Annotated in this window: 51 protein-coding genes (2 of these 51 cut by a window edge); 26 read left to right on the forward strand and 25 right to left on the reverse strand. The window is 54.1% G+C overall.

What is annotated here, in order from left to right; all coding sequences use genetic code 11:
* Positions 1-884 carry the final stretch of a M61 family metallopeptidase gene (locus BXP70_RS13185; RefSeq protein ID WP_086594566.1) on the forward strand. 913 nt of this gene lie to the left of the window's left edge, so the window shows 884 of its 1797 coding nt (coding positions 914-1797); its start codon lies beyond the left edge, outside the window; its stop codon occupies positions 882-884.
* Positions 885-953: 69 nt separating this feature from the next.
* Here the strand turns inward: BXP70_RS13185 and BXP70_RS13190 are convergent, their stop codons facing one another.
* Positions 954-2198, reverse strand: a complete 1245-nt coding sequence (locus BXP70_RS13190) for a BamA/TamA family outer membrane protein (RefSeq protein ID WP_086594567.1) — start codon at positions 2196-2198, stop codon at positions 954-956.
* Positions 2199-2496: 298 nt separating this feature from the next.
* On the opposite strand from BXP70_RS13190, the gene BXP70_RS13195 reads away from it, so the two are divergent.
* Positions 2497-3222 carry a TIGR04283 family arsenosugar biosynthesis glycosyltransferase gene (locus BXP70_RS13195; RefSeq protein WP_086594568.1) on the forward strand — a complete coding sequence of 242 codons (726 nt, stop codon included), beginning with the start codon at positions 2497-2499 and terminating at the stop codon, positions 3220-3222.
* A gap of 168 nt (positions 3223-3390) precedes the next feature.
* Positions 3391-4722, forward strand: a complete 1332-nt coding sequence (locus BXP70_RS13200) for an NAD(P)/FAD-dependent oxidoreductase (protein ID WP_086594569.1) — start codon at positions 3391-3393, stop codon at positions 4720-4722.
* 33 nt (positions 4723-4755) lie between these two features.
* On the opposite strand, the gene BXP70_RS13205 is transcribed toward BXP70_RS13200, so the two are convergent.
* Both BXP70_RS13205 and BXP70_RS13210 read right to left on the reverse strand, forming a co-directional pair.
* The gene (locus BXP70_RS13205; protein WP_086594570.1) at positions 4756-5757 is read right to left on the reverse strand and encodes a glycoside hydrolase family 43 protein; all 1002 of its coding nucleotides are present in this window, start codon (positions 5755-5757) and stop codon (positions 4756-4758) included.
* 106 nt (positions 5758-5863) lie between these two features.
* The gene (locus tag BXP70_RS13210) at positions 5864-7207 is read right to left on the reverse strand and encodes a Gfo/Idh/MocA family protein (RefSeq protein WP_086594571.1); all 1344 of its coding nucleotides are present in this window, start codon (positions 7205-7207) and stop codon (positions 5864-5866) included.
* Between the two features lie 296 nt (positions 7208-7503).
* Between BXP70_RS13210 and pta the strand changes: the two genes are divergently transcribed.
* Both pta and BXP70_RS13225 read left to right on the forward strand, forming a co-directional pair.
* Positions 7504-9597 (forward strand): phosphate acetyltransferase, encoded by a 2094-nt coding sequence (gene pta, locus BXP70_RS13215; protein ID WP_086594572.1) that lies wholly within the window; start codon positions 7504-7506, stop codon positions 9595-9597.
* A 265-nt stretch (positions 9598-9862) separates the two neighbouring features.
* Positions 9863-10801 carry a DUF808 domain-containing protein gene (locus BXP70_RS13225; RefSeq protein ID WP_086594574.1) on the forward strand — a complete coding sequence of 313 codons (939 nt, stop codon included), beginning with the start codon at positions 9863-9865 and terminating at the stop codon, positions 10799-10801.
* 260 nt (positions 10802-11061) lie between these two features.
* On the opposite strand, the gene BXP70_RS13230 is transcribed toward BXP70_RS13225, so the two are convergent.
* Positions 11062-12132 carry an acyltransferase family protein gene (locus tag BXP70_RS13230; RefSeq protein ID WP_086594575.1) on the reverse strand — a complete coding sequence of 357 codons (1071 nt, stop codon included), beginning with the start codon at positions 12130-12132 and terminating at the stop codon, positions 11062-11064.
* A 555-nt stretch (positions 12133-12687) separates the two neighbouring features.
* Here BXP70_RS13230 and BXP70_RS13235 point away from each other — a divergent pair.
* On the forward strand, positions 12688-13908 hold the full coding sequence (locus BXP70_RS13235) for an acetate/propionate family kinase (protein ID WP_086594576.1): 1221 nt from the start codon (positions 12688-12690) through the stop codon (positions 13906-13908).
* 2 nt (positions 13909-13910) lie between these two features.
* Here BXP70_RS13235 and BXP70_RS13240 read toward each other — a convergent pair whose 3' ends face one another.
* A complete protein-coding gene (locus tag BXP70_RS13240) occupies positions 13911-14318 on the reverse strand; it encodes a hypothetical protein (RefSeq protein WP_086594577.1) in 408 nt (135 codons plus the stop codon).
* A gap of 150 nt (positions 14319-14468) precedes the next feature.
* Entirely contained in the window at positions 14469-14972 is a 504-nt protein-coding gene (locus tag BXP70_RS13245) for a cupin domain-containing protein (protein ID WP_086594578.1), read from the reverse strand.
* A gap of 457 nt (positions 14973-15429) precedes the next feature.
* On the opposite strand from BXP70_RS13245, the gene BXP70_RS13250 reads away from it, so the two are divergent.
* Positions 15430-16068: a response regulator transcription factor gene (locus BXP70_RS13250; protein ID WP_086594579.1), complete on the forward strand. Its 639-nt coding sequence runs from the start codon at positions 15430-15432 to the stop codon at positions 16066-16068.
* Between the two features lie 114 nt (positions 16069-16182).
* Here BXP70_RS13250 and BXP70_RS13255 read toward each other — a convergent pair whose 3' ends face one another.
* Complete coding sequence (locus tag BXP70_RS13255) at positions 16183-17094, reverse strand: bestrophin family protein (protein WP_086594580.1); 912 nt, start codon at positions 17092-17094, stop codon at positions 16183-16185.
* Between the two features lie 523 nt (positions 17095-17617).
* Between BXP70_RS13255 and BXP70_RS13260 the strand changes: the two genes are divergently transcribed.
* Positions 17618-19225, forward strand: a complete 1608-nt coding sequence (locus BXP70_RS13260; protein ID WP_086594581.1) for a Na+/H+ antiporter — start codon at positions 17618-17620, stop codon at positions 19223-19225.
* Positions 19226-19317: 92 nt separating this feature from the next.
* Here BXP70_RS13260 and ettA read toward each other — a convergent pair whose 3' ends face one another.
* Positions 19318-20979, reverse strand: coding sequence for an energy-dependent translational throttle protein EttA (gene ettA / locus BXP70_RS13265; RefSeq protein WP_086594582.1), 1662 nt, complete (start codon positions 20977-20979; stop codon positions 19318-19320).
* Between the two features lie 138 nt (positions 20980-21117).
* Between ettA and BXP70_RS13270 the strand changes: the two genes are divergently transcribed.
* The 3 genes from BXP70_RS13270 (at position 21118) to BXP70_RS13280 (ending at position 24506) form a co-directional block, all read left to right on the forward strand.
* Positions 21118-22434: an amidohydrolase family protein gene (locus BXP70_RS13270; protein WP_086594583.1), complete on the forward strand. Its 1317-nt coding sequence runs from the start codon at positions 21118-21120 to the stop codon at positions 22432-22434.
* A gap of 413 nt (positions 22435-22847) precedes the next feature.
* The gene (locus BXP70_RS13275) at positions 22848-24146 is read left to right on the forward strand and encodes a DUF349 domain-containing protein (protein ID WP_086594584.1); all 1299 of its coding nucleotides are present in this window, start codon (positions 22848-22850) and stop codon (positions 24144-24146) included.
* Between the two features lie 138 nt (positions 24147-24284).
* Positions 24285-24506 carry a DUF2795 domain-containing protein gene (locus BXP70_RS13280; RefSeq protein ID WP_019948259.1) on the forward strand — a complete coding sequence of 74 codons (222 nt, stop codon included), beginning with the start codon at positions 24285-24287 and terminating at the stop codon, positions 24504-24506.
* 151 nt (positions 24507-24657) lie between these two features.
* Here the strand turns inward: BXP70_RS13280 and BXP70_RS13285 are convergent, their stop codons facing one another.
* The 3 genes from BXP70_RS13285 to BXP70_RS13295 all read right to left on the reverse strand — a co-directional run bounded on the left by BXP70_RS13285 (position 24658) and on the right by BXP70_RS13295 (position 28486).
* Entirely contained in the window at positions 24658-25836 is a 1179-nt protein-coding gene (locus BXP70_RS13285; RefSeq protein WP_179197686.1) for a lycopene cyclase family protein, read from the reverse strand.
* Positions 25837-26159: 323 nt separating this feature from the next.
* Complete coding sequence (locus BXP70_RS13290; protein ID WP_086594586.1) at positions 26160-27023, reverse strand: LOG family protein; 864 nt, start codon at positions 27021-27023, stop codon at positions 26160-26162.
* 200 nt (positions 27024-27223) lie between these two features.
* Positions 27224-28486 carry an ABC transporter permease gene (locus BXP70_RS13295; RefSeq protein ID WP_086594587.1) on the reverse strand — a complete coding sequence of 421 codons (1263 nt, stop codon included), beginning with the start codon at positions 28484-28486 and terminating at the stop codon, positions 27224-27226.
* 215 nt (positions 28487-28701) lie between these two features.
* Here BXP70_RS13295 and queA point away from each other — a divergent pair, with 215 nt between their 5' ends.
* The 7 genes from queA (at position 28702) to BXP70_RS13330 (ending at position 33871) form a co-directional block, all read left to right on the forward strand.
* Entirely contained in the window at positions 28702-29751 is a 1050-nt protein-coding gene (queA, locus tag BXP70_RS13300) for a tRNA preQ1(34) S-adenosylmethionine ribosyltransferase-isomerase QueA (protein WP_086594588.1), read from the forward strand.
* 140 nt (positions 29752-29891) lie between these two features.
* Entirely contained in the window at positions 29892-30614 is a 723-nt protein-coding gene (locus BXP70_RS13305; protein WP_086594589.1) for a 2-C-methyl-D-erythritol 4-phosphate cytidylyltransferase, read from the forward strand.
* 212 nt (positions 30615-30826) lie between these two features.
* Positions 30827-31411, forward strand: a complete 585-nt coding sequence (locus BXP70_RS13310; protein ID WP_086594590.1) for a DUF4142 domain-containing protein — start codon at positions 30827-30829, stop codon at positions 31409-31411.
* A 39-nt stretch (positions 31412-31450) separates the two neighbouring features.
* Complete coding sequence (locus BXP70_RS13315) at positions 31451-31684, forward strand: hypothetical protein (RefSeq protein WP_086594591.1); 234 nt, start codon at positions 31451-31453, stop codon at positions 31682-31684.
* 35 nt (positions 31685-31719) lie between these two features.
* Positions 31720-32307, forward strand: a complete 588-nt coding sequence (locus tag BXP70_RS13320) for a DUF4142 domain-containing protein (protein WP_086594592.1) — start codon at positions 31720-31722, stop codon at positions 32305-32307.
* 70 nt (positions 32308-32377) lie between these two features.
* Positions 32378-33049 carry a DUF4142 domain-containing protein gene (locus tag BXP70_RS13325; protein WP_086594593.1) on the forward strand — a complete coding sequence of 224 codons (672 nt, stop codon included), beginning with the start codon at positions 32378-32380 and terminating at the stop codon, positions 33047-33049.
* 138 nt (positions 33050-33187) lie between these two features.
* Positions 33188-33871, forward strand: coding sequence for a TMEM175 family protein (locus BXP70_RS13330; protein WP_086594594.1), 684 nt, complete (start codon positions 33188-33190; stop codon positions 33869-33871).
* A 231-nt stretch (positions 33872-34102) separates the two neighbouring features.
* Here the strand turns inward: BXP70_RS13330 and BXP70_RS13335 are convergent, their stop codons facing one another.
* Genes BXP70_RS13335 through BXP70_RS13350 form a run of 4 tightly spaced genes read right to left on the reverse strand, consistent with a single transcriptional unit; the run spans position 34103 to position 37806 of the window.
* Positions 34103-35605: a hypothetical protein gene (locus BXP70_RS13335; RefSeq protein ID WP_143436489.1), complete on the reverse strand. Its 1503-nt coding sequence runs from the start codon at positions 35603-35605 to the stop codon at positions 34103-34105.
* A 19-nt stretch (positions 35606-35624) separates the two neighbouring features.
* Positions 35625-36566, reverse strand: a complete 942-nt coding sequence (locus BXP70_RS13340) for a hypothetical protein (protein WP_086594596.1) — start codon at positions 36564-36566, stop codon at positions 35625-35627.
* Positions 36563-37264 carry a hypothetical protein gene (locus tag BXP70_RS13345; protein ID WP_086594597.1) on the reverse strand — a complete coding sequence of 234 codons (702 nt, stop codon included), beginning with the start codon at positions 37262-37264 and terminating at the stop codon, positions 36563-36565. Before BXP70_RS13345 ends, BXP70_RS13340 begins: the two co-directional genes overlap by 4 nt.
* Positions 37261-37806, reverse strand: a complete 546-nt coding sequence (locus tag BXP70_RS13350) for an RNA polymerase sigma factor (RefSeq protein ID WP_086594598.1) — start codon at positions 37804-37806, stop codon at positions 37261-37263. Before BXP70_RS13350 ends, BXP70_RS13345 begins: the two co-directional genes overlap by 4 nt.
* A 141-nt stretch (positions 37807-37947) precedes the next feature.
* On the opposite strand from BXP70_RS13350, the gene BXP70_RS13355 reads away from it, so the two are divergent.
* Positions 37948-38376, forward strand: coding sequence for a hypothetical protein (locus BXP70_RS13355; protein WP_086594599.1), 429 nt, complete (start codon positions 37948-37950; stop codon positions 38374-38376).
* A gap of 152 nt (positions 38377-38528) precedes the next feature.
* Here the strand turns inward: BXP70_RS13355 and uvrA are convergent, their stop codons facing one another.
* Positions 38529-41489, reverse strand: a complete 2961-nt coding sequence (gene uvrA / locus BXP70_RS13360; protein WP_086594600.1) for an excinuclease ABC subunit UvrA — start codon at positions 41487-41489, stop codon at positions 38529-38531.
* Between the two features lie 272 nt (positions 41490-41761).
* On the opposite strand from uvrA, the gene BXP70_RS13365 reads away from it, so the two are divergent.
* Positions 41762-42214, forward strand: a complete 453-nt coding sequence (locus BXP70_RS13365) for a hypothetical protein (protein ID WP_086594601.1) — start codon at positions 41762-41764, stop codon at positions 42212-42214.
* A gap of 27 nt (positions 42215-42241) precedes the next feature.
* Here BXP70_RS13365 and BXP70_RS13370 read toward each other — a convergent pair whose 3' ends face one another.
* The gene (locus tag BXP70_RS13370) at positions 42242-43903 is read right to left on the reverse strand and encodes an FAD-dependent oxidoreductase (protein WP_179197687.1); all 1662 of its coding nucleotides are present in this window, start codon (positions 43901-43903) and stop codon (positions 42242-42244) included.
* 118 nt (positions 43904-44021) lie between these two features.
* Between BXP70_RS13370 and BXP70_RS13375 the strand changes: the two genes are divergently transcribed.
* Positions 44022-44267, forward strand: coding sequence for a hypothetical protein (locus BXP70_RS13375; RefSeq protein WP_086594603.1), 246 nt, complete (start codon positions 44022-44024; stop codon positions 44265-44267).
* A 66-nt stretch (positions 44268-44333) separates the two neighbouring features.
* Here the strand turns inward: BXP70_RS13375 and asnS are convergent, their stop codons facing one another.
* Positions 44334-45728: an asparagine--tRNA ligase gene (asnS, locus tag BXP70_RS13380; RefSeq protein WP_086594604.1), complete on the reverse strand. Its 1395-nt coding sequence runs from the start codon at positions 45726-45728 to the stop codon at positions 44334-44336.
* Positions 45729-45905: 177 nt separating this feature from the next.
* On the opposite strand from asnS, the gene rpoN reads away from it, so the two are divergent.
* Both rpoN and BXP70_RS13390 read left to right on the forward strand, forming a co-directional pair.
* Entirely contained in the window at positions 45906-47471 is a 1566-nt protein-coding gene (rpoN, locus tag BXP70_RS13385; protein ID WP_086594605.1) for an RNA polymerase factor sigma-54, read from the forward strand.
* A 300-nt stretch (positions 47472-47771) separates the two neighbouring features.
* A complete protein-coding gene (locus BXP70_RS13390; protein WP_143436490.1) occupies positions 47772-48404 on the forward strand; it encodes a phosphatase PAP2 family protein in 633 nt (210 codons plus the stop codon).
* On the opposite strand, the gene BXP70_RS13395 is transcribed toward BXP70_RS13390, so the two are convergent.
* On the reverse strand, positions 48401-49798 hold the full coding sequence (locus BXP70_RS13395) for an FAD-dependent oxidoreductase (RefSeq protein WP_086594607.1): 1398 nt from the start codon (positions 49796-49798) through the stop codon (positions 48401-48403). The genes BXP70_RS13390 and BXP70_RS13395 overlap by 4 nt on opposite strands.
* Before the next feature lie 246 nt (positions 49799-50044).
* Between BXP70_RS13395 and BXP70_RS29480 the strand changes: the two genes are divergently transcribed.
* On the forward strand, positions 50045-50254 hold the full coding sequence (locus BXP70_RS29480) for a hypothetical protein (protein ID WP_143436491.1): 210 nt from the start codon (positions 50045-50047) through the stop codon (positions 50252-50254).
* Between the two features lie 61 nt (positions 50255-50315).
* Here the strand turns inward: BXP70_RS29480 and BXP70_RS13400 are convergent, their stop codons facing one another.
* The 4 genes from BXP70_RS13400 to BXP70_RS13415 all read right to left on the reverse strand — a co-directional run bounded on the left by BXP70_RS13400 (position 50316) and on the right by BXP70_RS13415 (position 53667).
* Positions 50316-50918 carry an alpha-ketoglutarate-dependent dioxygenase AlkB family protein gene (locus tag BXP70_RS13400; protein WP_086594608.1) on the reverse strand — a complete coding sequence of 201 codons (603 nt, stop codon included), beginning with the start codon at positions 50916-50918 and terminating at the stop codon, positions 50316-50318.
* A 129-nt stretch (positions 50919-51047) separates the two neighbouring features.
* The gene (locus BXP70_RS13405) at positions 51048-51689 is read right to left on the reverse strand and encodes a hypothetical protein (RefSeq protein WP_086594609.1); all 642 of its coding nucleotides are present in this window, start codon (positions 51687-51689) and stop codon (positions 51048-51050) included.
* Between the two features lie 85 nt (positions 51690-51774).
* Positions 51775-53055, reverse strand: coding sequence for a kynureninase (gene kynU / locus BXP70_RS13410; protein WP_086594610.1), 1281 nt, complete (start codon positions 53053-53055; stop codon positions 51775-51777).
* Positions 53056-53136: 81 nt separating this feature from the next.
* Positions 53137-53667 (reverse strand): 3-hydroxyanthranilate 3,4-dioxygenase, encoded by a 531-nt coding sequence (locus tag BXP70_RS13415; protein WP_086594611.1) that lies wholly within the window; start codon positions 53665-53667, stop codon positions 53137-53139.
* 248 nt (positions 53668-53915) lie between these two features.
* Here BXP70_RS13415 and BXP70_RS13420 point away from each other — a divergent pair, with 248 nt between their 5' ends.
* Together BXP70_RS13420 and BXP70_RS13425 are read left to right on the forward strand one after the other, a co-directional pair.
* Complete coding sequence (locus tag BXP70_RS13420) at positions 53916-54725, forward strand: SDR family oxidoreductase (protein ID WP_086594612.1); 810 nt, start codon at positions 53916-53918, stop codon at positions 54723-54725.
* A gap of 29 nt (positions 54726-54754) precedes the next feature.
* The gene (locus BXP70_RS13425; RefSeq protein ID WP_086594613.1) at positions 54755-55480 is read left to right on the forward strand and encodes a glycosyltransferase family 2 protein; all 726 of its coding nucleotides are present in this window, start codon (positions 54755-54757) and stop codon (positions 55478-55480) included.
* Between the two features lie 20 nt (positions 55481-55500).
* Here BXP70_RS13425 and BXP70_RS13430 read toward each other — a convergent pair whose 3' ends face one another.
* Positions 55501-57417 (reverse strand): hypothetical protein, encoded by a 1917-nt coding sequence (locus BXP70_RS13430; protein WP_143436492.1) that lies wholly within the window; start codon positions 57415-57417, stop codon positions 55501-55503.
* A gap of 79 nt (positions 57418-57496) precedes the next feature.
* On the reverse strand, positions 57497-57671 hold the 3' portion of the coding sequence (locus tag BXP70_RS13435) for a carbohydrate binding domain-containing protein (RefSeq protein WP_143436493.1). It continues 362 nt past the right edge of the window; only the last 175 of its 537 coding nucleotides appear in the window; the start codon falls outside the window, past its right edge; the stop codon is at positions 57497-57499.

The following is a 57671-nucleotide window of genomic DNA, read 5'->3' on the forward strand; positions in this document are numbered from 1 at the left end:
TTCACTCAGAGATTATCGAGCACTTCAACTTCGTACAACCTACCGGTTCGGAGCACCTCTGGCTCTACGAAGGCACAACGGAATGGGCCTCGGACTTGATGCAGCTGCGCGGGGGCTTAATGACGCTGGATGACTACCTGAAGGAGTTGAGCGCCAAGGTGAACTACGATCATCACGCTGCCGACACCACGTACTCCTTGAGCAAGCTAGGTCTGAACTCATTCAGCGATGAAGGCCAGCGCCAGTACGGCAACATCTACCAGCGTGGCGCCGTGACGGCCGCCCTGCTCGACCTGCGCCTGCTGGAGCTCAGCGGTGGTAAACGGGGCTTGCGCGAGGTAATTCTGGATCTGACGAAAAAGTACGGCCCTGACAAGCCGTTCAACGAAAAGACCTTTTTCCAGGAGTTTACGCAGATGACTTACCCCGAAATCGGAGACTTCTTCAAGCGCTACGTCCAGAATGCCGAACCGCTACCCTTGGCCGAGTACTTCGCGAAGGTGGGCATTCAGTACACGCCGGTGCTGCACACGGGCCAGAAGGTGGGCTACCTAGGTAGCAGCTTCATGACGCTCAGTGGGGTCACCACTTTCAAAGACATCAGCCCCGACTTGCAGGCTTGCGGCGTGACCAACGGCGACCAGCTAGTGGCCTACCAGGGTACGCCCATTCGGGCTGATAATTTTCGGACAACACTCGACCAGATCAAAACCAGCAAGCCCGGCCAGGCATATGATATGACCATTCGGCACGAAGGCGCGGAGAAGAAAGTACGTTGCCGTCTCCTAGAGCGCGAAGATGTAAAGTTTTATGACTTCTCCGTGATGCCCAACGCCACCCCCGAGCAGCTAGCCCTGCGCAAAGCCTGGATGACGAATTTATAAAGAACAATGACGCCTTGGAGTACCTGAGTAGTGACGTTCATCATTACTTAGTTACTCCTTTACTTTTCGTCAAAACACCTCCCCTAGGTTGAAGGTAAGGCCGCGGGAGCCATCGGCGCCAAAGCCATAATCCACCGCCAGGTTCGTGCGCGAGACTTTGTTCATGCTCAGGCGTAGGCCGAAGCCGGCGGCGGGCACCACCTTCTCAAAATTGTGCGTCACGCGCTCCGACACGGCTTGGGCATTCGTGAACAGCACCCCGCCGAGTAAACGGTTGCGGGTGAGCCCAAAACGATATTCAGCCTCTCCATACAGCAGATCTTTGCCTCGAAATCGCCCTTGAATAAAGCCACGCCCTATGCTGCTGTAGGTATCCCACCCAGTGCTAGGCAAATCCAGAAAGGGTGGGTTGCCGTGCAGCGTTAGCGCGTTGTACGACCAAAAGGCCAGCACATTGCCAGTATCAGTTACCCGCAGGTACTTGCGCACATCTAGCAACAGGGATTGAAAGTTAGTGTCGCTGCCGAGCAGTTTCAGGTTGGGCCGCAGCACCAAGTTGGTGTAGAAGCCGCGCTCGGGGTTAATGGCGTTGCCGCGGCTGTCGTAGAGCAACGTCATGGCGACGCCGGATGAAATGGAGTGGCCTTTCACCCCAAGCGAGTAGTCGGAGATGCTGGTTACTTCCTGCGTTTTGTTCTGGCTCTCGATGTTCCAATGGTAATCGAGCTGATAGCCTAGGCCGGCGTAAAAGCTAGGCCGGACCTTGAACAGCGCGCTTTGGTAGAAGCGCAGGTACTCGTAGTCCATCGCAATCGGCTGGCGGGTGGAAGTGTGAATGCCGAGACCGTAGGTATTCTGCGGATAGTGCATCAGGCGCCAGTCGCCCACCCAATTGATGCGATTTTGCGCCTTCCAAATCGAAGACGCGGCCGTGAAAATGATCTGGCGGTTTTGGGTGTACGACAGCGCCGCAATGAGCGTCGACATGTTCGCGTCTTGCTCGTGGTACGATACGTTGCCGGTGAGCTGAATCAGGCCACGGGTTTGCTGCGTATAGCCCGGCGCCGGGATAATCCAAACAAACTTGCGGTCGGCCGATAAGCTCAACGTGTCTTTATCTACCTCCACCGGCCGGGGAAAAAACGCGTGAAATACGTCGCGAATATCCCGCTCGCCCGTCAGGGCAATGGCTTGGTTGCGGGATACGTGCGGCCGCTTATACAATGGAGTGCTTAGCGTGTCGGATTGCGCAAGGGCTGCATGCCACCCAAACAGCAAAAACGCGCTCAGCAACAGCCAACAACGATGAAACATGGTATGCAAACAAAATCAATCGGTCACGCGTTGCTCCCCTGCTTCCGCATCAGCAACCACCCCAGCGGTGGATGACCTAGCTTAGCCAAAGTGGGCAACCATACAGCTCCGGCGGCTATTCCAAAGTCGGGCCAGCCTGCATTATGAAACAAGTAGACGCTGGCTGGTGGAAGGAATGTGCGGCAGAAACAGTTTATTCAGCCTTTGTTAACCGCCACTGGCCGGAGTTGTTCAACGGCTTCATCCTCGTTGTTCGTATTTGCCCTACCCGCCCGCTTCGTGCTTGCCCTAGCTTTTTATGTCAGAAGGAATTACGCCTGACCTCACCATCAGCCTTATTATTCCTACCTTCAACGAGGCCGATCAGATTGGCAGCTTAGTCCGGCGGCTCCGGGCACTCTGCGCACCCGAGCATCTGCTCGAGATACTTGTAGCCGACGGGCACAGCACCGACGACACAGCAGTGCTGGCGCAGGCGGCCGGCGCCAAGGTGGTGCAGTGCCCACGCAAAGGGCGGGCTGCGCAGCTGAACTTCGGCGCGGCTGCTTCTACGGGTGCTATCTTATACTTTTTACACGCCGATTCGTACCCGCCGCCCGGTTTTGCGGCGGCTATTCGCCAGGCCGTAGCGGCGGGCTACGGTAGCGGCTGCTACCGCCTAGCATTCGACCACGACCACTGGTTTCTGCGGGCCAGCGCCTGGTTTACCCGCTTCGATGTAAACCTGTTCCGCTTCGGCGACCAAAGTCTGTTTGTGCGTCGCGACGTATTCGAGCGGGCAGGTGGGTACTCGGAAAAGCTACTGGTAATGGAAGACCAAGAAATCATTGGGCGCCTGCGCCGCTACGGTCGCTTTTGGGTGCTGCCGGGCGTCGTTACCACGTCGGCGCGCAAGTACCTCGACAACGGCATTATTCGTCTGCAAAGCATCTTCGGACTGATCTGCGTGCTCTATCGTTTTGGCGTATCGCAGGCCAATCTTGTGCGCGTCTACCGGGCCTTAATCCGTCAGGACAAGATCTAAAAATGATCAATAACCTTTCCTACTGCTCAGCCGGGCGACCTAGGTTCTCGGTTCATGTAACTATACCGTTCAGAATGGAGTAACGGAATAGAGACTGAGGGGCTGAGCAACTGCGTGTTGTTCAAGCGCCCGCACAGTCGCTCCGTCACTTAGTTACTCAGTCGCTTTATGGATGAGCATGCCAAAATTGAAGAGCTAGGCAAGCCGCGCGTTGTTATTGTCGGCGGTGGTTTTGGCGGTTTGGAGCTAGCCAAAGCGCTGCGCCACGTCAACGTGCAGGTGGTGCTCATCGACAAGCAGAACTACCACACCTTCCAGCCCCTCCTCTACCAAGTTGCCACGGCGGGCCTCGATGCCGATGACATCGTATCGCCTTTCCGCAAGATCTTAGAGGACCAAGGAAACGTGTTTTTCCGCATGGCCGAAGTGCAGTCCGTTGATACGGAGGCGCAGGTGGTCAAGACCTCCATCGGACTCGTCAAGTACGACTACCTAGTTATTGCCACGGGCGCCACCACCAACTACTTTGGCGACCAAGAAATGGCAAAGAACTCGGTGGCTATCAAGTCGGTGGAGGATGCCATTATGCTCCGCAACACCGTGCTGAACAACTTCGAAAAGGCCCTGCAAGTGGAGGACCCGGTAGAAAGAAACAGCCTGCTCGATTTTGTGATTGTGGGCGGCGGCCCTACCGGCGTAGAGGTGGCAGGTGCACTCAGCGAACTACGCAAGCACGTTTTCCCCAAAGACTACCGGGAGCTCGACTTCAAAGAAATGGACATCCACCTAATTCAGAGCGGCCCAACGCTACTGAAAGGTATGTCGCCGGAAGCTTCGCAGAAGGCGCTGGAGTTTTTGCAGAACTTTGGGGTAGATGTGATGCTGGACTGCCGCGTGAAGTCGTACGATGGCTACACCGTGACGCTAAACACCGGCCAAACGCTGATTACGCGTACCCTGATCTGGGCCGCTGGCGTTTCGGGGGCCCCTATCGAAGGCATTCGCAAGGAAAGCATCTTGAAAGGCAACCGCTACCAAGTCGACGAGCACAATCGCATTACCGGCTACAACAACGTATTCGCCATCGGTGACATCGCCGCGATGGTCACATCTGAGTATCCCGAAGGGCACCCAATGGTAGCGCAGCCGGCCATTCAGCAGGGCAAGCTGCTCGCCAAAAACATCGGTAATCTACTCTGCCAGCGCGCGCTAGACACGTTTCATTACGACGACAAAGGAGCCATGGCAACCATTGGCCGCAACCATGCTGTGGCTGATGTGAAACTCTTCCATAAGGAGTTTCGCACCCAAGGCTTTTTGGCTTGGCTGATGTGGACGTTTGTACACGTTATTTCGCTGGTCAGCTTCCGCAACCGGTTGGCCGTATTTATCAGTTGGACCTGGAGTTATTTCAGTCTCGATAAAGGCTTACGCTTCATTATCGGCAACAAGCGCGAGCCGATACCGGTCGAAGAGACAGCCCCGAAAGAACTTGTGTGACCCTAGCTCTTTCGGGGCGGTGGCGCAGCTAACTTATAGCACAGGGCCTGGCACCTTGTCCACCGAAGGAGTACCGTCGTTGGGTACCACTTTGGGCCAGCCATTCTCGTACACAATGCGGTCGAGCAGCATAACGCGGCGGGAATACCCTTGCTCGTCGTTGATGGCATCGAAGGTGGGCTGGGCCGTGTCGATGGCGTGGTAGGCTATCCAGTCCTGTCCGGCGGCGTCGGTCACAATGGAGTTGTGGCCAGGTGCCCGCCATTTTTCGTTGCCTTCCAAGATAGCGCTGTGCCCTTGCCCAGTGGCCTGCGCCAGGGTTTCAAACGGGCCCATCGCATCGCGCGACCTAGCGACCATCACGCCGTAATGAGCATCGTCGCCGCAGCAGTTATTACCGGAGTAGAACAAATAGTACCACCCATCGCGCAGTACCACCCAACTGCCCTCGATCAGGCGGTCGTAGTTGTTCGGGTCATCTTCCTGGATGGTTTGCACTAGCTCAATTTCCTCGGTGCCCGGCACAAACGACATCCGGTCGGGGGCTAGCTCGCGCACCCGCAGTGGACCGAAGCCGGAACCCCAATAAAGCAGCCGCTTCCCCGTGGCCGGATCGTCGAACAACATTGGGTCGATGTTCAGGAATCCTTCCCCGCATTGCAGCGGCTCGCCCATGTCCACGAACGGCCCAGCCGGCGAGTCGGCAATAGCTACGGCAAGGCATAGGCCCTCGTTGGAGTCGGGTTGGGCCGAGTAGTAGAGGTAGTAGCGGCCGTCGTGCTCACGCACGTCGGGCGCCCAAATGCGCTGGGTCGCGCTAGCCCACCTCGGTTTTTCGGGCAACCCCTCCCCTAGCAATTCCCAGTGTACAAGATCCGTGGAGCGCGCTATTTGCAGGTTGATAATGGTGCCGCGGTACTTGGTTTGGGTACCGTAGGCGTAATAAAAGCCATCGGCCGCGCGAAGCAGAGTAGGGTCCGGAAAATCTTCGTTGAGAACGGGATTTTGGTAGCTAGCAGAAGCGTTGTCGGGCATTTGATACGAGGTAATGGGAAGAAGAGAAACCGGCGCTAGAAGACTAGAAAGCTAAGTCTAGGATCTGGCACCCCTTCTTTTTTCAAGAAGAGCCAGATCCTAGCTTTTACTTCGAGGCTACTGGTGGCGAGCCGCGAAAGGCGTCTTGTTTGGCTACGGAAGGCAGCTTTACGGGTTTGCCGCCCTCGCGCGCCGATTGGTAGATGGCCTCCATGATGCGCTGGTCCTGCAAACCTTCTTCACCAGGCGTGTACGGCTGTTTGTTTGCTTTGACGCACTCCGAGAAGTGGTCCATTTCCAGGGCGAACTGATTCTTTTCACCGATGCTCACGGCGGCCTTGCTCTCATTGCCTTCCGGGTCGGCGTTGGCGCGCTCCAGCTTCAAGCCATGATAGCTGAAAGCCGGATCCATCTGAATCCAACCAGTTTCGCCGTACACGCGGTAGCGCTTGGCGTTGTAGCTGCCGTAGCCGGTGGCACAGTTGGCGAGCACACCGCTCGGGAAGCGCAGCGTAAACGTCACGTTCTCTTCTACTTCTCTGAAGCGCGGGTCGCCAGGCGTGCTGTAGAGCTGGGCAGTTACCTCACTCGGCTCCTCACCAAGCAGGAAGCGCACGGTGTTCAGGCAGTACAACCCCACGTCGGGGAGGGCGCCGCCACCAGCTAGGGCTTTCTTCTGCCGCCACTGGTTCGGGTCGCCCTGGTTTTGGCAGTTCATGGCCTCAATCATCTTGGTTTTGCCATAGGCTTTGCTGCGCACCAGTTCCTGCACCTTGCGGTTCATAGGCTCGTACTGAATGCGGTAAGCAATCATGAGCTTCTTGCCGGCTTTCTCACAGGCTTCGATCATTTTCTCGCACTCCTTAGCGGAGTTGGCCATGGGTTTTTCGCAGAGAATATGTTTCCCCGCCTTGGCGCCGCGCACGGTGTACTCCATATGCATGGAGTTAGGCAGCACGATATAAATCACCTCGACCTCTTTGTTGTCTTTGAGCTTGTCGTAGGTTTCGTAGCTGTAGCAGTTGTCGGGCTTAATACCATATTGGCGGGCTATCTTCTGCATCTTGTCGGGCGAGCCGCTCACCAGCGCCACCAGCTTCGACTTCTTACTCTCCGATAAGGCCGGCAAGATTTCCTCCAGCGTGAGGTGACCTAGCCCCACCACAGCATAGCCCACCCGCTGATCGACCGGCTGCGGGTTCGGTACGCCGCCGCCTTTGGGTTCGGTCTTGGCGTGGATTTCGGGGAGCTGCACATCGGTTGGGCCGGTGCCTTGGGGCCACAGGCTGCTAGCGGCCTCCCCCGGCCTAGCTTCGGCATTGTCCACGACCCCAAGAAGGCCGCCCGCTACGCCCATTGCCATGAGGCCGCGGCTAGCTTGATTGATAAATTGCCGCCGCGATGGATCGCACGACGTTTCGTTCGGGTTTTGTTGCTGTTCCAGCATCATTTCTCAGGTGTAAAGGATAGAGTTGACCACAGGTGTAGGCCACAGCAGCTTGTGCAACTTCCTCTTGCTCACGGTGGCTCCTAGGTGCGTAGTGCTGCTTCTCCTTTACGTAGGCGCTTCGCCCAGGTGTTGCCGATTCGCCTATAAAACCTTGGCCGAAAAACAAGGCGCCGCCAACCGATTGAAGTTGTCCGTTCCTTGTCGTTCATTACGCATTGTTCGGCACCTTAGCCACCCTAGCTGCACAATATGCGTAAGCGTAGCAGCCACATGCTAGCTTCAAACACCATTTGGGTATGACGAAAAGTATCTTTATTGCCACCGCCGAGGCGTATAGCGGCAAATCGGTTATTGCGCTCGGGCTTGTGAACATGCTCTTAGGCAAAGCGCAGAAGATCGGGTACTTCAAGCCTATCATCAACGCGGGCCCACAAGAGCAACTAGATGCGCACATCGAAACCATCCGCAGCCACTTTCAGCTGCCGGTGGCCTACGAGGCTACTTACGCCTACACGCGCCCCCAAGCGTTGCGCTTGCTGGAGTCCGACAAGCAAGGTGAACTGATTGAAACCATCATTCGGAAGTACAAGCAGCTCGAAGATCAGTACGACTTTATGGTGGTGGAGGGCAGCGACTTTTTGGGCCAGGGCACCGCCTACGAGTTCGACTCCAATATTTCCATTGCCAAGAACCTAGGTACGCCGGTGCTGCTCATCATCTCGGGCACGGGCAAAACTACAGCACAGGTCGTGAGTGCAATGCTTACGGCCCTGCGCAGCTTCGAGGCCCGGGAGGTGCAAGTGCTGGCGGCTGTGGCCAATAAGATCAACCCCGAACAAGTAGACGATGTGCGAGAGCTGCTGCGCGTTCAACTGCCCGCGGACGTTATCCTAGCCGTCATTCCGGAGGATAAGAACCTGCTTAACCCCACCATGAAGGAAATTCATGAGCAGCTCGGAGGCACGCTACTTTTTGGGGAAGAGCTCCTCACCAACCAAGTCGATAACTTCGTGACGGGCGCCATGCAGGTACCCAAATTCCTGAATTACCTGAAGGAAAACGTGCTGATCGTGACGCCCGGCGACCGGGGCGACATCATTATTTGCGCGTTGCAGGCCAATGTATCGGCGAGCTACCCCAAAGTAGCCGGCATTGTGCTCTCTGCCGATTCGTTGCCCGAGGAGCCGATTATGCGCCTTATTAAAGGTTCGCAAACGGTGCTGCCCATCATTGCCGTCAAGACGGGTACGTTCCAAACGTCGGCGCAGCTCTGGGCCATTCAGTCGCGCATCACGCCCGACAACCGCGAGAAGATTGACCTAGCTATCCAGACCTTCGAGCGGTACGTGGATGTGCACGCCTTGGATCAGCGCATTGCCGCGTTCCAATCGGCTGGCATCACGCCGCACATGTTCCAGTACCGACTGCTGCAGTGGGCCAAGCGCCAACGTCGCCACATTGTGCTGCCCGAGGGCAACGACGACCGAATTCTGCGCGCCGCCGCCCGCCTGCTCCACCAAGACATCGTCGATCTGACCATCCTAGGGAGTCCAGAGGAAATCACGGCGTCTTTCAAACGGCTAGGCTTGGAAGTGAACAACGATCATTTGCACCTAGTTGACCCCGCCAACTCGGCGCACTACGAGGACTACGCCCAGACGTTCTACGAGCTGCGCAAAGCCAAAGGGGTGAACATGGACATGGCCTACGATATGCTGCGCGACGTGTCGTACTTCGGTTCGATGATGGTGTACAAGGGCCACGCCGACGGCATGGTGTCGGGGGCAGTGCACACCACCCAGCACACCATCCGGCCGGCCTTGCAGTTCATCAAAACTAAGCCGGGCGTGTCGGTAGTGTCGTCGGTTTTCTTCATGTGCCTCCCCGACCGCGTGGCTGTGTTCGGGGACTGCGCCGTGAACCCCAACCCCACCGCCGAGCAACTCGCCGAAATTGCCATTTCCTCGGCCGAGAGCAGCCAGCGCTTCGGTATCGAACCTAGGTTGGCGATGCTTTCTTACTCATCTGGCACCTCCGGCGAGGGCGCCGACGTGGACAAAGTGCGCAAAGCCACCCAACTCGTGAAGGAAAAGCGCCCCGACCTGAAAGTGGAAGGCCCTATTCAGTACGACGCCGCCGTAGACCCCATCGTGGGCAAGCAAAAGCTGCCCAATTCCGAAGTGGCGGGCCAGGCCAGCGTCCTGATTTTCCCCGACCTAAATACCGGCAACAACACCTACAAAGCCGTGCAGCGCGAAACCGGCGCCCTCGCCATCGGCCCTGTGCTCCAAGGTCTGAACAAGCCCGTGAACGACCTTAGCCGCGGCTGCACCGTGGACGACGTATTTAACACCGTCATCATCACGGCCATTCAGAGCCAAGCAGAATAATAGGCAGGATTCAGAAGTGTGCTGGAAAATTGTCTTACTACGCGGGTCAAAAGCGATGTTTGCACAAAATCACTAAACACACGCTCTGCGCGCAGGCACCGTAGCCATATCCCAGTAACTTGCCCTAGCTTGTACCAGCACGCCGTCGATAGTCTCGCCCTCCTTCCGCCAGCGGACGCCGAATAAGGGAGGGTGCTCTGAACAACCTAGGTCGAGCAGCAAGCATCCCATTTTTTGAAATAAAAACAGCGCAGCCAAACACAACATGCCTTCAGGATTTTTTGCCTTGTTAGATGACATTTCGGCGCTGGTGAAAGTAAGCGCCGCCAGTTTGGACGATGTGCCCACCCAAATAGCCAAGACGACTGGCAAAGTTTCCGGTATTGTGATTGACGACACGGCAGTTACGCCCAAGTATGTCGTAGGGCTCGATCCGGCGCGGGAACTCTCCATCATTTACCAGATTGCCAAAAGGTCGCTGATCAACAAGCTGCTTATCTTAAGTCCGGCGGCCTTGCTGCTCGGGTATTTCGCGCCTTGGGCCATCACACCCATCCTCATGCTAGGGGGCGCTTATCTATGCTTCGAAGGCTATGAGAAGGTGCATTCTATGCTGAGCCCGCACCACGCCGTAGACCCGGAAAGCGAGGCGGTACAGTCGATTACTCCTGAAGAGCTAGAAAAGGAGCGCGTAACCAGCGCCGTACGCACGGATATTATTCTGTCGGCAGAGATTATGGCCATTGCCTACAGCCAAGTAGCCGGCCAGCCAATTGTAAATCAAATCATTGTGATGCTGGCCGTGGCTGTTTTTATTACGGTGGCCGTGTACGGCTTTGTTGGCTTACTTGTCAAAGCGGATGACATCGGGATGCACCTAGCAGGGAACGAGTACGGCCCCACCACGCAAAAAATTGGTCGTGGCATCGTGAAGTTCATGCCGCGCTTTCTGAATGCGTTAGGCTATGTGGGCACGGCCGCAATGCTATGGGTTGGCGCCGAAATCATTGCGCACGGCATTCCGTTCACTGCTCACTTGTTGCACGAGTTAGAACAGAACCTAGCTAACGTACCCGCCATAGCATGGCTGGCTAAGGTACTAGCCTGCGCCATTTTTGGGCTTGCCATCGGGTTTATTATTGAGAAAATCGTGGGAGTGGTGCGAAAGGTATTCTTCAATAAAAATGAGGCGCATACCGTGTAAAGCCAGGCGGTAATTACTGGCTTGGCGTTGCACAACTCGAATAATTCAGCTACTACTTAATCTGTGTCTGTACTACAGAACTGGCATCCCTTATTATGACCATTACGATCATTTAAGGCTAGAGAAAGTAACGCGGACACCTATAAATTCACCTGGGTTATGATGTGCTTACATCAATAAACTTTGGCTCATTAACAGTCCTGGAGCATCACGTCAGCATAAAAGCTAGCAACAATTGAACAAAGGCGTCAACCTGCTCATTAATTGTAAAAATATTTCTTTAGTTTTAAAAACTGTTTTTCGAAGACATGATAAGATATAATACTAACTAAAATTGTAGATACCAAGGATAAAAACAAGATATCAACCCAACTAAATTTATAATTTGGTATTTTTATATGCAAAAATAGGTTGATTATAACTGTGTGAAACAGGTACAACCCATAAGTGTAAACACCTAGTTTGCTAAGCCAGGTTTTTTCTATTTTTAGATAATTATTTTGAGTTAAAGTAAATAATATTGTCGCAGAAAAGAATGTCCCATATAACAGTGGAGCAGCAAAGTTCAGCCACGTAAAGCTCAAGTTAGGTATCGCAAATACCAAAACCACAGAAGCAAAAGCTATCGTATACTTTGGTGTAAGAGGTATTTCTTCAACTTCTTTCATAATATCGCCTCTAACAACAAGAATATAAGCTGGTATTGCACCAAAAGCGAAGTAATCTAAGTCAGTGAATAAGTCAGCGGTTATAAGCCCTGCTTGGATATAAAGACCTCTTGCAATATTCGCAAATACAATTGAAGCGAAAATTATAAAAGGGATTCTCTTCAGTGAAACCAAAGAGACTAAAACTCCCCATACAATATAAAAGTGCTCTTCGACGCATAGAGACCACATCACTCTTAAAGGGGCCACATTCGGAAAGCTATTAGTTATAATCATTTTATAGTTTTCCAGAAAAAATATTGACATTAACCAATTTGGCTCGTACCCCTCGCTAGAATGCTCTATATGCAATACATCTAACAGATAAGATGTACTAAATGCAAATAATAACGCAGCATAAAATAAAGGCCAAATCCTTAAGACACGTCTAGCAAAGAAGTTCTTTAGAGATATAGCTCCTTTATGTTTCTTTTCATGCACTAACACGTATGTAATCAAAAACCCACTTAACACAAAAAAGAATACAACGCCTTCTCCACCACTTTTTGAAAAAAACGAAAAATACGAAGTATTTGGAATCGGAATATGGTGTATAAACACCAAAAGAAACGAGAAAAATCTTAGCGTATCGAATGTATGAAAATACCTTCTGTTAGTATCCATATTCTATATATCTTGTTTATATCTATCAACACAACTTTATTCTTAAAGACAGACGTTTAGTGTGCTTTAAGCTATGCTTACTTTAATGATGCCGACAACAAGTTAATTCTATATTTCCTATCCTTATTTTGACAAATGTAACGCTAGCAGCCTATCTGAAGCAGGTACGTAGCATAAAGAGCGGTGCAGCATGCGTAATGCAACTAGCCGAATTGCACCTATATAAACTACGGCTAGTTTTATTACCCGCTGCAGTTGCTATCTGGTGCTTCGAATGCCGGCTATGCAAAGGAGGCAAGTAACAGGTAATCCTGGCAAAACTGCTACCGTGATACTTGGAGTAACGTATTGACCAAGAACTGCGGCGTTCCTTCTTACTTTTACCGCTACACTATACAGGCTTTGGAAGAAGTGCCTTGTTTTGCCACAAGCACCTAGGTCTGCGTATGAACTTTTTTTCGATGCTGTCTGATCTCGCAGCCGTTTAGCCATCTATCTTTCTGCGCCGCCAATGCGCCATCCTCCAGAAGAGGAATTAGGGTAAAAACTACCACTATGAACATCTTCGTCGTCAACTCCGGTAGCAGTTCCATTAAGTACCAGTTGTTTCGCCTGCCCACCGAGCAGCCCGTTTGTAGTGGCTTAGTCGAGCGCATTGGCCTAGAAAACTCTGTTATCACGCACAAAGTATTTGCCGGTGAGCAGGAGCACGTCACGCAGCGCACCCTCGACCTTCCCGACCACGAAGCCGGCCTGCGTGAGGCCGTTGCGCTACTAACCGCACCAGAAATTGGCGTCATTCGCGACCCGGCCGAAATAGACGTGGTAGGACATCGGGTGGTACACGGGGGCGAAACCTTTGCAGCTACGACGGTCATTACCAAGGAGGTAAAGCAGGAAATAAAACGACTGTTTCCGCTGGCGCCCTTGCACAACCCGGCCAACTACCTAGGTATCGAAGTGGCCGAAAAAATCTTTCCGCAGGCCCAGCAAGTCGCGGTGTTCGACACGGCTTTCCACCAGACTATGCCCGAGCGGGCTTTCCGGTATGCCTTGCCCAACTCGCTTTACACCGAGCAGGGCATCCGGGTGTACGGCTTCCACGGCACTAGTCACAAGTACGTAGCTGAGCAAGCCGCGCAATATCTCGGCAACCCAGCGGCTAAGCTCATTACCATTCATCTAGGCAATGGCTGTAGCATGGCTGCCGTCGACGGGGGCAAGTCTATTGATACCAGCATGGGTTTTGGACCTTTGAGCGGCCTCGTGATGGGCACCCGCTCCGGCGACCTAGATCCGTCGGTGGTTTTCCACCTCGTGAGCCAGCTCGGCTACGACGTGGAGCAGGTAAGCAACCTACTGAACAAGCGCAGCGGCATGCTCGGCCTCACCGGCGCCAGCGACATGCGCGACATCACCAAAGCCCTCAACGAAGGCGACCCGCACGCTGAGCTAGCCTACGACCTGTACACCTACCGCATCAAGAAATATATTGGCGCCTACGCCGCGGCATTGAACGGCCTTGATGCGCTGGTGTTTACGGCTGGCGTAGGCGAAAACGACGCACTGGTGCGCGCCCGCGCCTGCCAGCACCTGGAGTTCCTAGGTATCCAACTGGATGAAGCGCAGAACCAACTCCGGTCCAAACAGCTACGTGAAATCAACACGCCTGAGTCGCGGGTGAAGGTTTTGGTTATCCCCACGAACGAGGAACTGGAGATTGCCCGGCAATGCCGCGACCTGCTGGCCAGTGCCTCATACAATGCGCTAAGCTAGCCTCAAGTCGTCTGAACGATCTGCTGCTGGAGCCACATGTAGGCTGAAGCTAGATCATCGAAGGTAGCTACTCGCGGCCGCTCGATGCGTACTACCGTCGCTTCCGTGGCTTCGCGGGCATCAAAAGCGCGCGTGTATACCCAGGCAATGCACTGCAACCCGGCTTGGCGCATTTCTTCCAGCCACCATAACGTCCACTGCGTAAGCTCCACGTTCGTGCGAGTGACGTTTGTGTTGTCATTCAGGATTTTAGCGCATGGATGCGCACGGATAGTTTCTAACATTAGCAGGCATGTAGCCCGCGACCTTTCCTTCGTGTACTCCCCCTTCCAATCCGTATACAGCCATTGGTTGGCCGCATCAAAACCAATATAAATTTCTTCTCGATCGACGAGGGTAGCTAAATCCATAAGAGCAGAACGACACGACAGTAGAAATATTTTTGCAGAGCTTGTAGCTGCAATAAAATTATTCTTGCTTTTACTAGTACAAAAAAAGGAAGAAAGGCACTTAGTCCCCTCTTCCTTTTCATGACCACTAGGCAAACCTAGCTTCCGGGTTTAGCGCCCGAAGTCGTCTTGCACGCGCACAATATCATCTTCATCTGAGGGCTGCTCGGCGTCAGTGTGTTGCCAAATCTCAGCTAGCACGCCCCAGTCGCTCAGGCCCACGAGGCGATGCCGCTCGCCTTGCTTGAGCGTGATGAGCTCACCAGGAGCGTACGTTTTCACTTCGCCTTCCTCGTCGGTGTCGCTCGTTACCACGCCTACTGGGCCTTGTAGCACCTTCCAGATTTCGGCGCGGCGGAAGTGGTACTGCCACGACAAGCGTTTCTCGGGCGCCACAATCAGAATCTTGGGGCTTAGCTTGCCCGAAATGCGGAGCGTATCAACCGACAAGCCATCGAAATATGTGTCGGCGAACTGCTGAGCTTGATCTTCATTAATGACGAAGAAGCCGCCCCAAGGCCGCGACTGGTCTTGCTTGTCGATGGAGAAGCCTTGCTGCTGTAGTTGCTGCTCCGTCTGTTGAAACAGAGTTTCTTTTTGAGTGTCCGTGCTCATGAGTTGTACGCTGAATGGTTTTTACCGAAAGCGGATGGCGCCTCGGCCAGTAAACTTCGCTAAATAAATGAGACGCAATATAGCACCGCAGCTTATTCCTGTGCTTGACCAAATTGTTGTCTGAATCCAGGCGCTTACTGTGCACTTGCTCTGCCACTTATTCAGCCCGTTGCTCAAAAACGATGATTTATCATTTATCTACTCACCTTACAAGCTATAGCGCTAGGTTATAAAATTGGTTAGTGGCCTTGAAAAGCTCATACTAAGCGGCATATAACTTTATTTATTCGGATATAAACTTTCTAGATTTTACTATATATCATTAGAATTTACTTCCGCAGCTTCTTACATTTAGCTCACTAGCCAGTTGAGAACTAGCTGCTTACTCGTGCTTGTTAGTTGACGCCCTACCTACCTGTTTGCACTGTCTGCATCCATACCACCGTTTCTATGTCCTATGACTACACCGTCAGGAGCGGTTTTGCTTGCCGCTCCACCCACTCTGCACCGCTTAGGCTTGGCCGTTACGCTACGCGAAACTTGGCCTAACCTAGCCCTTGACACCACCCCCGACCCCGATCAATTGCTTGTGCTCTTGCGACAACAATCGTTCGCGCTGGTCATTGCCGATAGCACCGTGCCGGGTGCTAGCTTACCGGTCCAACTCCTGCACATGCGTCTGCGCTTTCCCCGCCAACAGATCCTCGTTCTTACAGGTGGGCGCCTACCCGCTGCTGTGCGCCAGCAGCTCGTTCAGTCAGGCTATCCGCTGCTCTCTCGCCAAGCCACCCCTACCGACGTAATCGACACCGTGGGTGAGCTGCTGAGTCAGGCGGAAGCCAGTGCATTATCGGTTCCTCGCACGACCACGCGCCGCACTGGACCCGCCACCCCACTCAGCCGCCGCGAACTGGAAGTGCTGCGCCTAGTAGTAGACGACTGCTGTAACCAGGAAATAGCCGACCGCTTGTTTGTGAGCGTGCGCACCGTGGAAAGCCACCGCCGCGCCCTGCTCCAAAAAACGGGCGCCAAGACGCTGGTCGGCTTAGTCGTGCAAGCCATGCGCGAAGGCTGGGTAAACGTGGCCGCTACCTAACTACTGCACCAGCGTGCGTCGTGCCGAGACAAGCGAGCAAGCCGAAGCAACCATCTAGGCTCTAAAGCTAGCTTCTCACCTGACTCGGCACGACGCACGCTTGCTGTCAGCCTTCTACATCAAGTAAAATGACTCCGCCGTTACGGGCTGCGGTATTTCTTTTTCGTCCAGCAGCTGCTTCAAATTAATCTCGATGGTGCGCGAGATGGCCGTCATGGGCGTATCGGTGGGCTTATTGCGGAAGGGGTCTTGCAGGTAGGTGGCTGTCTTTTCCAGCAGGAAGAAAATCGTCGCAAACGCCAGTAGAATGGGCACTTCCACCAAGCCCACCGTTTCTACTAGGCTCAGCGACAGCGCTACCAAGAACAAGTAGATAAACATATGCACCAGCAGCCGATACGTCATCGGGAACACCGTGCTGTTGATGCGCTCGGCCTTTCCCATGGAGTCGCAGAGGCGCACCAGCGTACTGTCGAGTTGCACGTGCTCGTAACTCTCGAGGGCTTGCTGCTGCCGCAGGGCTTTTAAGTGATTGGCGTGCAAGGCGAGCAGGGCCAAGGGCTTGTTGTTATGCTGCCGGATGTAGGCTAGCTCCTCGGCCGTCAGCAACGAAGCTAGGTTAGCAGTGGCGTCTTCTCCTCGCAACGCTTGGCTTAAGCTGTAGCACCACGCAATCTGCCGGTGCACCAGTTGCTTCACCGCGGCTTGCGCGGCCGCTGCCCCAAGCAGGTCGTCGAGCAGAAAGGCTTTCACTTGCAGCGCAAACGAGCGGGAGTCATTCACAATAGCGCCCCACACTTTGCGCGCTTCCCACCACCGATCGTATGATTGGTTGATCTTGAAGGCCAAAATCAGGGAAATGGCACTCCCCAGAATAGTAGCTAGCTGCCCCGGAATGATGGGCATAGACTTGCCGAAATACAGTTCTAGCAGCTCGAAGCCAATAGCAAACACGAGTACTCGTGCAACGTCGGCGCGCACCTGCCGGAAGAAGTAGCGAAAGGGAATCTTTTTTTCGACGAGCATAAAAGGGTGAGATGGGGCTTTGCTTTACGAGGAGGCTAGGGCGTTTTGTTATGCTTGTAAACGCCCGCAGCGCAAAGAGAAGCATAGAACGCTAGCCTTTTTCATGGCTTTTTTGAATAGCATAGCATGCGACACAGTACTAGGCGTCGAAGACACGTGTACATTAAGCACAGCAGTAGTACACCTTTCCAATTTCTTTCCATCCGCTAGAAAAAGCTAGGTTCAGCGCTATTATTCGTGTGGCTACTCATCCATTTAGAAAGCTGATCTAGTCATACTTAGTTGTCCTCGCACGCCAACTATAGGATGACGCCGTTTGCTCATGAAAGTCAGCGTTGCGTTGGCTTCAAAACGGGTGAGACTAACCGCGCTCCATAAGGCGTGCAACTTTTGGAACGCCAACTACAACTTCCAGCGCAAATAGCCACTTCGCATCGTAGCAGCACTACTTGTTGCCAATTTTCGACCTGAAGCGCTACCTTCCGGCTGCTGCCAGCACCTCATCAGTGGCAGCTAATCGATTATGCATGAAAGAATACTGTTAATTCTAGGGCTGCTATTTGTTATGTTGCTGCTCGTGATGTTAGGGCAGAAGTTGCGCATCTCCTACCCTATCTTTTTGGTATTGGGGGGATTATCTCTGAGTTTCGTTCCCGGCTTACCGCCCATCGTTATCGACCCTGATCTTATCTTCCTGATTTTCTTACCGCCCTTACTCTACGAAGCCGCCTGGTACACCTCGTGGCGCGAGTTCTGGCGCTGGAAGCGCCCTATCGGATTGTTGGCATTCGGACTAGTATTTTTCACCTCTACCATCGTGGCCTATGTGTCAAAGGCCGTTATTCCAGGCTTCACGCTACCGCTGGGGTTTCTGCTGGGTGGTATCATCTCGCCGCCCGATGCGGTGGCCGCTACCTCAGTGCTAAAAGGCATCAAGGTGCCGCGGCGTATCACGGCTATTCTGGAAGGTGAAAGCCTTATCAACGATGCCAGCAGTTTGATTGTGTTTAGGTTTGCGCTAGCAGCGGTAGTGTCGGGCACGTTCGTGTGGCAGCAGGCAGCTACTACGTTTCTGTTGGTGAGCGGCATGGGCATTGTGATAGGCTTGGTGGTAGGGCACGGCTTCTACCTAATTCACCGCTATTTGCCTACTACGCCTAGCATCAACACGGTTCTTACCTTTTTGGCACCCTACACCATGTACCTGCTAGCCGAAGAACTTCATTTCTCGGGCGTGTTGGCCGTCGTGAGTGGTGGGCTGCTGATGTCGTTCCACTCACACCGCGTGTTTGATGCCAATACCCGGCTCCAAACGGCTAGCGTGTGGGCTAGCGTAGGCTTTGTTTTGAATGGACTGGTGTTTATTCTGATTGGGTTGGAGCTGCCGCTAGTAGTAGAGGGGCTAGGTACTTACTCGCTGAAAGAAGCCATTACGTATGGCTTGATAACCAGCGGCATTATTATTCTGATCCGGCTATTATGGATGTACCCAGCTGCCTTTTTGCCGCGCTGGTGGAGCTACACTATCCGTAGCAGCGAAGCTAGCCCCGGTTGGCAAGCTCCTCTTGTGCTAGGTTGGGCGGGCATGCGGGGCGTGGTGTCATTGGCCTCGGCCCTATCGGTGCCCCTGCTGCTGGCCAATGGGCAAGCATTTCCGCAACGCAACCTAATACTGTTTATCACCTTTGTGGTCATTCTGGTGACGCTTGTATTTCAGGGCCTCACCTTGCCACTGCTTATTCAATTCACAGGCATTTCGGAAACTGACGAGCACATGCCCGCCGAACAACAAGAGGCGGGCATTCGGTTGCGGCTACGCCAAGCGGCCCTAGCTCATTTAAGTCAGTACTACTCGACGGATATCAGCCAGAACGAGCTAATTCGAGCCTTGCAGCAGCGCATGCAAGCCGAGGCCCAGCGCACCGGCTCCTTGCTCGAAGCCCTCAACTACGACGAGACCAAGCGCTTGGCCCTGCAACGCTACCACCACGTGCTGCTTGATGTGCTGCAAGTGCAGCGCGAAGAGCTATCAATCCTGCGCCACCAAGATATATTTGAGGATGAGATGCTGCGCCACCAAGAAGCCCAGTTGGATCTGGACGAGGCCAAGATCAGCCACATGCCGCACTAACCACTAAAAATCAGACCGTTATAAAACACCACAATAAGAAGGGGCGGCCGAAAGTACTTTCAGCCGCCCCTTCTTATTGTGGTGTTATGCGCTTACCCTAGCTTCTTATACCGCACGCGCTTGGGCTCTACATCGCCCAGGCGCTTCTTCTTGGCCTCCTCATAGTCCGAGAAGTTACCCTCAAACCACACCACTTCCGAGTCGCCCTCGAAAGCTAGGATGTGGGTGGCGAGGCGGTCCAAGAACCACCGGTCATGGCTGATGATAACGGCGCAGCCGGCGAAGTTTTCCAGCGCGTCTTCCAGGGCCCGGATAGCATTTACGTCGAGGTCGTTGGTCGGCTCGTCGAGCAGCAGCAGGTTGGCGCCCTGCTTCAGGGTAGTAGCGAGGTGCACGCGGTTCCGCTCCCCACCTGAGAGCGAGCCAACTTTCTTCTCCTGGTCGCCGCCGCGGAAGTTGAAGTTGCTCACGTAGGCGCGGGCATTCACCGGCCGGCCGGCGAGCAACATGGTTTCCGTGCCGCCCGAAATTGTTTCGAACACCGATTTGCTCGGATCTAGCGTGTCGTGCTGCTGGTCTACGTAAGCCGTCTGTACCGTCGGGCCGACTTCAAACGTGCCGGCATCGGGTTGCAGCTGGTCGGTGATGAGGCGAAATAGCGTGGTTTTACCGGCGCCGTTCGGCCCGATGATACCCACGATACCACCCTGCGGCAGGGAGAAGCTGAGGTTTTCAAAAAGAAGCTTCTCGCCAAACGCTTTGGTCAGACCCTCCGCCTCAATCACTTGCGAACCTAGACGTGGCCCGTCGGGGATGAATAGCTCTAACTTCTGCTCCTTCTCCTTGGCGTCTTCGTTCACCATCTTGTCGTAGCCGGCGAGGCGGGCCTTGCTCTTGGCCTGGCGAGCTTTGGGGGCCATGCGTACCCACTCTAGCTCGCGCTGCAAAGTTTTCTGGCGCTTGCTCTCAGTCTTTTCTTCTTGGGCTAAGCGGCCGGCCTTCTGCTCCAGCCAGCTTGAGTAATTGCCTTTCCACGGAATACCTTCGCCACGGTCCAGCTCCAAGATCCAGCCGGCCACGTTGTCGAGGAAGTAGCGGTCGTGGGTTACGGCAATGACGGTGCCTTTGTATTGCTGCAAGTGTTGCTCCAGCCACAGCACACTCTCAGCGTCGAGGTGGTTGGTAGGTTCGTCCAGCAGCAGCACGTCGGGCTCTTGCAGGAGCAGGCGGCACAAGGCCACGCGGCGCTTTTCTCCACCCGAAAGGTTACCCACTACGGCATCGCCGGGGGGCGTGCGTAGGGCGTCCATGGCGCGCTCTAGCTTGCTATCGAGGTTCCAGGCGTCGAGCTGGTCGAGACGCTCCTGCACCGTACCCTGGCGCTCCAGCAACTTGTCAAAGTCGGCATCTTCGGCGCCGAACGCTTCGTTGATTTCGTCGAATTCTTTAAGCAGGGCCACCGTTTCGGCGGTACCTTCCTGCACTATTTCCAGCACCGTTTTGGTAGGATCGAGCTGGGGCTCCTGCTCTAGGTAGCCCACCGAGTAGCCTGGTGACCACACTACTTCCCCCTGAAACTGCTTATCGACGCCGGCAATGATCTTGAGCAGGCTCGACTTACCCGAGCCATTCAAACCAAGCACGCCAATCTTGGCGCCATAAAAAAAGGAGAGGTAAATATTCTTTAAGACTTGTTTCTGCGGCGGAAAAATCTTGCTCACGCCGGCCATCGAGAAGATGATGGTTTCGCTCATAGGTAGGAATGCTGATTGCTTTCGGAAAGGTAGGAAAGATGGCTCTAATCTGTCGGCTAGCTTTCGGGGGCGCCAGGAAATGAAGGTTGTTTATTGAAGTAAATTCTCCTACTTAGTTCAACTACAAACCTATCCCTCATGCGTTTACGCCTACTTGCCCTGCTTCTACTGTGCTGCGTTCAACTTACGTTCGCTCAAGCACCTTCTTCTCAACCGCTGACGGCCGTAAAATGCGGCCGGCTGCTAGACGTGCGCACAGGCAAGGTGTTGCCCAATGCCGTGGTGCTGGTGCAAGGTAACCGTATTCAGAAGGTAGGCACCAACCTAGCTATTCCGGCCGACGCACAGGTGATTGACCTAGGTAATGCGTTGGTGCTGCCTGGCCTCATCGACTCACACACGCATTTGCTGCAAAACTACGACCCCAAAGTAGGTGGCGACGATCCCAACATGCTCTTGACGGTCACGCAGCTCGGTACTACGCGCCGCGCTTTGCTAGGTGCCGCCATGGGTAGGGAAGATCTGGAGGCTGGCATTACAACCGTACGTGACCTAGGTAACAGCGGCCACAATGGCGATGTGGCCTTGCGCGACGCTATTCGGGACGGCTGGGTGGTGGGGCCGCGCATGGTGGTTTCTACTCGTGCGTTGGCCGCAGCAGGTGGGCAATTTGGGCAGATAACTGCCGAAGCGCAGCAGCTTGTGGCCCAGGAATACGTGACTATCAGCGGCGTGGAGGAGGCCCGTCGCGCCGTGCGACAAGCCGTGTACGACGGCGCCGATTGTATCAAAGTCATCGTTAATACCGGTCCGCGCGTGGTGTCACTGGAAGAAATGAAGGTAATTGTAGAAGAAGCACACCGCGTAGGCAAAACGGTAGCGGCTCATGCTATTGGCGACCAAGCCACACGCATTGCAGCGGAAGCCGGCGTCAACTCTATCGAGCATGCCTACTCTATCCCCGACGACGTGCTGAAAATGATGGTCAAAAAAAACATCTTCTTGGTGCCGACTGACTATCCGGCGGAGTTCTACTTGAGTCTCAGCCCCGCCCCACCTGGCGTTTCGCCCGAAGAATATGCCGTTGGTGCCAAAGAGTTTGCGGACGCCAATCACAAACGCCTTGCCCGGGCCGTGAAAGCAGGTGTGCGCGTGGCGGCTGGCTCCGATGAGTACTATCAAGTGCCAGGCAAAACCCGGGGTCAAGCTAGCCTGCTTATGCTGCGGGCCTACGCCGCTTCCGGTATGTCGCCGCTAGAAATCATCCGGGCCGCTACCCTGAACGCCGCCGAGCTACTCGGGGTTCAGGATCGGCTTGGTACGCTCGAACCTACTAAGTACGCCGACCTGATAGCTGTGGAAGGCGACCCGCTCACGAACATCACGGCCCTGGAGCAGGTACGGTTTGTGATGAAAGGTGGCCAAGTGGTCAAAAATGACTTCCCACGGAAATAAGAATAATCCTGAACTTTCGATTTCACTACTAGTTAAGCCATCAGATAGGTGCAGTAACGCCGCGGGGCTTCCATTTTTGCGTTTCGCTGGGTTTGCAAGCAACCTATCGCTATTAGCGGTGTTTTATTTCAATATACTAGTCCTGTCTGACCCAATGATTTAAGCGCTTATGCTCGCCCTACAACCTAGCTTCTTTCCTTTTTACTTATAACCCCCTACCCACGTTACCCGTAGCGTCCCTGGTACGGTTGTTTACCTGGTTGTCAAAATGCGGATCGGCCGCTAGGTTACAGCAGTGTGCAGTAGCTACGACGGGTGCCGAAACCAGTTATTTTGCTTATCATACCGTAAACTTGTACATCTTTCCGCTCCGAACACCTAGCCCCTCACCTATTCCTTCCGCGTATTAGTTTATGGAACAAAATGACCACTTGCTGGCCGAAGCCCGCCGCTATGGCTATATTCAGGGCGACCAGGTGTGGCTCCGCGCCTTCATGGACCTGCCTGCTCGGCAGGTAGGCCAGGTCAAAGAATCTGAAGAAGCCTCTCTGCACTATTTCGCGCACCGGTTTGAGACCTTTCGCGCGAAGGTAGAGGACCTCTTACAAAAGATCGAAGAATCTGAGAACAAGGGCTCTTTCCTGATGAAAGCCCTGCACCTGAAAGAGCAGGTAGCCACCTACGATGGCCTCGGCGATTTTGAAAGCTTGCACCGCCGCCTCAGCGAAGCTGAGGACGCTATTCGGGTAACGATTGTTCGCAATCGGGAGAAAAACCTAGCTACCAAGATCAACCTAATTCAGGAGGCCGAGGCTTTACGCAACAGCCTGGATTGGCAAACCGCTGGCGAGCAGCTTAAAGAGGTTCGCCAGGCCTGGATCAAGACAGGGCCAGTAGAAAAGCAACTCACTGAGGAGCTGGAAGGCCGCTTTCACCGGGCCGTGGAAGACTTTTACGTCAAGAAAAAGGAATTCTTGGCTGAGAAGAAGCAGATGGTCAACCGTGTGTACGACCGGTACCGCGACCTGATCCACAAGTCGGAAGCACTCCAGAACTCGGATGAATTTGAGGAAACAACCAAAAAGCTGAAGCAGCTTCAGCAAGATTGGAAGGAAGTAGGCGGCACCTTGCCCCGCAAGCAAGCCAACGACCTCTGGACGCGCTTCCGGGCGGCTCACAACCACTTCTTTGAGCGCCTGAAGGTGCACATCAACACGCGCCGTACAGAACCCACGCCGGGCGACGACAACTTAAGCCGTAAGCGGGCTTTGGTAGCCGAAGCCGAAGCGCTACTGAACCGCCCCATGGGAGAAGCCGTGGCGCGCGCCAAGGAGCTACAAGCGGCTTGGAAGAAAGTGGGCCCGGTACGCGGCGAGGAATCGGACCGCGTTTGGGAGCAGTTTATCCTAGCTTGCGACAAGGTGTTCGAAATGAGCGCCTTAGAACACTTCATCCGCAAACGTCAAGCGGGCGGTAACGAAGTGGGTTCCCCGGAGGAGCAGGTAACCAACCGAATTCAAGCCCTACGCGACTTCATCAAATACGACAAGCAAGAGCAGGAAGTATTGGAGGAAAACCTAGGTAAGCTCAGCTCGGCACCCAGCAATGATGCCTTCCGGACCATGCTGCAAGGCAAGATCCGCGCTTTCCAACGGAAGATTCGTACCAAGAACGACTTGATCGAGCTGCTACGCAAGCGTTTGCCCGCTTAAAAAAACATTCCCTCCGTTTTTACGTTGTCCCAGCTTGAGATGCGTTTTAAAGCCGAGGTACCTTGTTTTAAAGCCTAGCTTTTTGCATTTTAAACACCTACTTTCACTTATTCTTTTCTTTTTGTAGCTCACACGACTATGTACTGGACTCTGGAACTTGCCTCGTACTTGGAAGACGCTCCCTGGCCTGCCACCAAGGATGAACTCATTGATTACTCCATCCGCTCGGGCGCTCCGATGGAAGTCGTAGAGAACCTGCAAGCTCTCGAAGACGACGGCCAACCTTACGAAAACATCGAGGAAGTATGGCCAGATTATCCGACCAAAGAGGACTTCATGTTCAACGAAGACGAATACTAAAAAGCAGTTCAGTCGTGCAGGCCGATAAGAGGCTGTAAAACTGAACCCTAGCTTTTAAACCATTGTGGCTGCGGAGTAGAACAAAGATGTTCTGCTCCGCAGTTTTTTGTGGCTGCTACCCGCTATGACCTCGCTTCGGCAAGAGAGAAAACTAAGCGCCGGGAGGGCGCTGCCCTGGGCGGCCGCGCAAGACGTGCCCAATAGAACGCAGGAAAGGCCAGGGCGTCACGGAGTTCATCACCCGTAGGTTGTCGGGCCACGAAGTGCGCTCGTCCAAAAAAGCGAGAATACGCTCCAGCGGGTTTTGCCGAAATAGCTCCGCAAAAATGGCCCGCGTGCTTTCGCCCTGCCGCTGCATAATATCAAGCAGCAGCGTATCAAAAAGCCCAAATTGCCACTTGTCGCCGGTTAGGTCTTCGGGCGGCTGGCCGGTAGTGGCTAGCGCCGTTACCAAGCGCTGGGTGTGCGCCTGAATACGCCGAAAGGCGTAGCCCGTGCTCGGCTTGGCACGACCTGCCCGCGTACCTAGGTTGATAATGTGTTGCCCTTCCTGCGCTGGAAGCGGGTGATCTATCATTGGAATGGCTCCTTGCTCAACCGCTTCAATTCGGAACGCCCGTACCCCGAGTGTTTCGCTCAGGTAGCATCGTAGCGCCGCTTCGTATTCGGCCGTTGGCAGCACTTCCGCCGAGAACAACGTGTACTCAACCAGAGCCCGCCTAGGTGTGAACGGTAGCACATACATAAAACGCGCCTCCTGGTACTGCGGACCGCGGAAATCCATGAACTCAACGATGGATGGATCGAATACGTCATGGTCCGTTTCTACCTCCCACCCCACAAAATGCTGCAACAGGTAGCGGTATTTCGCCGGATCTTTCTCTAGTACGGGAGGGCGACTATCGAACGCGTAGCGCGCCGTAAACTGCCCCGCACTTGTATGGGCACGCACGCCGGTAGCGGTATCTTCAAGCTCCTCCACCATACCCGTCACCCGCCTAATGTGCGGGTTATCTTGTAAGGCGGCGTGCACAAACTGGTAGAAATCGAGCCCGCGAATCATCTTATAACGGTACCGCTGCATCTCAAAAACCTGCTCGTACGCGGGACTGCGAAAAGCTAGCTTGCGCCACTCGTGCGCCACGATGCTGTCGAAAGGGGTCGGCTCGTCGGTCCAGAACGACCACGTGCGGTCGTTTTGGTTTTTTGTCTGCGGCTCAATCAGTAAGACTCGCTTATGTTGCAGGCGCGGCTCCTGCGTAATAGCATACGCTAAGCTTAAGCCAGCCGCCCCACCGCCCACAATAAGGTAATCGAAGTCCGAGTCCACAGAAAAACGACGACAAATAGGTTTCTGTCGCCGCTAAATAACACTGTTTTACTGGTTTAGTTGTGCTAACAAATTGGGGTATGCTTCCTAACTATTTGCTTATGAGCACTATAAACCAAATAAAGGCAAACTGTACTGGTATCGAAATTTCAGCAACCAGCTACCTCCTTCCATCACTCCTCCGCAAAAAGATATTGTTAGCGCCAACAAAGCTAGGCTATGTATAGAAAACTATTCGACCTCAAAAGGCCCTGCCGAGCTAATCGAAGCGGTAGAAGTGCTTCGATCAACCCGGCAGGGCCTTTTGAGGCTCTTGATAACTTTTAGAAGTTTGGCGAGAGCAAATACTTCGAGTAGAAATCGTCGATGATCTTAACGGCCGATGCAGCATCGTCCACGATCTGCACCAGCTTCATGTCTTCGGGCGAGATGTTGTGCTCCTCGTGCAGCATCACATCTTCAATCCACTTAAACAACCCGTTCCAGTAAGCCGAGCCAACCAGCACGATAGGGAAGCGGCCGATTTTGCGAGTTTGAATTAAGGTAATAGCTTCAAACAACTCGTCGAGTGTGCCAAAGCCGCCGGGCATACCAATAAATCCCTGGGCGTACTTCACAAACATCACCTTCCGCACAAAGAAATAATCGAAGTTGATAATCTTGTCCGGGTCAATGTAAATGTTGTGAAACTGCTCGAATGGCAGTTCAATGTTGAGCCCCACGGAGCGACCACCCTCACTACGGGCGCCCTTGTTGCCGGCCTCCATGATACCAGGACCACCACCCGTGATAACACCGTAGCCGTGGCGCACGAGCTTAGCCGCAATTTCTTCCGCTATCTGGTAGTAGGGGTTATCTGCTTTCGTGCGGGCCGAGCCAAAGATTGAAACGCACGGGCCAATCTTGGTCATCTTTTCGAAGCCCTCTACGAACTCGGCCATCACCTTAAAGATCTGCCAGGAATCGGCAATCTTGATTTCGTTCCAGTCCTTATCAACGAACGCTTGACGGATGCGGTGCTCGTCGTCGAGCTGTACAGTCCGCTGGCCGTGGGTTTGCTCACGAATGTCACTGATCGTCGTGACTTTGTTGTCGTTCGCGTTGGGCTTTACGATGGTTCTGCCGCTCCCCTCGTTTAGTGCTTCGTCTTGGTGTTTAGTCCGACTCGTTTTTTTAAGTTTTGCCATTAGTACTGTACTTTTTTGTCCGCCAAGTCGTCTTCTTCGCGCTTCTGCAGCCCGGACAACGCACTTTTAAGAAAAGAATAATTGAAAAACCCGGTGGCAACTGTAGTAGATGCGTTTTTGCCCTAGCGGCAAAAATCGGGGCATGCAAGATAGCACTTTGCCCTAATTGGGCAAGTTGTCGAGCAACTCTTTCCTAGCCGTTACTTCGAGCGAATCGCAATAACGGGATCAAGGTTGGAGGCCAGTACCGCTGGGATAATACCAGCCAGTACCCCAATCACCACCGATACCGTGAGCCCTAGCACAATGTTGCCGGCTGTGAGCGACATAGGCAGGGCCTCCTGGGGAATGAGCGTGATGAGAAACACCAGCAAAATCCCGGTTGCGCCGCCAATGAGACACAGGAAGATGGCTTCAAACAAAAACTGAAACAAGATGAAGTAATTTTTCGCCCCCAGCGACTTTTGAATGCCGATGATGTTGGTCCGCTCTTTCACCGATACAAACATGATGTTGGCAATTCCGAAGCCTCCTACCAGCATGGCGAAGCTACCAATGACGGCTCCCGCCACCCCAATCACGGAGAACAGCGAGCTAATCGCGTCGGCCATCATCTCTGGCCGGTTCAGCGCAAAGTTGTCTTCCTGGCGCGGCTTGAGTCCCCGAATGGTGCGCAAGCGGCCCTGCATTTCATACTCTAGGTCGAGGAGGCCGGGGTCATCGTCGCGGCCTTTCACGGCGATAGTAGGGGTTACGCCGGTCATGCTGCTGCCCGTGTTAAGGGCAAACATCTTGGTGAACATACCAAACGGAATCAGACAGTTGGCATCATTGCCTGAATTGCCCAGAAAGTTTTTACCTTCTTTCTCCAGCACACCAATCACCACGAACTTGCGGCCCCGCGACTTGAACTCCTGCCCTAGGGCCGAGCCATCGGGGAAGACGTTGGCAGCAATATCGGCACCTATAATGGCTACATTCCGAGCGGCTTCTATCTCTTGATTGGTAAAGTAGCGTCCTTCAGCAATGGAAACGTTGGAAACCTTGCGAAAATCGTAGCTCACACCCTGCAATGCGCACCCAGTCATGCTGTTGCTGCCCGCTTTAAACGTGTTACCCCCCACCGCCGCGAAGATGGCAATGCCGTTGTTGTTGGTGCTGAGTGTACGTTGCAGGGCTTGAAACTCTCGCACCGTCGGAACAGGACGATTGAAGTATTTCCACCAGGGAAAATCCTTCTCGAATTTCCACGGCCACTTGGCCACGTAAATCACCTTTTCGCCTAGAAAGTCCATGCTCTGGCGAATATTAGTCTCCAACGAATCGACAACGGTGAACACGGCGATAATAGCAAAAATGCCCACCGTGACGCCCAGCAACGACAGCACCGTACGAAGCAAGTTGGATTTGAGGGCCTGCCACGCAAAGCGGAAGCTCTCTAAAGTCAGACGCAGGGCTAACATCGGAGGAGTAGTTGAGTTATAGAGGAGTAACTACACTTTTATAACGAAGCAAGGAAGCCGCGCTGTTCTGCGTAGGGCCGACGGCAGTAGTGCGCTACGTAGTACGCCGTTACTCAACGAAGTGCGCGGAAAATTAATGATTTATCCGAGGATAGTCCGTACTTTTGTGCCCTCAAATTTTTGTTAGCTTCCCCTTCTATTGCCTTCTGCTGCCCATGAAACTATCCGAGTTCAAGTTTGATCTGCCCGAAAGCCTGTTGGCGCAACATCCGGCCAAAAATCGTGACGAGTCGCGTCTGATGGTGTTGCACCGCGACAGTGGCAAGATCGAGCATCGCATCTTCAAGGATATCATCGAGTATTTCAACGACGGGGACGCGCTGGTACTCAATGATACGAAGGTTTTTCCGGCTCGCCTTTATGGCAACAAAGAAAAAACCGGGGCTAAAATCGAAGTGTTTTTACTTCGTGAGTTGAACACTGAAATTCACCTCTGGGACGTACTGGTAGATCCGGCCCGCAAAATCCGGGTAGGCAATAAGCTCTACTTTGGCGAAAGCGACATGGTAGCCGAGGTAATCGACAACACTACTTCGCGCGGCCGTACCATCAAGTTCCTGTTCGATGGCACCGACGAAGAGTTCTACAAAGCGCTGCATGACCTAGGTGAGACGCCGCTACCCAAAGAGGTTATTCCGCGCGAAACGGAAGCGTCGGATAAAGAACGGTATCAGACCATTTATGCCAAGCACACGGGCGCCGTGGCTGCTCCCTCGGCGGGTTTACACTTCACACGTGAGGTCATGAAGCGCCTAGAAATCAAGGGGGTAGACATTGCCGCCGTAACGCTGCACGTAGGCCTGGGTACCTTCCGCCCAGTCGATGTGGAAGATCTGACCAAGCACAAGATGGATTCGGAGAACTTCATTGTGCCAACCGAAGCCGCGACCATCGTGAATAAGGCGCTGGATGCCAAGAAGCGTGTATGTGCCGTGGGTACCACGACCATGCGGGCGCTGGAGTCGTCGGTATCGGCTAACAGCCGCTTGAAGCCGAATAATGGCTGGACAGACAAGTTTATCTTCCCGCCTCACGAATTCAAGATTGCCAACACGCTGCTCACCAACTTTCACACGCCGGAAAGCACGCTGATGATGATGACCGCCGCCTTTGCGGGTTATGAGTTCCTCATCGAAGCCTATCAGCTAGCTATCAAAGAGAAATACAAGTTCTTCAGCTACGGCGACGCAATGCTCATTCTGTAGCGAGTAAGTGAGTGATTGAATAGCTGGGTGCTGTCGTTCAACATGATTCAGCGACTCAATCACCCTATCAATACAAGAGCCCTGCTGCCTTTCGGCGGCGGGGCTTTTACTTTTGTGTTCTTGCCAAGCCTAGCTCTACTATGCCTGAATCTACCCACTCAGCAACTCAATCATTCAGTCACTCGACGCAGCCGCGCTTTGCTATTATTGTGGCGGGCGGCACAGGCACGCGCATGGGTGCCGATCGGCCCAAGCAATTTCTGGAATTGCTGGGCGAGCCGGTGCTGTTGCATACTTTGCGCCGGTTTGCTGATCCGGCAGTGGAGGTGCAGCAATGCGTAGTGGTCCTGCCAGCCGATCAGTTTGAAACGTGGCAGCAGCTCTGCGCTGATTTCGCTGTTACCATCCCACATGCAGTAGTGGCAGGCGGCGAGTCACGGTGGGCGTCGGTGCGCAATGGCCTAGCTTTCCTGGCTAGCGAACAGGCAGGCATTGTGGCGGTGCACGACGGAGTGCGGCCGTTGGTATCGGCGGAGGTAATCAATACGACTTACACAGCCGCCGCCGAGCATGGGGCAGCTATTGCTGCCGTGCCAGTGAAAGATTCGGTGCGCGGGCTAGCTCAACAAGGCTCTTACGCCTTGGACCGTTCGCGCTTACGCCTAGTCCAGACGCCCCAGTGCTTCGAGCTAACGCTGCTGCGGCGCGCCTACCAGCTCCCGGAGTTGCCCACGTTCACCGATGACGCGAGCGTAGTGGAAGATTTACATCCCATCCGTATGGTACCGGGCGATTATCGCAACTTGAAGATTACAACGCCAGAAGATCTAATTGTCGCTGAAGCTTTGTTGCGCGCACGCTAGACAGTGCGCAAACAGACGACGTTTGCTCCGTTGGCACCCCTCAACAGCGAAAAGGCTTCGGCAGTGTGCCGAAGCCTTTTCGCTGTTGAGGGGTGCCGTTTCGGAAAGAGAGTAAAATTATTTTAATGCCAAACGCTGCTGCTTCGAACCAGTAGCTCAGCCGGCCGTATAGCACAACATTGCCTGCCTACTCTCTCAAGCTCCTCAGTATTATGTTCTTTACCCGTGTTATTTCGACCGCCACTATGGTACTTGCTGCTGTGGCCTGCTCGCCGGATACCAGCAAGCGTGATCCGGTGGCCGATGCCAAGTTCCAAAATGAGAAGCGTATCGGCGACGAGGACATCACCAAGAAGCAGGAGCACGACGCAGAATTCATGGTGAACAGCGCAGGACAAGGCATGCTGGAGCTGGAACTTAGCAAGCTAGCCCAACAAAAGGCAACTACGCCGGCCGTTAAGGCCTTTGCCGCTCAGCTTGTGCAGCAACACGCTGATATGAGCAACGGCTTGAAATCGTTGGCCGATAAAAAGAGCATCGTGCTGCCCACTGGCCTCGGTGGCGACCAACAAGAGCAGGTAACAAAGCTAGGCAACCTAGGCGGTGCTGCCTTCGACAAGCAGTACATGGAAACCATTGTGGATGCTCACAAAGATGACGTCGACAGCTTCGGCGACATGAGCGACGATGCCTATGACGGAGATATCCGGGGATTTGCAGCCAAATACTTACCAGTACTGAAGGAACACCTAGAGTCGGCCGAACAAGTGCAGGACCAAGTAAAAGACCTCAAGTAGTTCTAAGTAATTTTCATTCTTTCGTTCACTTTCCAACCTATGAAACTCTGCATTCTTTCCCTCTTCACCTTCGCAACCCTGGCGCTAGGTAGCTGCAACAGCGCCGAGAAGCGCAACGATGGTACCGCCGGCGAAGCCGTTAGCGACATGGATTCGGCAGCTGCCGACGGCGGTGTTAAAGCTGATGCCACGGTAATCGACAATGACGCGGGCCCGACCGTGACGGCCGATGCTGACTCAGCGGCTGCGGCAGACGGTACGACTGCCAAGTAACCTAGCTTTCCGTTTGTACTCTTGTTACCAATGCCATGAAAACTCCCATTGCTTGCACCGGTCTTTTCGTAGCCTTGCTTCTGCTGGGCAGCTGCTCCTCGCGTCAAGACGCCGTTGAGACTGCGCAGAAAGAAAATGAAGCCAAAAACGAGGCGCAGCCTACGGAAGGCGAGCAAGACAAAAAAGATTTCGACGCCGCGTTTGCAACCAAAGCGGCTAGCGGTGGCCTGCTGGAGGTAGAGCTAGGCAAAGTGGTGGCCGCTAAAGCCTCCACGCCTGAAGCCCGCAAGTTTGGCCAGCAGATGGTAGATGATCATACCAAAGCCAACAACGAGCTAAAGGCCATTGCTGCCAAACACAACATCACGCTTCCGACAAGTCTGGGGGAAGACCACCAGAAAGTGTATAAGGACGTGACGGAGAAGCAAGGCGTCGACATGGACAAAGAGTACCTCAAGGAAATGGTTAAGGACCACGAGGAAGACGTAAAGGAATTCACGGAAGCTTCTGTGAAAGCCAGCGCCGCCGACCTCAAGGAATTCGCAACCAAGAATACCCCCACCCTGCAGCATCACCTGGAAATGGCCCAGCAGATGAGTGCAGCCCTCGATGCAAAAAAGTAAGCAGTGCGCTTCACGTAGAAGCTAGCTTACACCTTTTTATACTCCTTTACCCACCACAACCAACCTTGCTATGAAACGCATCACTTTGAGCTTGCTATGTGCTAGCCTGTTAGCTACTAGCGCTTGCAGCACCGCCGGCAACGACGAAAAAACCAACAATAACACGGATTCAGAAGTATCGGGCGGCAATGCCGGCGATAATGCTATGAACGCCGCTACAAAAGGCGATTCTGCCGCTTCCACAGCCGTTACCGACTCGGCCGGTGCGCCTGCCACGGCTAGCACAGGCCCGGGTTCACTTAATGGCTCTACCCTCGACGACAAACAATTCATGGTGAAAGCCGACCAAGGCGGCCACAATGAAATTGGCCTCAGCAAGCTAGCTCTGGAAAAAGGAGTAACTGGCGAGGCAAAGACATATGCCAACAAAATGATTGCCGACCACACGAAAGCCGGCAACGAGCTGAAGCCAATTGCCCAGAAGAAAGGCGTAACGCTGACCGGCGACATGGATGCTGATCATAAAACCATGCGCGACCGGATGAGCAAAATGTCGGGCAAAGAGTTTGAGCAAGCCTACATGGGCCAGATGGCGAAGGACCACGAGGAAACTGAGGCTTTGCTGCAAAGCGAAATCGACAATGGCCAAGATCCTGATGCCAAAGGCTGGGCGCAGAAAACGCTGCCTGTGGTGAAACAACACACCGCCATGGCGCACAAAAACAACGACATGAAGATGTAGATCATCTTGCACGGATCAAGAGTTGAAAGCCGCTGCGGAAATACCGCGGCGGCTTTTTTGTTTTCCATTGCTAGTCCGGATGCTAGCCGTTTATCTTTAGTCGGGCTAGGCCGTTCATGTTCCGGCTAGCTTACCGCTATGAGTCACGTCGATACGCCTTTAGAGCATGATGACCGGATGGAGTTTCAACTGGAGCGCCTGATCCTGTTTACGGATGCGGTGTTTGCCATTGCCATCACGCTGCTCGTCATCGAGATAAAAGTGCCGGAACTACACCACGTACAGTCAGAGCGGGCTGTAATGATCGCCACGCTGAACTTGTTACCTAAGTTTATAGGCTTTCTGGTGGCGTTCTTCGTCATTGCCATTTACTGGACGGCGCATCACCGGGTATTCCGTTTCGTGCATCGGTACACGACAGGCCTGATCTGGCTCAACATTGTGTTCTTGTTGAGCATTGTGCTAATGCCTTTTACGGCCGCTTTCCAAGGGGATTATCCCACTATGAAAACCCCATGGATCCTGTATGCTTGCTGCGTCATTTTTACGGGGCTAATGCAGGTTAGGCTCCAAGTATACATCCGCAACCCCGCGCGTGGTCTGACCCTTCGTCATCATAGCACCCACCCCGACCTCGATCCTTTCCGGCCGCTAATCTCCGTCTTAATTTTCTCGCTTAGCCTTGTCTTGTCTGCCGTTGGCTTCATCCTAGCAGCCAAGTTTACCTTACTCCTCATTTGGCCATTCATGGTTTTGTATAATCGCTACCGCTATCGGCCTTTGTTGCGCGCATACGAGCAACGCTTTGGCGTTGCAGCTTGAACGGCTTTTAGAAAAGTAGAGGCTCCATTACCCTAGCTTGACTTGTTCGGCTGAGTAGCAGGCTGCCGCTACAGGAGGCAGTAGCGCAACCTAGGCTAACGCCCGTTTGCAGTGCACGGGAAGAACTCGGTTTATCCTACTGGTTCTTAAACAAGTAGCTATTCGGCGGTAACCTGTAGTTATCGGCTGCGCTCGAATTGCTTCGGCTCAGACCTAGCGAGTGCAGCCCTTCTACCGGTAGCCAAATCGGTAGCGCAGCCCTAGGGTTAATCCACCGGCCATGAAGGACCCAGACTCCACGTAGGGAGAGCCTGCTTGCAAGTCGTTCTTGCCTTTTTGAAAGATAGTGCGCATGTCCTTGTTCATTATGATTTCGGTGACCGCCTGCACCCGGCGCCGGCGCCCAAACGCATAGCTAGCATCGACACCTAGGGCAGCGTGCAGACCAAACGCCCGCCGTTGAAAGCCAAACGTTTTCTGGGTGGTGACCTGGCGGTTGACGATGGCGTACTCCCGGAAGGTAACCGACGACCACACGGGTACTAAGCCTCCCACCGCATCGAACTGCATTCGGCGCAGAAAAGATGGCGTGAGCGAATAACGCAGCAGCACGGGCAATGCCAGCCCCCTTTCCTTAAGGGTGTGGTTGGGCACGCTAAAAGTGCCTTCAGGCGTATCGAAAACGGTACCTACAGGCTCCTCGTTAAAGGTTTCGCCATACTGAAATCCGAGCTGTAGGGCTAGGCGCGGTGCCAAGTAGTAACCCGCATACACGTAGGGAATTGGCCCCGCCGACACATATTGCGCATACACGCCGTAGCCGTCGCGGTAGCTGGTGGGGTAAGTCGTCGTTTGAGTTTCGGTGGGTGAAGTCTTCACCACGGCAGCTGGGTAGGGTGTTTGCCGGGAGTAACGTACATGGTAGAAGTAACCGCCTATTTCGGCACCCGCGAAGAAGCGCGGGCGTAGTGTTACTATCTCGCTGGCTGGCGCCAACCGCTTGTGATAAGGCGCTGGCTGAGGCCCTAGGGTCAGCCCGATGCGTGTGGTGCCGACCAAGTAGCTCACCATAGGTTTGCCAGCCAACAATAGAGTAGCAACGCCCGTGTTAACATCCACAAAGCCGCGGCGACCTAGGCGGCGCTGCAAACCGTAAAGTAACGCCACATCGGCGGTGGCGAACCGCCGCCCGCTGTTGCGGTACAGAAAATGAGCTGTTTCGCGCGATTCCTGGCCTAAGCCAGCATTTAGGGCCAGGGAGAAATAATTAGCCGAGAAGTTCCCGACGTTTTTGCCCAGTAAGAGGCGCCGCTCCCGATTGTAGTAATAGCGTCCGGCCGCTTGCACTTGCAGATCTAGGCGCTGGCGGGTCTTGGTGGTGGCTTCGGGACGGAAGGAGGAAATAGCGGGGCTGATTTCCCCCAACACCGACCAGGCCGGGTCACGCAGCTTGTGCTCATACGCTAGGTGTAAGCCGTAGCGGGTATAACGCGTGCCGTCCCCCAAGGCATTGGTGTTGGGCTGGAGGTTATTTAACCCTAGCTTCCAGAGGCTGCGCTGCTCTTCCTGTACGCGCAACGGCGCAGTAGTCAGCGGCGGAGTAGCCACCTCTTCGCCATAATGCAGACGCGTGGTGTCGGGAACAGTTTGGGCTAACGCCCCAATTGACGACCCAAGCAGCAGGCCGGCCCAAAGCAAGAGCCGACGCCCTCGAAAACGATACAGAGTAGCCATGTAATAGGGAGCTGTGCGATTAGAAGTGGGAGGAAAGCAGCTGGGTTTGTAAAGTCAGGGGGGCGTAGGAAGTGCTCACGCGCACCAAAGGCCGGGCACCCGAGGCTTGTTTGACAGTTAGCGAAGCTCGACTACCCGAGGCTTTCTTAGCCGCAGCGTAGACTGATGGCACTGTCAAGCTACCTTGCAATACATTTAGCTGGTAGGCAAACTGGTCGAGTTCAGCGGCACTGATAACAACCTCCGTTCGGTCGGCCTCTACGGTGAGCTTGCGCAGCCCCGCCGCGGGCTGCACTTGCACGCTGCCGTAGTAATTGCGCACAAAACAGCTGCCACCTAGGTCCAGCAGTTGCACCGCCGACTTATTAGCTTCGCAGGTGAAATCAGCCTGCACGTTGGTGGCGGCTAGGTCAGTATAACGGGCAGCTACCGTGAGCGTGCCACGCAGACTCCGCAGGGTAATCTGCCCAAAGTTTTGCTCTAATTTCTGCGCTCCGCTAAGGTCGGTCAACGTAGTTTGGCCATACGCGTTTACGACCTGCAGTGGGTTGCCAGCGGGCATCCACACGGTGTACTCGGCGCGCAAGTCGCTGCGGACGGCAGCGGCCCCGGTCGGCAACGTGAAGAAGTTAAGCAAATCGAGCGCACTGCCGTTGCGTTCGAGGCGGTAGCCAGCGGCTTTCAAATCCTGCTCGGCCACGCTGCGGTCGGGATGCCGGGCACTCAGGCGCAGCACCACCTGTACTTGTGGCTTATCCCAACCCTGCACCCGTAGCGTGGCCTTTTCGGCCCGGATGCGCACCAGCACATGGGGCGGGCACGTCCACTGCTGCTCTAACGTGCGGGTCACTACCTGTACCTTTTGCTGCGCCCGAGCGCCGATGCTGGCCAGCAGCCAGAGCAATCCTAGCAGCCACCTACCTAGCGTAGCACAAGGCCACCTATGCGCGGTATACTTCATGAGATAATCAGTTGCACCAGTTCGCGGGTAATAGTCGCCCGCATTGTGGTAAGTTGGGCTTGTTGGCGCACTAGCTCCGGCGACGTGCCGAAGCGGCGAGCAGCTTGTTGCAGGCGGTCCTGCTGCGCTTCCAGCTCATTCAGTTGCGTGCGCAACTCTCGAAATTCTTTGGATTGGCATACTGTAGGAAGCGAGGCACAATGCGCATCAATGAAGGATATCCCCTGCTGTTGCAGCGGATCGAGCCTATAAGAGGCCAAGGAGGTCGAGGTATTGGGAACCACTACTTCTTCGCTGATCGCGATAGATTCGTGCGAGGCGGTAACGACAGGGCCTTCAACCGACGCCGTCGGCCGTAACCACCACACGCCTAACAGTAGCAGTACCGCCGCGGCTATGCTAGCTACTCGCCACGCAGGTAGCAGCCAAAGCTTCTGGGCAGCTGGCACCGCTTCATCGGCAGCAACTACTGTAGGTGTGGCACCTGCATCCAAGCGCCCTAGGATAGCGCTCCACAACTCATCGGCGGGCTCATGCTCGGGGAGCTGCGGCACGGCTTGCGCAATAGCCTGCTCGGCGGTTAGCTGCGCCGCGATGCGCGGCCACGTCGCCGGATCGGGCTCGTGGTTGGGTAAGCTTGCTACGGCCCGGCGCAGGTTATCGTGCCCAGCTTCAGTAGGTTCTAATAAATCACTCATCGGTACAAATGCTGAAGTTTGCGTTGCAGCAAGCGCTTGGCGTGGTACAGCTGCGACTTGCTGGTGCCCTCCGTGACGCCGAGCAGTTCGGCCACCTCGCGGTGCGAATACCCTTCCACCTCAATGAGGCAGAAGCTAGCCCGGTAGCCCGCCGGCAGTTCGCCGATGGCTTTTTCCAGGGCCTCGCCAGTCAGGCTATCGTGCCAAGCCACCAATGGTTCGGGGTGTCGGTCTTGGTCATACACCTCCATGCGCTGCTCGCGCCGCAGCGTTACCAGCGCCCGCCGCACCACGATGGTGCGAATCCAGGCACCTAGGGTCGACTGCTGGCGGAAACTGCTTAGCTGCTGAAACACCTGCACGAAAGCGTCCTGCAAAGCATCTTGCGCTAGTTCCCGGTCGCTGAGGATGCGCAGCGCGCACGAGAACATTGCCGTCTTGTAGCGCTGATACAGCCGATACTGCGCCTGCCGGTCCTGGGCCAGGCAGTCCGCAATCAGCGACTGTTCTTCGGGAGGAAAACTAGAGGACAAGGAGAGCACAGGCTGCGTATTTGCCCTAAAGTGTCGAGCCGCCTTGAGAAGGTTGGTTGGGAAGAAAAATATTTTTGCAGGCTATACCTACTCCTGCTTCTCCTTTACCTATTTTCCGACCACTTACCTGTTTTTCACAGAATTATCTCAATGAAGAAACTCTATTTACTTGTGACTATCTGCGGTACTAGTGCAGCGGCGCACGGCCAACTTAACGTAGCCTATCATCAATCGGCTTTGCCTTTCGCTTCTATTTCTTACGACTTTGGCCGTTTCCATCCCGATTTTCGAGTGGGTGTCGATGCCTTCACTTCCAACCTGAATCCGGAGCTAACCCTGAATTATAAGTTCGTCAACAAGGAAGATTATTACGTTTACGGTGGTATTGGAGGTCGCACCAACAACTTAGCTGGCGCTGTGGTCCCGGTGGGCGTAGTCGTGTTTCCATTTGCCAGGAAACGGCTAGGCTTTCACACTGAGCTAGCTGTTATCGGCATTGGTGAGAATGGTACGGTGCTGCGAGGAAGCTGGGGTGTCAAGTTCCGCTTCGGCCGGGCCGAAGAAGGGCCTGGGCTATAGCGAACAAGCGTTTTTTACACCTCTAAACCCGGCTTTGCGCTCACACGAAGTTCTGATAGACAATATATTAACTGGCACATGTAGCTCATTTAATACACAAGCGCCCGCACTTTTATAGTGCGGGCGCTTGTGTTATTACCTTATGGCAGTAGTTAGTTCACCTCTGCGTACTTGCTGGTTTTCAGTTCTTCAGCCAAAAAGCGACTGGTGTAGCCTTTCCCCGATTTTGCCACCTGCTCGGGCGTACCTTGAGCTACAATAGTACCGCCAGCGGCGCCACCTTCCGGCCCAATGTCGATGATGTGGTCAGCCACCTTGATCAGGTCTAGGTTATGCTCGATGATGAGAACTGTATTGCCCTTATCCACTAGCTTTTGCAGCACATCGGCCAAGTGGTTGATGTCCTCAAAGTGCAGACCCGTGGTAGGCTCGTCGAGGATGTAGAAGGTCTTGCCGGTGTCTTTTTTACCTAGCTCAGTAGCTAGCTTCACGCGCTGCGCTTCGCCACCAGAAAGCGTGGTAGCCTGCTGACCTAGGGTCAGATACCCTAGCCCTACTTCATTGAGGACCTGAATTTTGCGCAGAATGCGCGGCTGATTCTCAAAGTACTCCACAGCTTTTTCCACCGTCATGTCGAGCACGTCGGTGATGCTCTTGCCTTTGAAGCGCACTTCCAAGGTTTCGCGGTTGTAGCGGCGGCCTTTGCAGGTTTCACAGGGCACGTGCACGTCGGGCAGGAAGTTCATCTCAATAGTGCGCATGCCAGCTCCTTCGCAGGTTTCGCAGCGGCCGCCCTTCACGTTGAATGAGAAGCGGCCCGGCCCGTAGCCACGAATCTTGGCTTCGGGCAGCGAGGCAAACAGGCTGCGAATCTCCGTGAACACACCCGTGTACGTGGCTGGGTTGGAGCGCGGCGTGCGTCCGATCGGCGACTGGTCCACCTCAATTACTTTGTCGATCAGCTCTAGTCCTTCGATGCTGCCGTAAGCGAGGGGGTCGCGCTTGGCGTTAAAGAAGTGCTGATTCAGAATAGGATACAGCGTGTCGTGGATGAGCGACGACTTGCCCGAACCCGACACGCCCGTGACGGCCACGAGCTTGCCCAGCGGAAACTTAGCCGTTACGTTCTTCAGGTTATGCCCTTTAGCGCCTTTCAGAACGAGGTCTTTGCCCTCGCCCTTCCGCTTCTGCCGGCGCAGCTCGATGTGCTTTTGCCCACTCAGGTACTGCGAGGTGAGGCTGCCCGACTCAAAAATATCGGTAGGCGACCCTTCGGCCACGATGCTGCCGCCGTGAATCCCCGCACCCGGACCAATATCGAGTACGTAGTCGGCATTCATGATCATGTCCTTGTCGTGCTCCACCACAATAACGGAGTTGCCGATGTCGCGCAAGTGCTGCAACGCCTTGATTAGGCGCTCGTTGTCGCGCTGGTGCAGGCCGATGCTAGGTTCATCCATGATGTAGAGCACGCCCACGAGCTGGGTACCAATTTGGGTGGCAAGGCGAATGCGCTGGCTTTCGCCCCCGCTCAGCGTGCGCACGGAGCGGTGCAAGTCGAGGTACTCCAGGCCGACTTCGAGCAGGAAACCGATGCGCTTGCGAATCTCTTTCAGCAGCTCTTTACCAATAATGTTCTGGCGCTCCGTCAGGCGGCTTTCCAAGCCCTCAAACCAAGAAGCTAGCTCCTTGATGTCCATGATGGACAACTCGCCAATGTGTTTGCTGTCAATCTTGAAGTGCAACGATTCCTTTTTCAAACGGTAGCCGTGGCACTCGGGGCATTCCTTCGACTGGGTGTACTGCTGAATCCACTCCCGGATGTTGTCGGAGTCGGAATCCATTTGGCGGCGCAGAAAAGGAATAATGCCCTCAAAAGGCTCGGAGTAGCTAGCTTTTTTCGGATCGGCGTCTTCGTCCTCCGGGATGCCGTGAAGCAAGCGCTGCACTAGCTCGTCTGGCATCTTCTCCAGCGGCGTGCTTATGCTCAACTTCTGCTTCTTGAGAATAACCTGAAGCTGCTGAAAAATCCAGATGTCGCGGTACTCACCGAGCGGCGCGATACCTCCGCGGCTGATACTCAGCTTCTTGTCGGGCATCACCGAATCTTCGGTAATTTCCTGCACTTCACCTAGGCCGTTGCACACCGGGCAGGCTCCGTAGGGGGAGTTGAAGCTGAACGTGTTCGGCGCTGGATCATCGTAGGCAATACCGGTGGTTGGATCCATGAGGAAGCGCGAAAAAAACTGCGTCTTCTTCGAGTCAGAGTCGAGTACCAGCATGGTGCCTTTACCGTGCGTCAGGGCATTCTGCACCGAGCCCGACAGGCGGTGCCGGTCCTCGTCCTTCACCACAATACGGTCAATCACAATCTCGATGTCGTGGATCTTGTAGCGGTCCACCTGCATCTTCGGCGTGATATCGAGCAACTCACCATCGACGCGTACCTTCGTGAACCCTAGCTTAGCAATCTGCTGAAACAGCTCGCGGTAGTGCCCCTTCCGGCCTTTCACCACGGGCGCCAGCACCACCAGCTTGCGGTCGGCGAAGTGCTTGAGAATGTAGTTGATGATCTGGTCGTCGCTTTGCCGAATCATCCGCGCGCCCGTGGCGTAGCTGAACGCCTCGGCCGTGCGGGCGTAGAGCAGTCGCAGGAAGTCGTAAATCTCGGTGATGGTGCCGACCGTGGACCTAGGGTTGCGCGAAGTGGTCTTCTGCTCGATGCTGATCACCGGCGACAAACCTTCGATCTTATCAACGTCCGGCCGCTCTAGCCCGCCCATAAAGGAGCGCGCGTACGCCGAAAACGTCTCCATGTAGCGGCGCTGGCCTTCGGCGTAAATCGTGTCAAAAGCCAACGACGACTTACCCGAGCCCGAGATACCCGTGAACACGACTAGCTTACCGCGCGGAATCTGAACGGATACGTTCTTCAGGTTGTGCTCCCGTGCGCCATACACCTCAATAAAAGGCGATTCAGCAACGGGGCCCGCAGGAGAGTCAACAAGATGATTGGTTGTAGCTGCCGCCGTCAGCTCGACTTCGGCTGTAGCAGCCTGCGACAACGGGGAAACAGAATCGGCTGTAACAGCCGGAATGGTTTTCTTAGCCATGCAAAGCGGTAGAAAGAAGTCTGCAAAGGTACGCAAAACCTACCCCTATAGCTACTCCGAATAGCTTATTAGCCAGTAGGATTAGCTAACGAAGGCGCTGTTAGGCGTTCGGCAGATGAGCTATAACAACAGCCCTACCCGAAATGTCTCATCAGCCACGAAAGTTCTTTTACGCACCCAGCAGTCGGGCTCTAGCGGGCCGTCCTGGCTTTGTTCTTGTCCTGTCTTCATTGATTCATCATTATTCTCAACCCTCTGCTTGTTCTCGCTTTATGAATAAATCCTCTGCCTTCGCTTTTGCGGGCCTGCTTGCCTTATCGCTGTGGGGTGCCCCCACGCATGCTCAACAGATAAATAGTAACATCACTACGCCTGCGTGGGGGCCAGCGGCACCAGCAGGTTCGCAGTACTACTACATTCCGGAGGTAGGCGGCTACTACGACCTGCGCGACCAATATTACGTGGTAGAGCGCCAGGGCAAGTGGCAGCGCGTGCGCACGCTCAGTGGCTACTCGCCCAGCAGCTTCCACCCCGTCGTGATTGACTACCGCGGCAATCAGCCCTGGGCTCAGCTCACGCGTCACCAACAGCTATACCCAGTAAGCTTGCCCCCGGGCCAAGTAAAGCGCTTGGAAAACGGCAAAGGCTTACCGCCCGGCCAAGCCAAAAAGCTGTACGGCGGCGGTCATGGCAATGGTAACGGGAAAGGCCACGGCAAGCATTAAAATCTCTCAACGTAAAACGGCTCAGACCTAGGTCTGAGCCGTTTTACGTTGAGGTTGCGCCTTTTGGGCTAGCTGTTGCCAGCTTGTCGTAAGTGTGACGTCAGCGGCGGCAGGCATCTGCTGCTTTGCGAACAAGGCTTCTATAAAGATCATGTCGGCGTCGCGGTTCATACTGGCCGCTGCCAGAATGCGGCCATGCTGCACGTACAGCGCCAAGAAGTCTTGCTTACTTACGTCGCCATGGTACATGATGGTATCATAGTGCTCGGCATGCCCCACGTAGCGCAAGCTCTTACCATATTGCTGCGTCCAGAAGAACGGCACCCCCGTGTACTTTTCCTGCCGGCCTAGCATATTGAGCGCCGCTACGCGCCCTTGCTGTTGGGCCAAGCGCCAGTGCTCCATGCGCGTTATGTTGCCCGTTGCGGCCAACGGGAAATGCGCGATGTCGCCGGCTGCGTAAATGCCGGGCGCAGCTTGCAGATGTTCATCTACGCGCAGGCCGCCGTCAGGCTCCAGGTCGAAGGCAGTTTGCAAGAAATCAGTAGCAGGCCGCACGCCCACACCGAGTACTACCAAATCGGCGGGTAGCACTTGGCCGGTTTTCAGCCGCACGCCGGTCACTTGGGCCCCCTCTCCTACTATCTCAATCACATCCGCTTCGGCCGCGAAAGCAACACCATGCTGGTGGTGCAACTGCCGAAACATAGCGCCAATTTCTGGGCCTAGCACTTTCGCGAAAGGCTCCTTGCTTTGGGCGATTACCGTTACGTGGCGCTCTTCGCTCGTCAGACTGCTCGCTACTTCCATCCCGATAAAGCTAGCCCCTATAATGACCACTTGCCGGGCACTCTGAGCCAGTTGCAGGATTTTATTCGCGTCGGCTTGCGTGCGCAGGAGCACCACCCCCGCGAGGTTATGGCCGGGCACATTAGGCAACGATTTCGGCGTAGTGCCGGGCGCTAGCAGGAGCTTGTCGAAAGCTAGGTTAGCTCGGTCTGCTAGCCGCAGCTCTTGCTTCTCCCGGTCGAGGCCAATGACGCGCGTGTTTGTGAGTAGCTCAATGCGGTGTTGTTCGTAGAAAGCGGATTGGCGCAGGGGTAGGTTTTCGGGCTGGGCTTTGCCAGCTAGGTAGGCTTTGCTGAGCTTGGTTCGGTCGTAGGGTTCAAACTCATCGGCTGACACCATAAGCAGTCGTCCGGTGAAGCCTTCGGCACGCAGCGTTTGAGCGGCAAGCTGCCCAGCCGCACCGCCACCAACTAGCACAAACGTACGTTCTTCCGCATGCCTAGCTTCTACCATGTCGGGCGCCGCGCCGCCTACTTCGGCGGTAGGTGTGGCGTTTAGGTCGCTCATCGAAGCGGCGGGGTTATCCGGTAGCGTTACCCATACCCGGCCTTCCGCCTCCCGTACCCTGAACGAGGGCAGATGGTCCAGGGCTGGTGGCTCGCAAAGGTGACCATCGGCTACCCGAAAGCAGGCATGATGCCACGGGCAGACCAACTGGCCTTCCACGATCTTGCCTTTCTCCAGGGGCGCGCCGTAATGCGGGCAGTGTGCGGCATACGCTAGGTACTCGCCAGCGTGACGAATCAACAGCACCGGGGGGCCATCGTTGGCAGTCGGAAAAGCGCGCAGTTCTCCTTCCTGGAGCGCATCGAGGGAGGTTAAGTCAATTTCGGTAGGCATAAGCGGGGGCGTAGGAAGCTCGTCTTTTACCCAACGCATAGCAGCACGACCGGGTTGGGCAGGCTTACGTATGAAAGGGCGTAGCTTTTTCCACCCTACTGTACCTAGCTTCTCGTCTATGTCCACCTACACGCCCATCAGCTGCTCCTTCTACGACGAACTGGAAGCGCTTGCCACCAAGCACCAACCTTGCACGCTCGTCTACCGCACCGAGCGCGACTCTCCGCCTATCACATACCAAGGCGTTATTGCGGATCTGTTCATCAAGGACAAAGTAGAATACCTGCGCCTTTCCGATGGCTTCGAGTTGCGCCTCGATGCGCTGCTCGCCGTTGATAACAAGGAGCTGCGGGACTACTGCTAGCTTTCCTTTCAACAAAAAAGCAGCCTCTTATGGGGCTGCTTTTTTGTTGTTTGCAAAATCTGCGGATTAAAACTCCGCATTCTTCGGAAAGCGCGGGAAAGGAATCACGTCCCGGATGTTGCCCATGCCGGTCACGAACAACACTAGGCGCTCGAAACCTAGGCCAAAGCCAGCGTGCGGTGCCGATCCGAACCGGCGCAAATCGAGATACCACCACAGTTCCTCTTCGGGCACGTTCATCTGCTGCATGCGGGTGCGCAGCTTCTCCAAGTCTTCTTCGCGCTGCGACCCACCGATGATTTCGCCGATGCCAGGGAATAGCACGTCCATGGCACGCACCGTGCGGTTGTCATCGTTCAGCTTCATGTAGAACGCCTTGATATCCTTGGGGTAATCGGTCAGGATAACGGGCTTCTTAAAGTGCTTCTCCACCAAGTAGCGCTCATGCTCGCTCTGCAAATCGGTACCCCAATCCACGGGAAACTCAAACTTCTGCTTCGCCGTTTTTAGAATCTCGACGGCTTCGGTGTAAGTCAGGCGCTGGAACTCGTTGTCGACTACAAACTGCAAGCGGCTGAGCAGTTCCTTGTCATATTGGTCGTTGAGGAACTGAAGATCGTCGGGGCACTTCTCCAACGCGTAGCGCACCAGAGACTTCAAGAAGTCCTCGGCCAGCTCCATGTTATCCTGAAGGTCGTTGAACGCTACCTCTGGCTCAATCATCCAGAACTCGGCTAGGTGCCGGGCAGTGTTCGAGTTTTCGGCGCGGAACGTGGGCCCAAAAGTGTACACTTTACCAAGGGCGAGGGCTGCAATTTCGCCTTCTAACTGCCCCGAAACCGTAAGATTTGTCTGTTTACCAAAAAAATCTTCGGCATAATCGACGGAACCGCTCGCCGTGCGCGGCGGATGGTCGTCGGGCAGCGTTGTTACGCGAAACATTTGGCCCGCACCCTCCGCATCGGAGCCCGTGATGATGGGCGTGTGGATATAATAAAACCCATGATCGTTGAAGTACTGATGGACGGCAAACGCCAGGGCATGACGCAGACGCAGCACCGCACCGAAGGTGTTGGTGCGCGGACGCAGGTGCGCTATTTCGCGCAAAAATTCGAGCGAGTGACCTTTCTTTTGCAGCGGGTATTGCTCCGGATCTGCTTTACCAAGAACCTCTATCTCAACGGCTTGCACTTCCACCGATTGTCCCTTACCTTGGGAGGCCACTAGCTGACCGCGCACTGAAACACAGGCACCCGTAGCTACGTCTTTCAGCGTTTCTTCGGGGAATTTCTCCGCATCGGCTACGACCTGAAGATTGTGGATCGTGGAACCGTCGTTGAGGGCGATAAACTGGACGTATTTGTTACCCCTGCGGGTACGTACCCATCCCTTTACCACTACTTCACGCTCCAGCTCCTGACTCTGGAGCAGCTGTTGCACGCTCGACCTTCTGACGGACATTGTACTAATCTTTAAAGATTAACTTATAGAAAGCAAAGGTAGGAGTTTTAAAAAGCCAAGGAACATAGAAATTACCCTACATTTTGACTAACTTTTTTATCCCAACTGAAGTACAGGAAAAGCTATCTTTGAGCTATTGCCGTTTCATCCTGGCGAGATTATAGGCGTTTTTTAGTTATGCAACGACTTGACATGAAGCAGCTTCTCTCGCAGAAGCTGTCTCCCCAACAGATACAATTTATTAAGCTGCTCCAAATTCCGACGGCAGAATTAGAGACGCGTATCAAGGAAGAATTAGAGTTGAACCCGGCGCTGGAAGAAGGCGACGAGAACGATGACCTGGACGAGCAAGACCGGGATGATTCGGACGATGATGACTATGATGATCCGGACTCGGAGTTTGATAACGATGATAACACGCTCGACGAAGACTTCGACGACCGGGGCGAAGAGCAACCGGAAGTAGACCTGTCGAAGGATGACGAGCGGGCCGATACCAAAGAGAGCGATGATCTTGACCTAGGTGACTATATCAACGACGATGAAATAGCGGGCTACAAGATGCAGGGGGACGGCCCCGGCGACTCCGACGACGACCGCGAGATGCCGCTGGCCGATACGGGGGGCTCGCTCACCGACATCCTCATGGATCAGCTGAGCTTTGCGGGCCTGGATGATAAGCAAGCTGCTATCGGTCGCCAGCTGATCGGCTCCATCGACAACGATGGCTATATCCGGCGCGACTTATCGGCTATTGCCAACGACCTAGCTTTTTCGCAGAACATTGAGGCTGCTTCGGGCGAAATTGAGGGCGTATTACACGTTATCCAGAGCTTCGACCCAGCCGGCATTGGGGCCCGCGACCTGCGCGAGTGCTTGCTGCTACAACTGGAGCGCCGCCCACAGGACGACGTAACGGAAGCCGCCGAGCGCATTCTGTTGGAGTGCTACGATGAATTTACGAAGAAGCACTACCCGCGTATTCAGCAAAAGCTAGACCTGGAGGATGATGAACTGAAGGAAGCCATTGCCTTGATCCTCAAGCTCAATCCTAAGCCCGGCGGCACTGGCCCGGTAGGTATGGGCAAGGTGCAGTACATCATCCCTGACTTTATCCTGAGCAACGATAACGGCGTGCTCAACCTGACGCTGAACTCGCGCAACGCGCCCGACCTGCGGGTAGCGCCGGCCTACACCGAAATGTTCCAGGCCTACGACAAAGCGGCCAAAAAGGACAAGAAGATGAAGGAGGCCGTGACGTTTGTGAAGCAGAAGCTCGACGCGGCGCGCTGGTTTATCGACGCCATCCGGCAACGGCAACAAACGCTACTGCGCACCATGGATGCCATCGTGCGCTACCAGCGCGACTTCTTCCTGGAAGGCGACGAAAGCAAGCTCCGCCCGATGATCTTGAAGGATATTGCCCAGGAAATCAGCATGGATATCTCGACCGTGAGCCGGGTAGCCAACAGCAAATCGGTGCAAACGGAGTTTGGGATTTATCCATTGAAGTATTTCTTCTCCGAGGGTATTGCTACGGATTCGGGCGAGGACGCTTCCTCCCGCGAGGTGAAGCACATCCTGAAGGAAATCATCGACGGGGAAAGCAAAGCTAGGCCCCTTTCCGATGACAAATTGGAGAAGATGCTGAACGCCCGCGGTTACAACATTGCCCGTCGTACCGTGGCAAAATACCGGGAACAGTTGAATATTCCGGTAGCCCGACTTCGACGCGAACTGTAGTTTATCAAACGCAGCTTACACAATAGAAAGCTAGCTTCTATTCCCTGGCACCTAGGACGCGAGGAATAGAAGCTAGCTTTTTCGTCAGTAGAGGCAAAGCTTATTATCGTCCAGCTTCCACAAGAGCTACAACTATTCTACTCTAAGCACTCAATAAGATTGTATCAAATAGAGACTTGTAGGATTTAAGTTATTAAATTTGTAAAGATTCATTGTCATTTTTAGCTCTCACTTCGCTGCGGCGAATCACGTTACGCCTAGGGTCCTATCTTTACCAGCCTCTTATTTCCTGCTTCCTCTGTGTCTCGCCCGCTAGCGACAGCCTTATCCGCGGCTTTTCATCCGCTACTAGTTCCCTCATATCTATTCTATATCATTTGCTACCAGCTACCAGGGGTGATTTTGCGGCCCCTCATGCCCGACCGGTGGGTCGTGCTGGCCGTTGTTTTTGTCTTTACTTTCCTATTGCCTTCGTTGCTAACAACGGCCCTGCATTGGTTCGGTCAAGTGGAGTCCCTAATGTTGCCTGACCGCCAGCATCGGCCACTGCCCTTTCTACTAACCACCATTTGTTTTGCGGCCGCTACGTTTTTGTTTCAACGGGAGCGGCACGCCTTCGACCCGCTGCTAACGCACATGATGGCGGGCATGACTGTGGCCGTTCTGCTCACCTTTCTTATCTCGCTGCACTGGAAGATCAGTGCTCACAGCGTGGGGGTAGGCGGGGCCGCAGGTTTCCTATCCGTACTGCAAATGAGCGCGCTATCAGGTGAGTCGGGGGTCTGGTGGCTGGTCAGCATGATTTTGCTCACGGGCGCCGTGATGAGTGCTAGACTAGCTTTAAATGCCCACACCTCAGCACAGGTGTGGGCTGGTCTTAGCCTCGGCATAAGCGTTGTAATTGGCTTTGGCCTTGGTCTGACGCTTGGCTAGTACGCTAGGTTGGCTAGCTCTTGCTGCACTAAGGCCTGCACTGCCGGCTGATCGTAATCGGCTTCGCTTTGGATATGTGGCATCAGGCGTTGCATCACTTGCTCCTGTCGCTGCCCGTTCGCCCAAGCATCTGCGTACGGTGTGCTCGAAAAGGTAACCTGCGTATAGAGCGGCACCCACTGATCAGGATATTGCGCCGAAATTTTGCTTTCGATTTTTTTGCGCAGCAAAAAGCGTGGGTCAGCTACCCGGTCGCGCATCTCCTCAAAGTTGTACACGGCTAGGTCAGCCATGGCATCAGCATTGGGCTTGCGCAAGCGCTGAAACTCCGCAAATACGGTGTGCCAGTCGCTGCCATGCTGATCGAGCAAATCGTCGAGCACCGAGCAGTCTTCGAAGCCGGCGTTCATGCCTTGCCCATAAAACGGAACAATGGCGTGGGAGGCATCGCCGAGCAGCAGTACCTCATCGGCTACCGACCACGGATAGCAGCGAATAGTTACTAGAGAGCTAGTTGGATTCTGAAAAAAGTCTTCTTCCAGCGCTGGCATCAAGGGCAACGCATCGGGAAAAACCTGGGCGAAGAAGGCTTGCACCTGCGCGCCCGTTTGTAGGGTAGCAAACGAGTGCTCCCCTTCGTAGGGAAAGAACAGCGTGCAGTTGAAGGAGCCATCGAGGTTGGGCAACGCAATCATCATATACTGCCCCCTAGGCCAGATGTGCAGCGCATTTTTCTCCAACCGCCACGTGCCGTTGGCCCCCGCTTCAATCGTCAATTCTTTGTAACCGTAGTTGAGGTACTGCTGCGAGTAGTCGAACCGATCCGTTTTCTGCATGGCACTGCGCACGGCAGAATATGCCCCATCCACCCCAAACAAATGGCGGAAGGAGCGCGTTTGCTCCTGCCCCGTTAGGGTATCGCGCAGCACGAGGTGCCGGTTAGGCAAATCAACGAACTGGCATTTTTGGTTGAAGTGCAGGCTAATGTGGGAGTTAACTTCGGCTAGATCTAGCAGCGCCCGGTTTAGCCCGTCGCGCGAGACGGAGTAGATAGCCTGATTTTCGCGGCCATACGGCTGGTACGTAAGCCGGCCTTGCTGATCGTGCATGATGCGCTGGTACATCGGAATGGCAACGGGCTGAATCTGCTCACTAATCCCGACTCCTTCTAAGGCCCGCCAGCCGCGGTCAGACAAAGCTAGGTTGATGGAACGCCCTTCCGTGCTTTTGCTGAGTTGCCGCGGGTCGGCGCGCCGGTCGTAGATCTCGACAGGATAGCCGCGCCGAGCTAGGTATAAAGCTGCCAACGTGCCCACCAAACCGCCGCCCATCACGGTAAGTGGTTCAGGTTGGGAAGGGAATACAGATTCGGGAAATGCGGAGAGAGAGGACATAAGGAAGTTGAATCAGGACGAAAGGCAGAAAAAGAGCGCAAAATGGCTTATATGGCTACTAAACACATTTTGTTGAACTGGCAAAAGGTTGAGTTGATCAGGAAAGGAACCTAGGTTGGTCGGATTAGGCACCCGGTATAAAAATTGGAAGCCTAAGTTTGTCACTATAGAATGAAAGTATTGAATAAAGTAAACGCCATGATCCAGTCTCGCCTCGCAACTGCCACCCACCTCTGCAAGAAACTCATGCGTCCTCGAAGAATCAGCATTCGCCGCAGCAAGCAGGCACCACGTGCTGCGTTACTTTCTGTTGTTACAAGCTTAGTTCCTACCCCGCATCCGTTCGCCGTAGCGGCATGCCTACCCTTCAATGCTACGTTGCTGCGCATCGGCGACTACTTGCTTGGTGAGCCGGATTGCCCCTCGCTGTATGGCCACCCCGGAATCCGCTACTAGCTCGCAGTAGAAGCAAGCAAACAGTCATGGGCCGATTATAAAAGTCACTTGACGGTTCGTTTTAGTAGCTCGTAAGAACGCGGCGGAAGGTCAAGTTAAGACGCGGCGCTACAGATACGGCCGTTTTGGGTATAGCATGCAGCCAATGTTGCTGCGTAGTTCCCTGCATGAGCAACAAGCTCCCATTGGTGAGCGCCAAAGTTACGGCCGAATGATTTGTATGCCGCGGATCGCGTGGCTTCAGCCGAAAATTACGCGTTGCTCCTAAACTAATGGAAGCAATAACTGGAGCCAGACCTAACTCCGGTTCATCATCGGCGTGCCAGCCCATGCTATCCTGCCCGTAGCGGTACAAGTTGAGCAATACGCTATTGAAATTGCACCCTGCGGCGGCTTGTGCCTGCTCCCGCAAACGCAGCAAAGCAGGCGTCCACGCCTGCGGGGTAAGCGCTAACCTAGAATACTGATAGCGCGCCGCTGGGTCGCCGTGCCAAGAAGTAAGCCGCGGTTGCATCACTTCTTTTCCAAAAAGCTTAATCGGCTCCTGCCGCCACGGAATCGTTTCTGTCAACTCCGTGAGCAAGCTACGAGACTCCGCCGGACTCAAGAACTCTGGGTCGAGCAATACTTCCGCATCAGGTAATGGCAAAAGAGTAAGCGCCATTGATGGAGTGAAGGCGAAAGAGTGAGTGTAAGCCTGTTAGCCCAAAGCTAGCAATGAATGATAAGCTAGGTTCAGAACGCGCGTAGCTTAATTTGAATCTCGGAGCAAGCCAAGCCTCTAACGCTCGAATTAATGCACGAAATATTGGGCTACTAGTGTCATCAGTCCGAGCTGCAATGCGAAGCACACCACAAACGGAATCAGCCAGTTGCGCGACTGATACGTGTGCGTACGCACGTAACGTGGCCAGAACCAGAAGATATAAACGACAATTGCCGGCAGATTGAACACGCTCAGCATCCACCTGCTTAAGCCATAGTGTTGCATAAACCAGTTGAGCAGGAGCATGCCCCCTACAAAGTAGAGCAACATAAACATAACTAGTCGCACGATAGCGCCTGAACGCCCCAACTGTCGCAAATTAAGCCCTAACAATACACCCCCGGCCAGCATAGAAAACAGAACGGAGAACCAGGTAATTGTAACGGGCGAGTACAAGCGCGGGCTCGTTTCCTCCGCTTCTACGACGTCGTTAGTTTCGTGCATACCGAGGCGCTGGTCTTCGGCATCTAGCTGCACTTGCTGCGCACGAATGCCAACCTCCAGCACTGGGCGGAGCGCCGTTTCGTCGGGATGGGGTTTGCCCCGGCGCGCCAATTCATCTAACGCCGCCAGTACCGCGTCGTCGCGGTATTCGGCTCGTCCGGTTACGTACCGTTGCAGTTCAGCATCGGTTTTGAGCGCCATTTTTGCCGCATATTCTTCGGCCATATGAGTAGTTAGCGAACTAACAATTGAGTGAACACGATGGTGTTTACGTAAAACTCCAATAAAGCTCTGATAATTCAGTGTGTAACTATTCGGCCTTTGCCCACGCAGCTAGCACCTCCCCCGTTCGCTGCACATCTCGGTACGAATTGTACAACGGCACTGGCGCTAACCGAATCACGTTAGGCTCACGCCAGTCGCCCACGATGCCCGCGGCAGCTAGGTGGTCGAAAAGTTGACGCCCATTTTGATGTACCAGCAAGGAGAGCTGGCAGCCGCGTGCCGCCGGCTCCGAGGGCGTAATAATCTCTAGCTGCGTCGCTGGGAGCTGCAAACGCCGAATCAGAAACTCCAAGTAAGCCGTGAGCTGCTCGCTCTTCCGTCGGAGCGCGCTCATTCCGCCCGCTTCATCTACCAGCGCCAAAGAGGCCTGGTGTATTGCCATCGGAAAAATCTGGCCGTTGGCGAGCTGCCAGCCGGCCGCGCCAGGCATGGGCTTGAAGCCCTTCTTCATCTGAAACCGCTCCTTGGCATCGTGCCCCCACCAGCCAGCTAGGCGCGGCAAGTCGAACTGATACGCAAACCGCTCGTGCACAAACGCCCCCGAGGTGCCGCCCGGACCGGAATTCAAGTACTTATATGTACACCAGCAGGCAAAATCCACGTCCCAATCGTGCAAGTGCATTTCGATGTTGCCGGCTGCGTGTGCTAGGTCGAAGCCCACGGTTGCGCCCACAGCATGGCCCGCACGGGTAATTGCAGCCATATCGAACACTTGCCCGGTGTAATAGTTGATACCGCCTAGCAGTACCGTTGCCAGCGAATCTCCTAGCTCCTGAATTTTGGCTTCAATATCTTCTGTGCGCAGCGTGTGCTCGCCCGGCCGTGGCAGCAGTTCTACGATAGCCTCATCGGGGGCAAAACCGTGTAGCTTCACCTGCGATTCCAAGGCATATTGATCAGATGGGAAAGCCCCGCCTTCCATTAGCACCTTATAGCGCGTGGCTGTGGGTCGGTAGAAGGAAATCAGCAACAAATGCAGATTGGTAGTCAGATTATTCATCACAACCACTTCCAACGGTTTGGCCCCAACTACTCGAGCCGCCGCAGGGGCCAGCATCTCGTGATAGTGCATCCAAGGTGACGCGCCATGAAAGTGCCCTTCTACGGCGCGCTGCTCCCACGCCTGAAACTCCTGCTCGACAGCCGCCCGCGCCGTTTTGGGGAGCAGCCCAAGCGAGTTACCACATAAGTAGATACTTTCGCTACCATCTGGGGCAGGCGGAATGTGGAACCGGTCACGGAAGTCGCGTAGCGGATCTTGAGCGTCGAGGGAGGCGGCGAAATCGGGGGTGGGTTCGAAAGTCATCGGCAGTAAAGATAGGCAGCTAGGTGGAGCCTTACTGCATCTTTGAGCTGTTGGAGCCAATGAGGTAGCGTGTCCCCTGCTTTAGGAAGCAACAGGCGCAGGCGGCGCCATCACCGTACCACAATTCTGACAAGTCCGTTTTTCCTCCGATTGCCAGAATCGGTTCATGATCGGCGGGAGTTGCTGCACGATATCCGTAATCTCGGCGTACTCCTCGTAGAGCTTATGACCGCAATTTTCACAAAACCACAAAAAACCGTCCTTCTCTCCCGGCTGCCGATAACGCTCCAATACTAAGCCAATAGTACCCGCTGGTCGCCTAGGCGAATGAGGTACACCGCCAGGCAGCAGAAACATTTCTCCCTCTCGAATTGGAATATCTATGGGCTGACCATCTTCGATGATCTTTACCACAATATCTCCCTCTACTTGCAGGAATAATTCTTCTCCTTCATCATAGTGGTAGTCTTTGCGAGTATTAGGCCCACCAACTACCATCACAATAAAGTCTTTGTTGTCTTTGAAAACTTGCTGATTGCCAACAGGTGGCTTCAACAAGTGCCGGTGTTCATCAATCCACTGCTTGAAATTGAATGGGCGAGTAATAGCCATGCTAGTAGGGAAAGCTAGGTAAGGGAGGCGGTAAGCTAGGTTAAAAACCGTTAATAAGAGATTAAGTTAGGACCGTTTAGCTGGTCATTGCCGCACAGTGCGTCCGTGAAACCAGCACTAAAAATATCTTCTATGACAAATCAACTCCAGTAACACTCATGTTTTGCGGTAGAAGTGGCAGCTGTATTCCGCTACCTACGTATGTTTGCCACGGCTTAAAGCGTATTTAGTCGTACATTCTTCCAATTATGCACCCTTCACTGTTTTCGCCGGATATTCTAGCTGGCCAACAAGCCTTAGTTGGGGGTAGCACCCAGGGCATCGGGCGGGCAGTAGCCGAGGTATTAGCTCAGATGGGAGCATCCATCACGTTATTGGCTCGCAACGAAGAGCGCCTACAGCAAATAGCCGCTGAGCTGCCCACCCCGACAGCTCAAACTCATGATTACATCGTTGCTGATTTCGTGGATGCCAACGTGGTAGCTACTCGCGTCCACGATTATCTTAATAGCCATCCTAGGGGTTTTGAAATTTTAATAAACAATACAGGAGGGCCTGCAGGTGGGCCACTTCTTGCAGCACCAGCCGAAGCTTTTCGGGCAGCTTTTGAGCAACACCTAGTGTGCAACCAAGTGCTAGCACAAGCGCTAGTGCCTACTATGCAGGCTAATCAATACGGCCGCATCATTAATATCATTAGCACATCCGTCAAACAGCCGTTACCGAACCTAGGTGTCTCCAACACGATCCGTGCTGCCGTAGGAAACTGGGCTAAAACATTGGCCAATGAAGTAGCTTCCTCTGGCATCACAGTGAATAATGTCCTACCAGGCGCAACGGTTACACAGCGGCACACGTCGCTTATTGAGCAAAGAGCAGTTCAAACCGGTCAATCAACAGAGTCCATCGAAGACAACTTGCTCCAGCTTATTCCCGTTCACCGCTTCGGTCAACCTGAAGAAATAGCGGCAGCCGTCGCCTTCCTAGCTTCTCCCGCTGCTAGCTATATCACGGGCATTAATGTGCCCGTCGATGGTGGACGTACCGGCAACCTATAATTACGCCTAACATCTAACCCATTTGCGTTTTGGTAAAGTTTGACAAACTCTCTATCGTCATTCCGGTTTACAACGAAGCCCGCACCATCCATCAGATCCTGGATGTGCTGCGCGAGCTGAAGCTCGTGAATAATATTCAGAAGGAGATTATTCTGGTCAATGACTGCTCCTCTGACAACTCTGCGGAAGTGATAACGACCTATATAAGCCGTTATCCAGAGATGGGAATGCGGCTGCTCCAACATGCAGTTAACCAGGGGAAAGGAGCAGCGTTACACACCGGTATTCGTGAGGCGACTGGCGACTATGTTATTATTCAGGATGCCGACCTAGAGTACGATCCGGAAGAGTACAACATATTGATGAAACCTATCCTGAAGGGGTTTGCCGATGTAGTATTTGGCTCGCGCTTTATGGGTGGTCAACCCCACCGGATTCTGTTCTTCTGGCATAGCATCGGCAATGCTATCCTGACCTTCCTTTCCAACATGTTCACTGACCTGAACCTAACGGACATGGAGACATGCTACAAACTATTCCGTCGCGATATTATTCAAGGCTTGAAGCTAGAAGAAAAGCGCTTCGGCTTTGAGCCCGAAGTGACGGCCAAAGTTTCCAGGGTACCTAATGCTCGCATTTACGAAGTAGGCATCAGCTACTATGGCCGCACCTACGCTGAAGGCAAAAAAATCGGCTGGCGCGACGGCTTCCGGGCCATTTACTGCATTCTGAAGTATGGTTTATTTCATGGCTAGGCCCTGAAATAAGCTAGTTTCTAGCGGTGACGTAACACGGTTACCATAAGATTATCGACCAGGACGGGCTGTACTGAGCCGTTCTGAAACGCGTAGACAGAAACCTCATCGTCAGGCTGCGCATCACTTGATACTTTACTATCAAATCTCACCTCATCCCATACTTTTGGCGTTCCACCATAGACCGTCGACACCTCCCCTACTTTGTTCATTAGACGCATTCCTTTCCATTTGTAGGTTTGGCCATTGCGCTTGAACTCAATAACCAAACTAGGCATTTGGTTGATATCCCAGGCTTTGTCCGGAAAAAACACCTGTGCGCTCGCCTCAATCCAGTCGCCAGGCTTTACTTTTAAGTCTCCTAGCTTTTGACGATACGTCGGGCTGTAGGGGTGTTGCGCATCGACCTGAAATGCTGGTGCAGCCAAGGCAAACTCGTTGGTGACGCCCGGCGCCGATTCCTGGCTGAAGTTGTTGAAATGCGTCACTTCCGAAACGTAACGCGTGTGGTCAGGATCGGCCTCGTTGGTATCGAACTTCGTCAGGTCGTTTTTGGTCAGGTGCGTTTTGCCTAGTATCGCGAAGTAATAGCGCCGGGTCATGTGCTCGGGCATAAAGATGCCCTCTTGCCGCTGCCAGAGCTGAAAGCCATTTAGGGCCGTAAGTAATACTAGCAAGCTAGCCGTGAGCATGCGTACAGCTACTCCGCGTTGAAACAATGCCTGCAGGCAGAAACCCAAAGGAAGGCTAAGTAGCGGGTATGTTTGTACCATGGTGCGGGAGCCGAAGCTATCCATATACCACCAGCACCACCAACTGTAGGCAATGTATACGTGCAAGCTTAGATACAAGGTGACCAGCCAAAACCAGTCGCGGCGTTGCTGCCACAGGATGAATAATCCTACTATAGCTAGCACCATTACCGGCGTATAGGTCAGCCAGCCATTATCGAAGCTCAATAGCCCGGAGTATAACTTCGGGTGCAGAAAATCGAAGCTTTCCCCCGGATACGAATCATACGTCCAGTGCCCGGAGGTGTGATGCCAGTAGAGCAGCTGCGGCACCATTACCAGAAATACTCCCAGCCCAAAACAAATAACTTGCAGACGCTTGGCCCACAAAAGTTGGAGGCGTGCTCGCAAGCCAGCCCACGAGGCCACTCCTAGTAGCAGAGGCACCAGCATAATGATTACCTCTGTAGGGCGAATCAGCACGGCCAGGCCAATTGTCAGGGCTAGCCCCAGAATATACCGCAGGCGAGGTTGCTGTAACCAATAGTGAGTCAGCAACAGCGTAGCCGTGTGCAACACAAAAAGAAAGTTATGTGAGTACAGGCTCTTGAAGACTGCATAACATAAGTAGTTAGTAGTGCAATAAACGACTACGAGCAACACGGCCGTTAGGGCGTCACTGAAGTATAACAACAGCAAGCGCCGTAGCAACACTAGGCCAATCAGAGCATACACCAAACCGGCTAGGTAGGCTGCTAGCTGATAGGGTAATGAGTAACCATCTGCCGGGTAGGATGATAAATACTTGGTGTAGAGGTGCGCCGCGCCAAAGAAAGGGGCATATAGAATAGATAGCCCCATCGTGTACTTGATGACATAGCTATCAGGATCAGTACGTGCCCGCGACACTTCATAGTTGCCGAGCGGATGCGCCGGATTGCCTCGATTGGTTAGATCATATTGATCCAAAATGGGCGTTACAAAGCCTAGGCCTGACACATCATGATAGATGAAGGTAGCAGGCAGGTAGAGGTAATACCCGAACACGTCGTATTTGGTGACGCGCAGGTTAGTCCAACTATCTACTGCGACGAACATCCGTAGTAGCACTGCCATCACCAGCCCCATGCTGAACAGCGAAATAGGAGCGCGCCAGCGAACTGTCGGAGTTGGTAATGAAGTAGGTAAAGAATAAGAGGATACCATTATGGCGAAAGCGATAAGTACTAGCAGTTAAGAAGGCAGAAGCAGAGTGCCGAGCTCTACGTTCTGCGTAAGCACCTAGCTACTTCTCATTCAGGATCATTAAATCGTCGACGTACGCGGGCTGTATGCTGCCACCACGCCACAGATACACCTTCAGCACGTCGCCATAAGCCGCTTCGGCTGGTAGGTTCACTGTCTTCTCCACCTGCACCCACATATTGTAGTGCTTCACTTCTTTCGCTAGGTCTAGCCCA

Origin of the sequence: Hymenobacter crusticola (assembly GCF_002154225.1) — a bacterium.
GTDB lineage: Bacteria > Bacteroidota > Bacteroidia > Cytophagales > Hymenobacteraceae > Hymenobacter > Hymenobacter crusticola.

Coding starts and splice junctions, on each gene's coding strand:
- BXP70_RS13190 (WP_086594567.1), bottom strand. CDS start 2,198: ATGTTTCATCGTTGTTGGCTGTTGCTGAGCGCGTTTTTGCTGTTTGGG.
- BXP70_RS13195 (WP_086594568.1), top strand. CDS start 2,497: ATGTCAGAAGGAATTACGCCTGACCTCACCATCAGCCTTATTATTCCT.
- BXP70_RS13200 (WP_086594569.1), top strand. CDS start 3,391: ATGGATGAGCATGCCAAAATTGAAGAGCTAGGCAAGCCGCGCGTTGTT.
- BXP70_RS13205 (WP_086594570.1), bottom strand. CDS start 5,757: ATGCCCGACAACGCTTCTGCTAGCTACCAAAATCCCGTTCTCAACGAA.
- BXP70_RS13210 (WP_086594571.1), bottom strand. CDS start 7,207: ATGATGCTGGAACAGCAACAAAACCCGAACGAAACGTCGTGCGATCCA.
- pta (WP_086594572.1), top strand. CDS start 7,504: ATGACGAAAAGTATCTTTATTGCCACCGCCGAGGCGTATAGCGGCAAA.
- BXP70_RS13225 (WP_086594574.1), top strand. CDS start 9,863: ATGCCTTCAGGATTTTTTGCCTTGTTAGATGACATTTCGGCGCTGGTG.
- BXP70_RS13230 (WP_086594575.1), bottom strand. CDS start 12,132: ATGGATACTAACAGAAGGTATTTTCATACATTCGATACGCTAAGATTT.
- BXP70_RS13235 (WP_086594576.1), top strand. CDS start 12,688: ATGAACATCTTCGTCGTCAACTCCGGTAGCAGTTCCATTAAGTACCAG.
- BXP70_RS13240 (WP_086594577.1), bottom strand. CDS start 14,318: ATGGATTTAGCTACCCTCGTCGATCGAGAAGAAATTTATATTGGTTTT.
- BXP70_RS13245 (WP_086594578.1), bottom strand. CDS start 14,972: ATGAGCACGGACACTCAAAAAGAAACTCTGTTTCAACAGACGGAGCAG.
- BXP70_RS13250 (WP_086594579.1), top strand. CDS start 15,430: ATGACTACACCGTCAGGAGCGGTTTTGCTTGCCGCTCCACCCACTCTG.
- BXP70_RS13255 (WP_086594580.1), bottom strand. CDS start 17,094: ATGCTCGTCGAAAAAAAGATTCCCTTTCGCTACTTCTTCCGGCAGGTG.
- BXP70_RS13260 (WP_086594581.1), top strand. CDS start 17,618: ATGCATGAAAGAATACTGTTAATTCTAGGGCTGCTATTTGTTATGTTG.
- ettA (WP_086594582.1), bottom strand. CDS start 20,979: ATGAGCGAAACCATCATCTTCTCGATGGCCGGCGTGAGCAAGATTTTT.
- BXP70_RS13270 (WP_086594583.1), top strand. CDS start 21,118: ATGCGTTTACGCCTACTTGCCCTGCTTCTACTGTGCTGCGTTCAACTT.
- BXP70_RS13275 (WP_086594584.1), top strand. CDS start 22,848: ATGGAACAAAATGACCACTTGCTGGCCGAAGCCCGCCGCTATGGCTAT.
- BXP70_RS13280 (WP_019948259.1), top strand. CDS start 24,285: ATGTACTGGACTCTGGAACTTGCCTCGTACTTGGAAGACGCTCCCTGG.
- BXP70_RS13290 (WP_086594586.1), bottom strand. CDS start 27,023: ATGGCAAAACTTAAAAAAACGAGTCGGACTAAACACCAAGACGAAGCA.
- BXP70_RS13295 (WP_086594587.1), bottom strand. CDS start 28,486: ATGTTAGCCCTGCGTCTGACTTTAGAGAGCTTCCGCTTTGCGTGGCAG.
- queA (WP_086594588.1), top strand. CDS start 28,702: ATGAAACTATCCGAGTTCAAGTTTGATCTGCCCGAAAGCCTGTTGGCG.
- BXP70_RS13305 (WP_086594589.1), top strand. CDS start 29,892: ATGCCTGAATCTACCCACTCAGCAACTCAATCATTCAGTCACTCGACG.
- BXP70_RS13310 (WP_086594590.1), top strand. CDS start 30,827: ATGTTCTTTACCCGTGTTATTTCGACCGCCACTATGGTACTTGCTGCT.
- BXP70_RS13315 (WP_086594591.1), top strand. CDS start 31,451: ATGAAACTCTGCATTCTTTCCCTCTTCACCTTCGCAACCCTGGCGCTA.
- BXP70_RS13320 (WP_086594592.1), top strand. CDS start 31,720: ATGAAAACTCCCATTGCTTGCACCGGTCTTTTCGTAGCCTTGCTTCTG.
- BXP70_RS13325 (WP_086594593.1), top strand. CDS start 32,378: ATGAAACGCATCACTTTGAGCTTGCTATGTGCTAGCCTGTTAGCTACT.
- BXP70_RS13330 (WP_086594594.1), top strand. CDS start 33,188: ATGAGTCACGTCGATACGCCTTTAGAGCATGATGACCGGATGGAGTTT.
- BXP70_RS13335 (WP_143436489.1), bottom strand. CDS start 35,605: ATGGCTACTCTGTATCGTTTTCGAGGGCGTCGGCTCTTGCTTTGGGCC.
- BXP70_RS13340 (WP_086594596.1), bottom strand. CDS start 36,566: ATGAAGTATACCGCGCATAGGTGGCCTTGTGCTACGCTAGGTAGGTGG.
- BXP70_RS13345 (WP_086594597.1), bottom strand. CDS start 37,264: ATGAGTGATTTATTAGAACCTACTGAAGCTGGGCACGATAACCTGCGC.
- BXP70_RS13355 (WP_086594599.1), top strand. CDS start 37,948: ATGAAGAAACTCTATTTACTTGTGACTATCTGCGGTACTAGTGCAGCG.
- uvrA (WP_086594600.1), bottom strand. CDS start 41,489: ATGGCTAAGAAAACCATTCCGGCTGTTACAGCCGATTCTGTTTCCCCG.
- BXP70_RS13365 (WP_086594601.1), top strand. CDS start 41,762: ATGAATAAATCCTCTGCCTTCGCTTTTGCGGGCCTGCTTGCCTTATCG.
- BXP70_RS13370 (WP_179197687.1), bottom strand. CDS start 43,903: ATGCCTACCGAAATTGACTTAACCTCCCTCGATGCGCTCCAGGAAGGA.
- BXP70_RS13375 (WP_086594603.1), top strand. CDS start 44,022: ATGTCCACCTACACGCCCATCAGCTGCTCCTTCTACGACGAACTGGAA.
- asnS (WP_086594604.1), bottom strand. CDS start 45,728: ATGTCCGTCAGAAGGTCGAGCGTGCAACAGCTGCTCCAGAGTCAGGAG.
- rpoN (WP_086594605.1), top strand. CDS start 45,906: ATGCAACGACTTGACATGAAGCAGCTTCTCTCGCAGAAGCTGTCTCCC.
- BXP70_RS13395 (WP_086594607.1), bottom strand. CDS start 49,798: ATGTCCTCTCTCTCCGCATTTCCCGAATCTGTATTCCCTTCCCAACCT.
- BXP70_RS29480 (WP_143436491.1), top strand. CDS start 50,045: ATGCGTCCTCGAAGAATCAGCATTCGCCGCAGCAAGCAGGCACCACGT.
- BXP70_RS13400 (WP_086594608.1), bottom strand. CDS start 50,918: ATGGCGCTTACTCTTTTGCCATTACCTGATGCGGAAGTATTGCTCGAC.
- BXP70_RS13405 (WP_086594609.1), bottom strand. CDS start 51,689: ATGGCCGAAGAATATGCGGCAAAAATGGCGCTCAAAACCGATGCTGAA.
- kynU (WP_086594610.1), bottom strand. CDS start 53,055: ATGACTTTCGAACCCACCCCCGATTTCGCCGCCTCCCTCGACGCTCAA.
- BXP70_RS13415 (WP_086594611.1), bottom strand. CDS start 53,667: ATGGCTATTACTCGCCCATTCAATTTCAAGCAGTGGATTGATGAACAC.
- BXP70_RS13420 (WP_086594612.1), top strand. CDS start 53,916: ATGCACCCTTCACTGTTTTCGCCGGATATTCTAGCTGGCCAACAAGCC.
- BXP70_RS13430 (WP_143436492.1), bottom strand. CDS start 57,417: ATGGTATCCTCTTATTCTTTACCTACTTCATTACCAACTCCGACAGTT.